The 57,671-nt window shown below is 42.1% G+C and carries 39 protein-coding genes (1 of these 39 running past the window's edge); 15 read left to right on the top strand and 24 right to left on the bottom strand.

Annotated features, from left to right (window positions below):
* From BacF7301_RS24970 to BacF7301_RS24950, 5 genes are all read right to left on the bottom strand, one after another.
* Positions 1-1,027 carry the 5' portion of a M60 family metallopeptidase gene (locus BacF7301_RS24970; protein WP_167966904.1) on the bottom strand. 1,808 nt of this gene lie to the left of the window's left edge, so only the first 1,027 of its 2,835 coding nucleotides appear in the window; the start codon lies at positions 1,025-1,027; its stop codon lies off the left edge, out of view.
* Between the two features lie 55 nt (positions 1,028-1,082).
* Positions 1,083-2,030 (bottom strand): FecR family protein, encoded by a 948-nt coding sequence (locus tag BacF7301_RS24965; protein ID WP_167966903.1) that lies wholly within the window; start codon positions 2,028-2,030, stop codon positions 1,083-1,085.
* Positions 2,031-2,156: 126 nt separating this feature from the next.
* Positions 2,157-3,320, bottom strand: coding sequence for a M24 family metallopeptidase (locus tag BacF7301_RS24960; protein WP_167966902.1), 1,164 nt, complete (start codon positions 3,318-3,320; stop codon positions 2,157-2,159).
* Between the two features lie 290 nt (positions 3,321-3,610).
* Positions 3,611-4,948: an NADP-specific glutamate dehydrogenase gene (gene gdhA / locus BacF7301_RS24955; protein ID WP_167966901.1), complete on the bottom strand. Its 1,338-nt coding sequence runs from the start codon at positions 4,946-4,948 to the stop codon at positions 3,611-3,613.
* 216 nt (positions 4,949-5,164) lie between these two features.
* Positions 5,165-7,276, bottom strand: a complete 2,112-nt coding sequence (locus BacF7301_RS24950) for a prolyl oligopeptidase family serine peptidase (RefSeq protein WP_167966900.1) — start codon at positions 7,274-7,276, stop codon at positions 5,165-5,167.
* A 171-nt stretch (positions 7,277-7,447) separates the two neighbouring features.
* Between BacF7301_RS24950 and BacF7301_RS24945 the strand changes: the two genes are divergently transcribed.
* The 7 genes from BacF7301_RS24945 (at position 7,448) to BacF7301_RS24915 (ending at position 19,879) form a co-directional block, all read left to right on the top strand.
* Entirely contained in the window at positions 7,448-10,423 is a 2,976-nt protein-coding gene (locus BacF7301_RS24945; RefSeq protein ID WP_167966899.1) for a PEP/pyruvate-binding domain-containing protein, read from the top strand.
* A gap of 285 nt (positions 10,424-10,708) precedes the next feature.
* Positions 10,709-13,231 carry a DUF4493 domain-containing protein gene (locus BacF7301_RS24940; protein WP_167966898.1) on the top strand — a complete coding sequence of 841 codons (2,523 nt, stop codon included), beginning with the start codon at positions 10,709-10,711 and terminating at the stop codon, positions 13,229-13,231.
* A gap of 11 nt (positions 13,232-13,242) precedes the next feature.
* Positions 13,243-14,481, top strand: a complete 1,239-nt coding sequence (locus BacF7301_RS24935) for a DUF4493 domain-containing protein (protein WP_167966897.1) — start codon at positions 13,243-13,245, stop codon at positions 14,479-14,481.
* A 1-nt stretch (position 14,482) separates the two neighbouring features.
* On the top strand, positions 14,483-16,648 hold the full coding sequence (locus BacF7301_RS24930; RefSeq protein WP_167966896.1) for a DUF4493 domain-containing protein: 2,166 nt from the start codon (positions 14,483-14,485) through the stop codon (positions 16,646-16,648).
* Positions 16,649-16,658: 10 nt separating this feature from the next.
* Complete coding sequence (locus BacF7301_RS24925) at positions 16,659-17,387, top strand: hypothetical protein (protein ID WP_167966895.1); 729 nt, start codon at positions 16,659-16,661, stop codon at positions 17,385-17,387.
* Positions 17,388-17,393: 6 nt separating this feature from the next.
* A complete protein-coding gene (locus tag BacF7301_RS24920; protein WP_167966894.1) occupies positions 17,394-18,272 on the top strand; it encodes a hypothetical protein in 879 nt (292 codons plus the stop codon).
* Positions 18,273-18,283: 11 nt separating this feature from the next.
* Entirely contained in the window at positions 18,284-19,879 is a 1,596-nt protein-coding gene (locus BacF7301_RS24915) for a PCMD domain-containing protein (protein ID WP_167966893.1), read from the top strand.
* Between the two features lie 567 nt (positions 19,880-20,446).
* Here BacF7301_RS24915 and BacF7301_RS24910 read toward each other — a convergent pair.
* On the bottom strand, positions 20,447-21,295 hold the full coding sequence (locus tag BacF7301_RS24910; protein ID WP_167966892.1) for a helix-turn-helix domain-containing protein: 849 nt from the start codon (positions 21,293-21,295) through the stop codon (positions 20,447-20,449).
* Between the two features lie 271 nt (positions 21,296-21,566).
* On the opposite strand from BacF7301_RS24910, the gene BacF7301_RS24905 reads away from it, so the two are divergent.
* Complete coding sequence (locus tag BacF7301_RS24905) at positions 21,567-22,094, top strand: calycin-like domain-containing protein (protein WP_167966891.1); 528 nt, start codon at positions 21,567-21,569, stop codon at positions 22,092-22,094.
* A gap of 232 nt (positions 22,095-22,326) precedes the next feature.
* A complete protein-coding gene (locus BacF7301_RS24900; RefSeq protein WP_167966890.1) occupies positions 22,327-24,360 on the top strand; it encodes a PCMD domain-containing protein in 2,034 nt (677 codons plus the stop codon).
* 161 nt (positions 24,361-24,521) lie between these two features.
* Here the strand turns inward: BacF7301_RS24900 and BacF7301_RS24895 are convergent, their stop codons facing one another.
* The 9 genes from BacF7301_RS24895 to BacF7301_RS24855 all read right to left on the bottom strand — a co-directional run bounded on the left by BacF7301_RS24895 (position 24,522) and on the right by BacF7301_RS24855 (position 36,706).
* The gene (locus BacF7301_RS24895) at positions 24,522-25,307 is read right to left on the bottom strand and encodes a porin family protein (protein ID WP_167966889.1); all 786 of its coding nucleotides are present in this window, start codon (positions 25,305-25,307) and stop codon (positions 24,522-24,524) included.
* A gap of 22 nt (positions 25,308-25,329) precedes the next feature.
* Positions 25,330-26,517: a PCMD domain-containing protein gene (locus BacF7301_RS24890; RefSeq protein WP_167966888.1), complete on the bottom strand. Its 1,188-nt coding sequence runs from the start codon at positions 26,515-26,517 to the stop codon at positions 25,330-25,332.
* A gap of 168 nt (positions 26,518-26,685) precedes the next feature.
* Positions 26,686-28,146 (bottom strand): catalase, encoded by a 1,461-nt coding sequence (locus tag BacF7301_RS24885; protein ID WP_167966887.1) that lies wholly within the window; start codon positions 28,144-28,146, stop codon positions 26,686-26,688.
* A gap of 301 nt (positions 28,147-28,447) precedes the next feature.
* Entirely contained in the window at positions 28,448-29,782 is a 1,335-nt protein-coding gene (locus tag BacF7301_RS24880; protein ID WP_167966886.1) for an NADP-specific glutamate dehydrogenase, read from the bottom strand.
* Between the two features lie 164 nt (positions 29,783-29,946).
* On the bottom strand, positions 29,947-30,123 hold the full coding sequence (locus tag BacF7301_RS24875) for a hypothetical protein (protein WP_167966885.1): 177 nt from the start codon (positions 30,121-30,123) through the stop codon (positions 29,947-29,949).
* Complete coding sequence (locus BacF7301_RS24870) at positions 30,120-32,411, bottom strand: NADP-dependent malic enzyme (RefSeq protein WP_167966884.1); 2,292 nt, start codon at positions 32,409-32,411, stop codon at positions 30,120-30,122. The genes BacF7301_RS24875 and BacF7301_RS24870 overlap by 4 nt, the downstream gene beginning before the upstream one ends.
* 286 nt (positions 32,412-32,697) lie before the next feature.
* Positions 32,698-34,311, bottom strand: a complete 1,614-nt coding sequence (locus BacF7301_RS24865; protein WP_167966883.1) for a hypothetical protein — start codon at positions 34,309-34,311, stop codon at positions 32,698-32,700.
* Positions 34,312-34,314: 3 nt separating this feature from the next.
* On the bottom strand, positions 34,315-35,349 hold the full coding sequence (locus tag BacF7301_RS24860; protein ID WP_167966882.1) for an HlyD family secretion protein: 1,035 nt from the start codon (positions 35,347-35,349) through the stop codon (positions 34,315-34,317).
* A gap of 37 nt (positions 35,350-35,386) precedes the next feature.
* Complete coding sequence (locus BacF7301_RS24855; RefSeq protein WP_167966881.1) at positions 35,387-36,706, bottom strand: TolC family protein; 1,320 nt, start codon at positions 36,704-36,706, stop codon at positions 35,387-35,389.
* A 3-nt stretch (positions 36,707-36,709) separates the two neighbouring features.
* Between BacF7301_RS24855 and BacF7301_RS24850 the strand changes: the two genes are divergently transcribed.
* Complete coding sequence (locus tag BacF7301_RS24850) at positions 36,710-36,874, top strand: hypothetical protein (protein WP_167966880.1); 165 nt, start codon at positions 36,710-36,712, stop codon at positions 36,872-36,874.
* 416 nt (positions 36,875-37,290) lie between these two features.
* On the opposite strand, the gene BacF7301_RS24845 is transcribed toward BacF7301_RS24850, so the two are convergent.
* The 9 genes from BacF7301_RS24845 to BacF7301_RS24805 all read right to left on the bottom strand — a co-directional run bounded on the left by BacF7301_RS24845 (position 37,291) and on the right by BacF7301_RS24805 (position 49,880).
* Positions 37,291-38,499 (bottom strand): InlB B-repeat-containing protein, encoded by a 1,209-nt coding sequence (locus BacF7301_RS24845; RefSeq protein ID WP_167966879.1) that lies wholly within the window; start codon positions 38,497-38,499, stop codon positions 37,291-37,293.
* 124 nt (positions 38,500-38,623) lie between these two features.
* A complete protein-coding gene (locus BacF7301_RS24840) occupies positions 38,624-39,604 on the bottom strand; it encodes a BT_3987 domain-containing protein (protein ID WP_167966878.1) in 981 nt (326 codons plus the stop codon).
* 19 nt (positions 39,605-39,623) lie between these two features.
* Complete coding sequence (locus tag BacF7301_RS24835) at positions 39,624-40,622, bottom strand: glycoside hydrolase family 18 (protein ID WP_167966877.1); 999 nt, start codon at positions 40,620-40,622, stop codon at positions 39,624-39,626.
* Positions 40,623-40,669: 47 nt separating this feature from the next.
* Positions 40,670-41,818: a DUF1735 and LamG domain-containing protein gene (locus BacF7301_RS24830; protein WP_167966876.1), complete on the bottom strand. Its 1,149-nt coding sequence runs from the start codon at positions 41,816-41,818 to the stop codon at positions 40,670-40,672.
* 26 nt (positions 41,819-41,844) lie between these two features.
* A complete protein-coding gene (locus BacF7301_RS24825; RefSeq protein WP_167966875.1) occupies positions 41,845-43,473 on the bottom strand; it encodes a RagB/SusD family nutrient uptake outer membrane protein in 1,629 nt (542 codons plus the stop codon).
* Positions 43,474-43,494: 21 nt separating this feature from the next.
* Complete coding sequence (locus BacF7301_RS24820; protein ID WP_167966874.1) at positions 43,495-46,767, bottom strand: SusC/RagA family TonB-linked outer membrane protein; 3,273 nt, start codon at positions 46,765-46,767, stop codon at positions 43,495-43,497.
* 170 nt (positions 46,768-46,937) lie between these two features.
* Positions 46,938-47,915, bottom strand: a complete 978-nt coding sequence (locus BacF7301_RS24815) for a FecR family protein (RefSeq protein WP_167966873.1) — start codon at positions 47,913-47,915, stop codon at positions 46,938-46,940.
* Between the two features lie 291 nt (positions 47,916-48,206).
* Positions 48,207-48,755, bottom strand: coding sequence for an RNA polymerase sigma factor (locus BacF7301_RS24810; RefSeq protein ID WP_167966872.1), 549 nt, complete (start codon positions 48,753-48,755; stop codon positions 48,207-48,209).
* Between the two features lie 276 nt (positions 48,756-49,031).
* Positions 49,032-49,880, bottom strand: a complete 849-nt coding sequence (locus BacF7301_RS24805; protein ID WP_167966871.1) for a helix-turn-helix domain-containing protein — start codon at positions 49,878-49,880, stop codon at positions 49,032-49,034.
* A 156-nt stretch (positions 49,881-50,036) separates the two neighbouring features.
* Here BacF7301_RS24805 and BacF7301_RS24800 point away from each other — a divergent pair, with 156 nt between their 5' ends.
* From BacF7301_RS24800 to BacF7301_RS24780, 5 genes are all read left to right on the top strand, one after another.
* On the top strand, positions 50,037-51,182 hold the full coding sequence (locus BacF7301_RS24800; RefSeq protein ID WP_167966870.1) for an efflux RND transporter periplasmic adaptor subunit: 1,146 nt from the start codon (positions 50,037-50,039) through the stop codon (positions 51,180-51,182).
* A gap of 18 nt (positions 51,183-51,200) precedes the next feature.
* Positions 51,201-54,401, top strand: coding sequence for an efflux RND transporter permease subunit (locus BacF7301_RS24795; RefSeq protein WP_167966869.1), 3,201 nt, complete (start codon positions 51,201-51,203; stop codon positions 54,399-54,401).
* A gap of 11 nt (positions 54,402-54,412) precedes the next feature.
* The gene (locus tag BacF7301_RS24790) at positions 54,413-55,777 is read left to right on the top strand and encodes a TolC family protein (RefSeq protein ID WP_167966868.1); all 1,365 of its coding nucleotides are present in this window, start codon (positions 54,413-54,415) and stop codon (positions 55,775-55,777) included.
* 10 nt (positions 55,778-55,787) lie between these two features.
* Positions 55,788-56,396 carry a TetR/AcrR family transcriptional regulator gene (locus tag BacF7301_RS24785; protein WP_167966867.1) on the top strand — a complete coding sequence of 203 codons (609 nt, stop codon included), beginning with the start codon at positions 55,788-55,790 and terminating at the stop codon, positions 56,394-56,396.
* Positions 56,397-56,566: 170 nt separating this feature from the next.
* Positions 56,567-57,595, top strand: coding sequence for an HPP family protein (locus tag BacF7301_RS24780; RefSeq protein ID WP_167966866.1), 1,029 nt, complete (start codon positions 56,567-56,569; stop codon positions 57,593-57,595).
* Positions 57,596-57,671 lie beyond the last annotated feature (76 nt).

Here is a 57,671-nt window from a genome sequence, read left to right as displayed (position 1 = left end):
TTTGCGGAAAATCGACGCGTGTTCCCTCACATACTTCTCCACCAAAGTTTTTATCAGTGATGTGTGTATATTCGCTATTTTCGTTTGCATTTGGATCGTTGGAATACAAGATTTCTGTTTCACCAAAATATCCGTTTTTATTTCCATCCTGACGGGAATAATATTTAATATAGTCTAAGGCTACAGGATTATTAAAATAATAAATAATAGTATGCGGACATGGTTGGTTTTCAGCACAGTGCCAGCGTGTTCCATCTTTATTGCCGTCAAAACTTCCTTCTATCTTTCTTGCATTGCTAGAACTTGCCCATCCTCTGTCGGGAGTGATTTGTATATCTTCCGCCAAATCTTCACTTCCACTCGGATCATATTCCGGCAGACCTGCCTGTTCGATAGGAATCTCGACTTTCAAATTTAATTCAGGGTCAACTGCACTGACTACAATGGTTCCACGGCGTTTTTCGGTAGTTATATTTCCTTCCACTGTGTATGTATATTGATGGTCTGTCATGGTTACTGCGCGAGTCTTGTCATCAGGATGAATTTCTGGCACTACGACCCAACTGGGACTTGCAATTTCTAATCCTTCAACATTGGTCGTGACTTTGAACTTGATTTCGGTTTCGTCTCCGCTTTCCAGTTTAAATAATTTCGGATCGACCAAAATAGCTAGCCCGTTACCAAGTTGGCTGACTGTGATTTTTCTACTTTTCGCTTTCCGGTAAACAATGACTGTGGTACTACGCACGTCTTTATTATGATTTTCGAGTACGGATACTACCAGTTTATCACCATCAATGATTGCTGAACACCAGTCAGTCGCATCTTTGTCAACTTGTACTTTCAAATCAGGAATGTTGGTCGTGATTTGAATCTCCTGCGAAGATGCTTTCGTTTCAAAGTTCATTGTTTGGGTTTCGACTTCCAGGACTGGGAGTGCTTCTGTTTCTTCTCCGTCACTGCACGAACTGCCTAATGCTAATAGTGACAACGATAGCATTAGTGCATTGAAAAATGTCTTTTTCATTGCATTAAATATTTAAGGGTTAATAAAAATGTAATTCAGATAGTTCTGATACTGACTAGTATAAAATGATACTGTCTTTTTCTGCTTTGATTTTTAAGTTAAAGGAGATACATATTTTGTCCAATACATCTTCCAGGGATTCGCTTTTGCGTATCGTTCCCGAGAAAAGATTTCTGGCACATTGTACATCACGTATTTTAATATTTGCGTGATACGACTCATTAATCAAATCGACAAGTTCGCTCATTGGTTTGTCTACAAAGCGGTATTCTTCCGAACGCCAGTCGTAGTCTTCCAAATCTATTTCGTTATTTGTTACTTCATGAGTAACCGTGTTGTAGACGATTTGGTCTGAAGGTTTCATTTCAATGCTTTTCTGAAGTGCTTCGGCACTGAATACGATGCTTCCGGTATAAAGGGTGATTTCAGCGAGTTTATTGCCTGATTTGATATTGAACTCTGTTCCTTTCACTTCTATCTGAGCGTCTTGAAAATGGACGCGGAAAGGATGAGAGGACTTTGTGACATCGAAAGAGGCCTCACCTGTGAGTATTACATCACGATTTTTGATGAATTTGCTTTTATAGCGTATGCTTGCTCCTTCTTTCAGCCATATTTTGGAATTGTCCGGTAGGGTAGCTACGGTCAGTTTCTTATCAAGAGAGGCGTTAATGGTAATATAGGGATTGGTGAAATAATCGACTGTCCACATTCCCATAAGGAGTACGAGACAGACTGCTGCAACAGAATATCCGATTCTTAGATAACGTCTGCGACAGGCAACTTTTCTTTCGTGCGGCCAACAGGTAGAGATTATGTTGTTCCATATTTCCGCGGGGTCTACCTGGTCTTTGATATGGGTAGACGAATCGCTTTCCCATTGTTTATTCTGCAAATGGGTTACGGGTTTTTCTTCGGACAGTTCAATCTTCTCAGATGCTGTTAATCCCTTGGTCAGCATCTTTTTGATTGTATTTGTTAGCTTAGTTGGTTCTGTTGCCATAAATTTCTGTTTTACCTTTCTATTAATAAATACAATCGAAAAGAATAGTACCCGTACACGAACCGTCTCTTTTTTCAAAAAAAATGTGCTTGACTGAAAATCAAGCACATTTATAGGGAGAAAGAATTATTTCAATTCGATAATTTCTTCATTGCAATTAGTCAGCTTTTCGATTCCTTCATTGGTGACTACCCAGGAGTTTTCTATACCGACAGGACCTACACCCGGAAGAACGATTTTCGGTTCGAGGGCAAACACCATTCCCGGTTCCAGTTCCTGCTTCATGCGGGGGGCGAGTACCGGGGCTTCATTGATTTCGAGTCCGATGCCGTGACCGATAAACTTGGCTTGCTGACCTGTACCCATGAATTTGTCTGCAAATCCGGCTGCGGTGACAATTTCGATAGCTGTATCATATAGCTTCTCGCAAGGAACACCCGGACGGGCTATGGAAGCAATCTTTTCCTGAATATCGAGGCAGACTTGGTGAGCTGCATAAGCCTCTTCGGGTAGCTTTCCGATAGAGAATACGCGGCTCATGTCCCCCATATATCCGTTGAAGTTACCGCCCAGGTCTACCATGACGCTTTGTCCTTCTTTCAGCGGGGTCTTGTTGGCTCCACCCGGCAGGGCAGGGTCAAGACCTTGACCACCCAGGGCAAAGTCATACGGGGAAGGGTAACCGGCATTGTCTCCGGTCAGCACACTGCCCATGAAGATTTCCATGCTGCGTCCGAATACCCGGAAAATACCCAAACAGCCTTGCAGACGCATCAGACGTTCTATCTCGATAGAAAACTCGATGTCTGTCATGCCAGGGCGATATACGCTTGGTATCTGCTCGTACGCTTTTGTGTGGGCGATGCCCGAACGGCGGAACATTTCTATTTCAATAGGAGTTTTTACACTGCGTGCCTGGCGAATCAGCGGGGTTCCGTTCACAACTTCCGCTTCTGGGAACAGGCTTGCCAGACGGCAATATTCCGTGTAGGGAAGTTCGTCGCCTTCCAGCATTAACTTTGCAGGCATCGGCAATCCCTGTTCTTTCAGCAAATCGACAATTTGTTCCGGTTTGCGGATAGGGAAGGCATGTTCGCCTGTGATATTATTGGGACGCTTGAAAAATAGCAATGCAGGTGAGTGGAGAGGGAGATAAATATAACCGCTGACTACGCAGCCATAAGTATAAATTAAATTTGCATTACAAGTGATTAGCGCGGCGTCAATGCCCTGTAACGCCATCAGACTGCGAATCTTATCGCGGCGGAATTTTAATTCGGGTTGTAGCATCTTTATTTATTTGTTACATGAATATTTGTTGTAGAACTATTAGTTACCCTATTGATGCCACAAAGATAATTAATTCCATGGAAAATATAGTTAATTCCAAAAAAATAGCGCTGCCCGCGTCCTGTCACAGGAGACGAGCAGCGCAAACCACAAATACAAATACAACTAAACAAAGTCTTTGAATAAATTGAAAATTAAAAATTGAGAGTTGAAAAATAAATGTTTTGCTGACTAAAGTAGTCTATTACCAAATGGTATCATTTTTTAATTTTTAATTCTCAATTTTCAATTTAAATGACGCCTTGTCCCATCATTGCGTGAGCTACTTTCATAAATCCGGCAATGTTGGCACCCTTCACATAATTAATGTATCCGTCGGGTTCCGTGCCGTACTTCACGCATTGCGCATGGATACCGTGCATGATTGCGTGGAGTTTTTCATCCACTTCGGCAGCACTCCAGCTCAGGTGCATGGCGTTTTGAGACATTTCCAGTCCGGAAGTGGCAACACCACCTGCGTTGACTGCCTTACCCGGTGCGTACATCGTCTTATGTTCGATGAAAAGATCGATGGCTTCCGGCGTACAGCCCATGTTGGAAATTTCTCCGACGCAAAGTACGTCATTTTTTATGAGATTTTGAGCATCTTCTCCATTTAATTCGTTCTGAGTTGCGCAAGGAAGTGCAATATCCGCTTTTACTTCCCACGGACGCTTGCCTTCTACGAAGGTTGCGTTCGGATATTTTTCTGCGTAAGGAGCGACGATGTCATTACCCGAAGAACGGAGTTCGAGCATATAGTCTATCTTTTCGCCGCTGATACCGTCCGGGTCATAGATATATCCGTCTGGGCCTGAGATGGTGATTACCTTGGCACCCAGTTCGGTCGCTTTGGTCGCTGCGCCCCAGGCAACGTTTCCGAATCCGGAGATGGCCACTGTCTTGCCTTTAATATCAATGTTTTTTGCCTGCAACATTTGATTGACAAAGTACAGACCGCCGAAACCGGTAGCTTCGGGACGAATCAGGGAACCACCGAATTCCAATCCCTTTCCGGTGAAAGTGCCTGTAAATTCACGGGTCAGTTTCTTGTACATTCCGAACATATAGCCTACTTCACGTCCGCCTACGCCGATATCACCGGCAGGCACGTCCATGTCGGGACCGAGATGACGCCATAATTCCAGCATGAATGCCTGGCAGAAACGCATGATTTCAGCGTCGCTCTTTCCACGTGGAGAGAAGTCGGAACCGCCTTTGCCGCCGCCCATAGGCAGGGTAGTAAGTGCGTTCTTGAAAGTCTGTTCGAAACCGAGGAATTTCAGGATGGAAAGGTTCACGGAAGCATGGAAACGGATACCGCCTTTGTACGGGCCGATAGCGTTGTTGAATTGTACGCGATAGCCGAGGTTGGTTTGCACTTCACCTTTATCGTCTACCCACGTCACACGGAAAGTAAAGATACGGTCGGGTTCCACCAATCTTTCTATGATTTTAGCTTTTTCAAATTCTGGATGTTGATTGTATATATCTTCAATGGAGAGAAGAACTTCTTTTACTGCTTGAAGATACTCAGATTCACCGGGATGCTTTGCCTCTAGAGAGGACATGATTTTTTGGATGTTCATGATACTATATTTTAAAAGGTTAATTCTGATAAAATGTCAACTAACTCACTGCAAATATAGGAAAATTTTTCAAAGTTGCTTGTTTTGATGCTGATATTTTGATTAAATAATGATAAAATGTCAGATTTCTCTGCTGAAAAACACAAAGCCCCGCGGCCTGTAATGTAAAATACAGGCTACGGGGCTTCTATGTGTTTACAAATAGAAAGTAGCGCTTTAGAATTTCGGTTTCATTCCCAGGTTATACATGATAAATCCGTAGATGTCTGCTTGTTCTTCCAGCACTTTCGCCATCGGTTTGCCGGCACCGTGCCCGGCTTTGCTGTCGATGCGGATGAGTGTGGGGTTCGTGCCGTCATTATCAGCTTGCAGGGTAGCGGCAAACTTGAATGAGTGGGCGGGAACTACACGGTCGTCATGGTCGGCGGTGGTGACGAGGGTTGCGGGATAGTTAGTGCTCGGTTTGAGGTTGTGCAACGGAGAGTAGCCTTTGAGGTATTCGAACATCTCTTTGCTGTCTTCGCTTGTCCCGTAGTCGCTTGCCCAGTTCCAGCCGATGGTGAATTTGTGGTAGCGGAGCATATCCATTACACCTACCTGCGGGATGGCAACGCGGAACAGGTCGGGGCGTTGCGTCATGCAGGCGCCTACCAGCAGACCGCCGTTGGAACCGCCTACGATGGCTATCTTGTCCTTATCGGTATATTTCTGGTCGATAAGGTATTCGGCTGCCGAGATGAAGTCGTCGAATACGTTCTGTTTTTGCATTTTGGTTCCCGCTACATGCCAGTCTTCGCCGTATTCGCTGCCACCGCGAAGGTTGACTTGGGCGTAGATTCCGCCATTTTCGAGGAACGGGATGCGGATGGCGCTGAAGCCCGGGTTGAGGCTGATGCCGAAGCCGCCGTAACCGTAGAGGAATACGGGATTCTTGCCGTCTTTCTTCAGGTCTTTCTTATAGGTAAGGAACATCGGGATTTTCACACCGTCCTTGCTGGGATAGAACACTTGTTCGGTCACGAAGTCGTCCGAGTTGAACTGTACTTTCGGGGCGCGGTATAGTTCGTAAGTGTTGCTGTCCATATCATATTTATAAGTAGCGCCGGGGATGGTGAAGGAAGTGAATCCGAAGAAACATTCCTTGTCGTCCTTGTTGCCGCTGAAACCTACGGAGCCGAGCGACGGTAATTCTATTTCCTGCAATTGCTTGCCGTCGAGGTTGTAAACATAGGCGTGGTTGGAAGCGTCTTTATCGTAAGTAAGGAACAGTTTGCCGCCAATCACCTCTGCGTTTGAAAGCACGGCTTCCGATTCGGGGACGAGTTCTTTCCAGTCTTCCAGTTTGGGGCGGTTGATGTCGGCCACCATGATTCTGTTTTTCGGTGCGCCATAGTTGGTGTAGATATAAATCTGGTCGCCGATTACTTCAATAGGGTAGTATTGGTAGTCGAGGTCGGTAGTCAGTTGGATGAAAGGGGAGTTCGGCTTTTTCAGGTCGCGTATGAACAGGTTGTTTCCTCTTCCGGCACCGGATTCTGTCAGGAAGAGGATGCGTTCGTCTTCACTGGTGCTGGAAGTGTAGAAACGTTTCGGATAAGCCGGATTCTGATAAACCAGTTTGTCTTTCGATTGCGGTTCACCAATTTTATGATAATAGATTTTATGATTTTCGTTTACGTTGGAGAACTCTTTTCCTTTGCTTGGAGCATCGTAAGCACTGTAATAGAAGCCGTCTCCCTGCCAGGCGGCACCGGTGAATTTAGCCCATTCGATGTGGTCTTCCAGCAGTTTGCCGCTTTCGGTGTCCATAACATAAATCTCAGACCAGTCCGAGCCGCTGCGCGAAATGCTGTAAGCGGCGTACTTGCCGTCGTTGGAGAAGTAAAGACCTGTAAGGGCTACCGTGCCGTCTTCCGACAATTTGTTCGGGTCGAGGAATACGCGGGGTTCGCCGTCCAGAGAATCTTGCACGTAGAATACACTTTGGTTCTGTAAACCGTCGTTCTTGCTGAAGTAATATTTTCCATGTTTTTTGATTGGGGCGCTGATTTTCTCATAGTCGGCCAGTTCCGTCAATCGTTTCAAGAGGTTTTCCCGGAAAGGAATTTGGCTCAGGTACTCGTTCGTCACTTTGTTCTGTGCTTCTACCCATGCGGTAGTGGCTGCACTGGTGTCGTTTTCCAACCATCTGTAAGGGTCGGGGACTTGCGTACCAAAGTACACGTCTATTGTGTCTACCTTTGCCGTCTCGGGGTAGACCAGCTTTTTCTGCTGGGGAGCGCATGACATCACCATGATTCCACTCATTAATAAAGTTACTTTTTTCATGTGAATAAAAAGTCTTTTTGAATAAACTTAAAGTTACAAATCTACAAAATAATAAGAGATAAACAAGTAAACTTTATAAAGAAGATGGTGGAAAATGAGATTTAAAGAATTAACTTTGCAAAATGTGATTTTGAAGAATGACGACTTGAATAAGAAAGGAGAATATTTTTTATGCTCAGTAAATATAAATTAAACCAGCTTTACTTCAAAGATACGCAATTCGCTAATTTAATGACCCGGCGAATTTTTAACGTATTGTTAATAGCCAACCCTTATGATGCTTTCATGCTCGAAGATGACGGACGCATTGACGAGAAGATTTTCAACGAATATACTTCATTGTCTCTGCGTTATCCGCCCCGGTTCTCGCAAGTGTCTACGGAAGAGGAAGCGTTGGCGCAGTTGGAAAGTATGTCATTCGACCTGGTGATTTGTATGCCGGGCACGGGAGATAACGACAGTTTTGACATCGGCCGGCATATCAAGGAGAAATACGAGCATATTCCTATCGTTATTTTGACTCCTTTTAGTCATGGTATCACGAAACGAATCATCAACGAGGATTTGAGCGCGTTCGAATATGTGTTCTGTTGGTTGGGAAATACCGACTTGTTGGTGTCTATCATTAAGCTGATGGAAGATAAAATGAACCTCGAACATGATGTGCAGGAAGTGGGTGTGCAGTTGATTCTGCTGGTAGAGGATGGCATCCGCTTCTATTCTTCCATTCTTCCGAACCTGTATAAGTTCGTTTTGAAGCAAAGCCAGGAATTTTCTACGGAAGCTCTGAATGCGCATCAACGTACGCTTCGTATGCGTGGGCGTCCTAAAATCGTGTTGGCACGTACGTATCAGGAAGCGATGGAGATTTATCGCAAATATCAGAATAATATATTAGGTGTAATCACCGACGTGCGTTTCCCGAAAGTGGAACGGGGAGAGAAAGACGGTCTGGCAGGTATCAAGTTATGTGCCGAGATTCGTAAGAACGACCCGTTTGTACCTTTGATTATCCAGTCGTCCGAATCGGAAAACTCTTCTTATGCAGCGAAATACGGTGCGAGCTTTATTGATAAGAACTCGAAGAAGATGGACGTCGATTTGCGCCGTATCGTTTCCGACAATTTCGGTTTCGGTGATTTTGTTTTCCGCAATCCTGAGACGGGTGAGGAGATAGCGCACGTTCGTAATCTGAAAGAGTTGCAGAATATCCTGTTTGCCGTGCCTGCCGAATCTTTCCTGTATCATATCAGCCGCAATCACGTGTCTCGTTGGCTTTATTCGCGGGCTATGTTTCCTGTGGCGGAGTTCTTGAAGCCTATCACTTGGAGCAGTCTTCAAGATGTGGACGCTCATCGCCGCATTATCTTCGAAGCTATCGTCAAATACCGCAAAATGAAGAATCAAGGGGTCGTGGCAGTCTTCAAACGTGACCGTTTCGACCGTTACTCCAATTTTGCCCGTATCGGCGACGGTTCATTAGGCGGAAAAGGACGTGGACTGGCTTTTATCGACAATATGGTGAAGCGTCATCCGGAGTTTGATGAGTTTGAAAATGCGCGGGTTGCTATTCCCAAGACGGTGGTGCTCTGTACCGATGTGTTCGATGAATTTATGGATACTAATAATCTGTATCAGATTGCCCTTTCGGATGCGGACGATGATACGATTCTGAGATATTTCCTGAAAGCAAAATTGCCGGACAGACTGGTAGAGGATTTTTTCACTTTCTTCGATGTAGTGAAGTCTCCGATTGCCATCCGTTCTTCTTCTTTATTAGAGGATTCTCACTATCAGCCTTTTGCCGGAATCTACAATACATATATGATTCCTTATCTGGACGACCGCTATGAGATGTTGCGTATGCTTTCCGACGCTATCAAGGGAGTATATGCTTCGGTCTATTTCCGCGACAGCAAAGCGTATATGCAAGCTACTTCGAATGTAATCGACCAGGAGAAAATGGCTGTAATCTTGCAGGAAGTGGTGGGTAATCAGTATGGCGACCGCTATTATCCTTCCATGTCCGGCGTAGCCCGTTCATTGAATTATTATCCGTTGGGCGATGAAAAGGCGGAAGAAGGAACGGTAAACCTGGCTTTAGGATTAGGAAAGTATATTGTGGACGGTGGCATGACGCTCCGTTTCTCTCCTTATCACCCGAACCAGGTGTTACAAACCAGCGAAATGGAAATAGCCCTGAAAGAAACGCAAACCCGTTTCTATGCTTTGGACTTGAAGAACGCAGGGCATGATTTCTCTATCGACGACGGCTTCAACCTTTTGAAGCTTCATGTGAAAGAAGCGGAAAATGACGGTGCTTTGCGTTATATCGCTTCTACATATGACCCGTATGACCAAATTATCCGGGATGGCTTGTATCCGGGCGGCCGTAAAGTGATTACGTTTGCTAATATTCTGCAACATGATGTTTTTCCGTTAGCACGTATTCTTCAATTAGTGTTGAAGTACAGTGAACAGGAGATGCGTCGTCCTGTCGAAATAGAGTTTGCGGCTACGTTGAGTCGTGAACAGGATAAAACGGGCACTTTCTATCTTTTGCAAATCCGACCTATCGTAGATAGTAAAGAGATGTTGGACGAAGATTTGAACGAGATACCGGACGAGGATGTAGTGCTTCGTTCTTATAACTCATTGGGACATGGCATTATGAATGAAATTTGTGATGTTGTCTATGTCAAGACCGACGGTTACAGTGCCTCGAATAATCAGGCTATTGCCTGGGAGATAGAAAAGATAAACCAGCAATTCCTGAACGAAGGCAAGAATTATGTTCTTGTCGGGCCGGGACGCTGGGGAAGTAGTGACACATGGCTGGGTATCCCAGTGAAGTGGCCGCATATCTCCGCCGCCCGTGTAATCGTAGAAGCCGGATTGACCAATTATCGTGTAGACCCCAGCCAGGGTACGCACTTCTTCCAGAACTTGACTTCTTTTGGCGTAGGCTATTTCACCATCAACGCCTTTATGAATGATGGAGTCTATAACCAGGAATTCCTCAACGCGCAGCCGGCAGTGGAAGAGACAAAATACCTTCGTCACGTCCGTTTCGAAAAACCGATGATTGTCAAGATGGACGGGAAGAAAAAGCTCGGGGTAGTCCTGATGCCGGGTGTCGACAAATAAGTTCTGTTAACACTCGCAACTTGAATAAGGAAAGTTCTGTTTTTCATATGAAAGACAGAACTTTTGTGTTTTTCCTCTTTAAAGTGGTCTGTTTTTTAGATATAATATGCTAATTGTGTTCCTATTTTCATATTTGGGAATAAAACTTTCTTTGGATACTTTATTATAAAGAAGTAAAACTGTACTTTTGTGTCCAGTTTTTAGAGTATTCTAGCGCAGGACAAATTTTGTGGGAGTTACAAAGGGACCTCTATTGTTCTGAATAAATTTAGAGAAATAAATAATATGAGAAATGTTATTAAGGTATTGTTGTTGGTGACAATAGTATTGGTGTCTGCTTGTGAAAGCGAACAAAAGCAATCCAACAAAGCAACTGGTATGCTAAGTTTGCAATTGGCTGCCAGTAAGGATGTCATCAATACCACTACTCGAACAGAAGGGGATAGTAGTGGAAATGAGGGAGATAACACAGAAGAAGACGATTTAGTACCTAATGTGGGAGATTTTACAATTGCTTTGATGGATGGGAATGTCGTTAAAACTTCGTGGGATAAATTTAGTGAGTACCCCAAATATGCAGTCCTTCCGGTGGGTACTTATGTATTGAAGGCATATTATGGAAGTTCGGATAAAGAAGGATTTGAATCTCCGTATTATGAAGGGACGCAAGAAATAACAATAGAAGATGATGCCACAGTTGAGGCAAATATCACTTGTTATCTGACGAATGTGAAAGTAACCGTAGAATATACGGATGCATTCAAAAAATACTTTTCTGATTATACTACTACTGTACAATCTGCTAGTGGTATTCCTGTAGTTTTCTCGAAAAATGAAGTGCGCGCTGCTTATGTAAAGCCGGGCACTATTACTGTATATGCTAATGTGAAGAAACAAAACGGACAATCCGCCAAATTGAATGTCTTGGACATTGATGAGGCGAAGGCTCGTGAATTCTATCGACTGAAATTGGATATTGATGCAGGAAGCGCTACTTTGAAGATTTCTTTTGATGATACAACAGTAGAAAAACCGATAGAAATCAATGTATCTGATGATATATTAAATATGCAGCCACCATTCTTTACAGCTTCAGGATATAGTTCCGGTGAAATACAGGAAGTAAAAGAAGGTAGTAGTATTTCTCCACTTTCTATGTTGATAACTGCACGCAATGGAATCAAGAAATGTGTGTTGACTACTCAGTCGACTTCTTTACTTGCACAGGGCTGGCCGGCTTCCATTGATTTGGTGAATCCAAAAGGAGAGGATTTGGAAAAAATGAAAACGCTAGGTCTGTCAATGCGTGGGCTAAGTACTAATGTAGATAAAATGGCTACGTTGGATTTTTCTGAAGTAATTTCTAATCTGCAATATATCGGTGGAGACGATGAAAATACTTTTTCTATTGTTGTGACTGATAGAATAGGCCGGGTGAATGAACAAGAGGAAGTAATAAAAGTGAAGGTTTTGGATAATCAGTTTGCAGTAGGTACTGTGGATGCTCTTCCAGTGAATGCAACTTCTTTTATTCTTCCAATTACATTAGATGGTGATCTGACAACTATAAAATATCAGTATCAGGAAAATGGTGTGTGGCTGGATATAGTTCCATCTAATATAGCTTCAGAAGGTATAAATCATCAAGTGACAATAACATTACCGTTTATGATTGGTAAAGATTTGTCGATGAAAATTAGTTGTGGGAGTCGTACAGAGGAATTGATGATTTCTGTAAAACCATTAATATTCAGTTTACAAGCATCAGAAATGGATTGTTGGGCAACTAAAGCAATAATACATCTTGTATATAATGATATTGCAGAATTAGATTATTTGCAGAATAATATGACACTTCAGTATATGGAAAACGGTACTGACAATTGGGTAACAACTAAATGTACGGTAGATGATGAAGGTCTTGCTGAAATGACAGGATTGTTGGAAGATCAGGAAAAAGCACGCACATATCAGGTAAGAGCTGTTTGTGTTAATGGAGTGGTTTCAACTAATGTTGTAACTATAACTACTGAAATAGCCAAACAACTTCCAAATGCAGGCTTTGAATCTTGGTCATGGAATCAGACTGATAAAAATGGTAAACCGATTACTAAGAATCTAGATCTTGTTTATTGGAAAAAATGGTTTCCATGGGCTGAGAATGAGGCAGGAGAAGGGTGGAATACTTTGAATGAAAAAACAACGCAAGATGGTGCTGCTCCTAGTAAGTTCTTTGGACTTCCAACTCCACCTTATGTTGGATGTTGTTATGTTGCTAATTCAGGTACTATTCCTACGACAGATTGCACATCTGGAACATACGCGGCATTAGTGAGAACTGTTGGTTGGGGAAGTGGTAGTGCTGCTGCCGGCGGTGCATCTAAAAAGGGAGATGCAGGTTACTTGTATTTAGGAACATTAAATAAGAGTTCCTATACTCCTCAATATGGTATTGAATTTTCTTCTCGTCCGTCAGGGGTATCGTTTATGTGTAAATATAAACCTAAAAATCCTGTTGATAAGTTTATTGCAAAGATCGTAGTTCTTGATAGTGAAGGCAATATTATTTCAGAAAAACAGTTGTCTGAGTCAGAATGTGGAGAGAATAGCAATTATACTTTAAAGCGTATTGAACTAGATTACCCAAAAGGTAGTAAGAAAGCCAGCAAAATGTATATATTATTCCAATCAGGTACACAAGTCGAACCTGGGAGTACAAATTATGATTATCCTCCGGGAGCAAACCTAAGTGATGGAGAATTCTTGGGAGCTCAATTATATATTGATGATGTCAAATTAGTCTATTAAAATAACGAAATATGAAAAAGATAACATCTATACTATTTTTCGCTTTAGCGACAATCCTTTCATTCTCAGCTTGTGACCGTGAGAAAATGGATAATGATTCAACAGAACAAGGTGAAGGCTCTATTAATTTAGCTTCTTTAAAAGGTTTATCAGTTGATGTTTCTTCCACTACAATTACACGTGCTGACGGTGATGTGAATACAGATAATTATTTAATTCGTATTTACAATGCGGATGGAGAATTAGTACAGGAATGGAAGTATAGCAAACTGCCGGAAATATTCACTCTGAAGGTTGGAAGTTATTCTATACAAGCCTTGTCGCATGAAGTTCAACCGGCAGAATTTGAGAAACCATACTACTACGCAGAAGAATCGTTTACGATTGAAGCTAATAAAGTGAAAGACTTGGAGCCATTGGTATGTAGATTGCAGAATATTCAGGTGTCTGTAACTTATGATGATAAGTTGAAAGCACTGATGGGAGATGATGTAAAAACTATTGTTTCTGTTGGTAATGCATCTCTAATATTTGAAAAAGATGAAACCAAGAGCGGTTATTTCCAATCAAATAAAGAAAATGATAATGTGATGACGGCTACTATGACTGGAAAGATAGATGGCAATCCGGAATCTGTACCTTACCCTATAAAAAATGCAAAAGCAGGCCAACATCGTATTATCAAATTCTATTTGAAGTACGTCAATGATGATGGTTATATAGAAGGTGGTTTTGTTTCTATGAAACTGGCTATTGTTGCTCAATGTACGGTTATTGAGAAAGGCGTTATCGTAGAGCAAGATGAAGAAATTATTCCGGATCCGAATCCGTCCGAACCGGAAGGGGAAAAACCGACCATTGAAGGTGTTGGGTTTAATATAGATGAAAGTATAACTTTCCCGATAAGGACGACTGTTGATGTTAATGTGAAAGTGACTAGTTCGGAAGGTTTATCTAACTTGAAAGTGAAAATCGTTTCAGACTTTTTGACAGAAGAAATGTTGTCTGATGTTGGCTTGACTAGTGAATTTGACTTGGCTTATCCGGGTGAGTATGCCGAAGGGTTAAAAGGATTGGATTTCCCTGTCGGTAATGAGGTGATTGGGGCTAAGGATTTAGATTTTGCAATAACTCAATTCACAGCTCTATTGTTAGAACCGGGTACGCATAAGTTTATTATCACTGCTATTGATAAGAAAAAGAATCAAGTAGAGAAAACGTTGACATTAATCTCCGTAGAAAAAGAATAAAATGAAGATGAAATATTTGCAATTTATTTTTGCCGGAATTTTGTGTACCTTATCATGGATAGGGTGTACGGAAACCGAGCAATTAGGTGGAGAAGGCACATTGCGTATGAAAGTCAGTGTTGACCCTTATGTGAAAATTGTCAATACACGTTCGTTGAGCAGTGAAGAACAGGCGAATTTGGAAAACAATTGTGAGATTCGTATTTATAGTGGCAAAGGATTGATACGTTATTACAAGGGGGTGGCACAGATGCCGGAAGAACTGCAATTAACATCCGGTGGTTATACAGTGCGTGTAAACGCGGGTGATTCCGTTCCAGCCTCATTTGATAAATCCTATTATAAAGGTGAGAATTCGTTTGAGATAACGACAGGTAATATCACTAATCAAGAAATCAAATGTAAGATTGCTAATGTACTGGCTGCTGTAAAATTCAGTGATAACGTTGATGAGTTATTCAAAAGCTATACAATGACTGTTTCTACTAAGTTTGGTTCATTAGATTTTACGCAAGATAATATTGGCGCTATTGGTTATTATATGTTGTCCGCAGGAGAAACTTCATTCCAATGGAACTTTAGTGGTATTTTGCAAAATGGCAAGGAGTTTAAAAAATCTGATGTTGTAGATGCAGAATCTGCAACCCGCTACGATTTGAAATTGAACTTTGATACTGATGGATATGAAGATGGTGGAGCAGCCTTGAAGGTAACAGTAGATGTAACTCCTTTGGAGACCATAGAAGATGAGATTGAATTTAAACAACGCCCCTCATTTAGAGGAGTCGGTTTTGATTTTTCTTCTCCTTATATATATGCACTAAACTCAACCAATGAACTGGCTTATAAAATAGCAGTTACATCAGCATTGACAGATGCTACTCTTTCATGTGATAAGTTGATGGATTGGGGATTTGAGAGTTCTACACTGCAGTTGGCCAATATGAGTGAAGAAGATAGATTGGCTTTGGAAGAAAAAGGATTACGACTAACTCCTGCTTTTAATGAAGAGACAGGAGTCGGAATATTAACAGTAACTTTTACCTCTGCCCTCATCCAGAAAATGACAACAGAGGAAGCTTTTTATACTCTAGCTTTAACAGCTACGGATGCTGCTGATAAAACTAACTCAACTACATTATCTATTATAGTGTCGAATGTTGCTGTGTTGACAACAGATGTGCACATAACGGATGTCTGGACCTCAAGAGCTGTTTTGCGTGGAGAACTGATTTACGAGACAACCGAACATTTGAGCTTTAATTACCGTATCAAGGGAGCTGCAAACTGGGAAAATGTTGATGCTGTGAGAGATGGTGAAACTATGAATATATCTGCTGAGTTGGCAGATTTACAACCTGGTACTGAATATGAATATCAGGCATTGTCAGGTGTTACTCCTTCGGCTGTGATTTGTTCTTTCTCTACTGAGTCTGCAACTCAACTTCCGAATGGTGGATTTGAACGTTGGACTGATGGTAGTCCGATGTTGATTTATGGAAGTGGTGAAGATATGTTTTGGGACAGTGGTAACCATGGTGCTTCTACGCTTGGTGGAAATGTAACAACAAGTGATTCTTCTGTTCGACATAGTGGAACGTATTCGGCTAAACTAAAATCGCAATTTATCGGAATTTCAATATTTGGCAAATTTGCAGCAGGAAATATATTTGCAGGAAAATATCTGAAAACGGATGGAACGGATGGTATTTTAGGTTGGGGGCGTGATTTTAGTTCTCGTCCAAAAGCTCTGCATGGCTATGTGCGTTATATTTCTGGCAAAGTAAATTATTCTTCTGATCAGATAGCTTCGGGTGCCCAGGATCAAGGTATTATTTATATTGCTTTGGGAGATTGGGATAAAGTGGAAGAAACCAATACTAAAGAATATTGGCCGGTTATTATAAAAACAAAGTCATCGGAGCGGCAATTGTTTGATCCTTCTGAAAATAATACAGGTATTATTGCTTACGGAGAACAAGTATATTACGACTCGACGGAAGGTAGTGGAATGATAGAGTTTACGATTGATTTAGATTATCGTTCGCTTGAACGCAAGCCAACAAGTATTGTAGTTGTTGCTTCTGCTAGCCGATATGGGGATTATTTTGCCGGAAGTACAGACAGTACGATGTGGTTGGATGATTTGGAATTGATTTACGAATAATATAAAGCACGTGAAAAAAATAGCTTTTATACTGTTTCTTGCATTATTGGGTACTTTGAGTACCCAAGCGCAAGAATTTAAACGGGATATTAAATTAGGAACCTTTATTCCCAAGGGACAATGGATTGTAGGAAGTTCTGTCTCGTATTCCGAGCATAACGAGAAAAATTATCAATTTCTAGTGATGGATGGATTCAATTCAGACGGATATACGTTTAAGGTAAGTCCGATGGTTTGTTATGCATTTAAAGATAATGTAGCTGCCGGAGGGCGTTTTTCTTATGGTAGAACTTTGACAAAACTGAGTGATTTGTCTATAAATTTAGATGAAGATAACCAGTTTGATGTAAATGATTTATATCAGTTGAAACACTCTTATTCGGCAATGGCTGTTTTGCGTAATTACGTGACTTTGGGGAGTAGCAGGAGATTTGCTTTGTTTAGTGAGACACAATTAGGTATGGGAGGAAGTCAATCGAAAGTTGTCAGTAAAGGCGGTGATTCCGTCACAGGAACTTATTCTACAACTACTGATTTCAATATAGGAGTTGCCCCAGGAATTGTTGCTTTTATCAATAACTATACTGCTGTGGAAATAAGTGTTGGAGTCTTAGGACTAAATTTTAGCAAAGTAAAGCAGACTACCGACCAAGTATATATAGGTGAGCGTTCTTCCAGTAGCGCAAATTTCAGAATTAATTTGTTTTCTATCGGTTTAGGAATTGCCTTTTATTTATAGACAAAGATGTATAAATTATTATTCATATATATAATTGGCTTGTTGGCAGGGATACCTGCTGTACAGGCTCAGGAACGTGATACTCTTCGTGCTTTGGATGGCAGGGATTCTTTGATTCTGGAACGAATAATAGTGCGTGACACTGTTTATCTTCCACGAGCAGAATATGATGAAATCCAAGATTCGGCAAATATAATAAGGACAAAAGCTATCGGACGTTTTGACCGTGGTATCAAGAATTATCGTTTTATTCCAAAAAAGAAGTGGATTGGCGGTTTGACTTTCTCGTATGTAAACTTTGATAGTGATGATAGTAGTTTGTTGTTTTCTATTCTGAAAGATTTTGATTGTAACTTCCGTACTTTTTCCGTTAAACCTTTTTGGGGATATGCCATACGGGATAATCTGGTAGTAGGTATGAAGTTGGGATACAATCATACGATTGCCCAACTGGATAATATTTCGCTTGATGTTGAGGACCTGGATGTATCTTTAAAAGATATACGTTATGCGGAAGATACTTATTCTGTTGCAGCTTTTCATCGTTCGTACGTAGGTCTCGATCGTGGTAAACGTTTCGGCTTATTTAATGAAACGACGCTTTCTTATAATACAGGGACATCTAGTTTTTCTCGTGGCACAGGAGAAGGGTTAAAGCGGACAGAAACGACTGTTAACGAACTGCATTTGGGCATCAATCCCGGTCTGGCTGTTTTTATTGTACAAAACGTATGTGCTGAAGTTTCGTTTGGGGTAGTCGGATTTAAGTATCGGGTAGAAAAGCAAAAAAACAACTTAGGTGAAACGGGAAAACGACGTGATAGCGGCGCTAATTTTAAAATCAATCTGTTTAATATCAATATTGGTATAACTCTTTGTATGTAGTTTGAAAGCGTATGGAAAGAATATATAAAAATAGTTTGCTGGGAGTATTGCTGTTATTGCTGGCATCTTGTATCAAGAACGATATTGATTATCCGGTAATCAAGCTCCAAATTTTAGATATAGCGGTGGATGGTCAATTGGGTAATGCTGTTATTAATACAGAAACCAATACAATTACTCTGAACTTGGACGAGACTGTTAACTTAAAAAAGGTATTAGTTACAAAATTGGAGTTGACCGATGGAGCTAAAACAGATTTGACGGTTAATACAACATTGGATTTGACAAAGCCTAAAAAGGTTACCTTATCTTTATATCAGGATTATGAATGGACGATTATAGGTCAACAATCCATAGAACGCCGGTTTGTGGTAGAAGACCAAATCGGTAATGCAGTGTTTGATGTTGAAAATCATTTGGCAGTTGCTTATGTAACTTCTTCAACCAGTTTGCGTGCAATTCAAGTAGAAGATTTAAAGTTAGGACCTACGGGATGTACTATGGTTCCAGCGGATTACTCAACAATGCATAATTTTATGTCTGCACAAAAAGTGACTGTGAAATATCATGATATAACGGAGATTTGGACATTATATGTTTCTCCATCAAGCAGTGAGGTAGTAACAGCTTCTGCTGACGGATGGACAAATGTGGCCTGGTTGTATGGTCAAGGCAAGAAGGGAGCAACCTTTGGATTTGAGATTTGTGAAGTATCTTCTGGAGAATGGAAAGCGGTAGATAATTCTTATATAACAGTAGATGGCGGAACTTTTAAAGCTCGTGTTCCTCATCTGAAAGCTTCTACTACTTATAATTGTCGTGCTGTTTCAGATGGGAAATACGGAGATATTCTGACTTTTACAACGGGGGAAGCAGTAGAATTGCCGGGTAGTTCTTTTGATGATTGGCATCAAGTAAAAGATGTCTGGAATCCATGGATTGAAAATGGAAATCAGATGTGGGATACCGGTAATGAAGGAGCTACGACGTTAGGTGAAAGTAATTCGGTTCCTACTAACGAAACTTGGAATAACCAGGGTAAAGCAGCGAAATTATTTTCAAAATTCGTAGGTTTGGGGACAATAGGTAAATTTGCTGCCGGGAATTTATATGTAGGTAAATATCTGGAAACAAAAGGTACAAATGGACGTTTGGAATTTGGCAAACCATTTACAGCAAGACCTACTAAGTTGAAAATACATTATAAATATACAACGGCTTCGATTAACAATCTTCCAAGTGAGAAAAATGCTCCTGCTGATTATAAACGTTTCCTTTCTTATAAGGGGGAGCCGGATACATGTGCTATATATATTGCCTTAGGAGATTGGGATAGTCCGGTCGAAGTTTATACAAAGTATTCGGAACGTAAGTTATTTGATAAGGCAGATTCCCATGTTATTGCTTATGCTGAATTTCACACTGGTAAGACAGTGACGGAGTATCAGGAGTTAGAGTTAGAATTAGATTATCGATCCACTAGTCGCGTGCCTAAATATATTCTTGTAGTATGTTCTGCTAGTAAATATGGGGATTATTTCACGGGGGGAGAAGGAGCTACTTTATGGGTAGATGATTTTAGGTTGAAATACGATTATGATGATTGATTTTTTATCATTTTCTTAGAGAAAATATACGCTTTCATTGGTTTAAAAGGAACGGGGGCTTGGTTTTAAACCAATGCCCCGTTCCTTTTAAAGGAAGAGGGTGTTCCTTTAAAAGGAAAAATCAGACTTTATTTTGCTAGGATAAAACTATTGTTTATACTTCTTAGCACTTTTATGTTTGTATGTATATTTCACAAATAAAAGACTGCAATGCAAGTTTTAAGTAAGTGAAAGACTCAACGATGGACTAGGATGAAATAGGTGAAAAGGTGTAGAAATGAGCAAACTGGTGTAGAAATGAACTAAATTGCCTGTTTTATTATAATAAATGATTTCTGCCGACATAGTTATTTCTTTTTCACCATTTGCCTATCAGGATATATTTTATTAGGCATTCTTATTTCGTATAACTATAGTGTACTTTGCGTTTGACTATAGTTATCCGCAAGGGAGACTATAGTTATCCTTACGAATAACTATAGTTAAACGAAGTAATAGTAGGCAATGAAGGAAGTCCGGTTAGTAGCATAAAGGAGAAATAGCCTTGATACATTCATGCGTTCCCGATTATCCATTATTCCGATATGCCAACGGGCTCATCCCCACATATCGCTTAAAATACTTGCCAAAGAACGACATATTGGCAAAGTTGAGCGAGTCGGAAATTTCCTGAATGGAAAAGGCGGTGGATTTCAATTGCGATTTAGCATCCATAATAACCATGCGTGAAATGATTTCTATGCATGTGTTCCCTGTCACTTGTTTTACTATGGTACAGAGGTGGGAATGTGCTATTTTTAGTTTATCGGCATACCATGAGACATTACGTGTCTGACTGTAATTCTGTACTACGAGTTGCGTGAAATTCTTGTAGATCTGTTCATTTCTCGACAAATGTTCTTTCGTGTTCTGTAGCCGGTTCTTGTACATGGTAGATATTCCCGTATGTATATTGTTATATAAATGCGGGGTAATTCCTTTGCGGGTTGGTCCATCGAAGAAGTGATAAAGTTTTATCAGGAACAGAAAATAGTCTTCCAACAGTCTGGCTCCTTCCGGTTTCAATGGAATAATCGGTCTGCCCATTGTAACAAATAAGGTATCAATGGTGGAGTGGGTAAAATTAGCTTGTTCCAGATATTTAGAAGAGAATCCGCCAAAATAGAGCGTAGGTTTTCCATGAACACTATGTATTTGGAGAATACTTCCCGGCATAATTGTAGCGAACTCATTGGCACGTACAGTGATACGGCTCAGATTGACCGAAGCTTCAATTTCCCCATCCATGCATAATACGAAAATTTCCGCTTTTAACCGGCAGGGAAAATTGGTGTACAAACTAAGTAGTTCCTTACTGATTCCTGTGCCGATAACCCATTCTTCCGGTAAATCTATTTTAGGTAATTCTTTATTCATCTCACTTCTGCTGCTATGCCGACAAAGGTAGTTTGAAGCATAGAAATTTCGACTATCCGTTTTTCTACAAAATGTGTCTATAGTTCACAAAATGCAATTCATTGTTTCTATTCAGGATGAGATTGTTGAAGAAAAGAACAAAAACAAAAAAAATAGACCTTGTGCCACTCCGTAAATAGCCGTTACTTTGCACTATCTTTTGAGAAAAAGGCAAAGAGGATAAAAGTGGTATTCTCTATGTAGGTAAAAACATTAACTAAAAGAGAAAGTTATGAAAAGAATTTCATTTTTTTTGTTTGCAATGTTGCTTGGCTCGATGAGCTTGTTTACAGCTTGTGGAGACGATGATGATGAGGATACTACTCCTTCGGGAATGGTGGCTGGTACATATAGTGGTACTTTGGTCGCTACTATAAATGGGGAAGAAGTTGCTAATGAGGCTAAATCCCTGTCTTTGGAAAAGAATGGTGATGATGCTGTAGATGTAGTTATCAAGGATTTTAATCTGAATGTTACTCTTGGTGATACTTCTATACCGGTGAGTCTGGGTGATTTGAGAGTGGGAAAATGTATTCTGTCACAAAAGGACGGAAAAACGACTTTTAGTGGTACCGAAAATTTGAATGGAGTAAAAGTCCCATTAGCTCCTGGTGTGGAAGTAACTGCTGATTGTAAAGTGGATATTGTAAATGCGACAGTCGATGGTAAGAAATTAAGTTTGCCGATAGCTGTTGGCGTAAGCATGGATGGAACGGAATTATTAAGTGTCAGTGTACAATATACTGGAACGAAAAAATAAAATATAGAACTAGTTTTTCTGCAGATGCTCGCGATATCTGAACTTTATTAATGGGAATCTGCAGAAAACTCTAATTATAACTAGACTATTCATTCTTTTTTTACTTCATGCCGGCATCTTGCCCGTGGCAAGAGAATTTTAAAAATAGACTATTTAATTTATAAAATGGATCTTATGCAGATAAGGTCCAAGCATTCCTTTTGTATTATTATTAACTTAAACAGAACATTTAATGAAAAAGAACTTATTGTATTTGTTCGTATCGGTTTGTCTGGTAAGCCTGTTCGCGGCTTGTAGTGATGACGATCCGAAAAAACCGGGACCTGACTATGCTTTGCTTCAAGATGCGGTGGTCGGTACTTACGACGGTGGTCTGAATGTATCAATGAATGGTACAAACCTGACTCCCGAAGCTATATCTCAGAGAATTTTTGTAAAAGCTGAAGGAGCCGATAAGGTGGAATTGTCATTGAAAGACTTCTCATTTCTAACTTTCTCTGTCGGTGATATTGTAGTGAGCGGCATTCCTTTGAGTGGTGACGCAGGACAAGTTGCCCTGCAGGAAACAGAAACTACGATGAACCACGCTGTCTTAGGACATCTGACTATCAAAGTATCGGGAACAGTAAGTAATGAAAAAGGTAATTTGAGTATTAGCGTACTCCAAAAAGGTGGAAGTGTAGAGGGCGGTCCTGTCGAGGATATGGACATTGCAGTTTCATTCGAAGGTACTCGCATTTCTAAAGAGGTAGATGATAAGGATTATTCTGCTACAGTCGCAGGTTTCTATCCGCGTTCTGAGAATGGACTAACATGTGATTATTCGGCCGATGGGTTTACATTGCAATATCCGACAGACGGCATCACGTTGACTTCTGCCGGATATAACAAGATAGCAATCACTAAATTCTATCTTTCATTTCCTTATAATCCTGAACTGGGTACGCCGACAGCGTCTAAAGCCCGTCAATATATTGGTGTAGAAAGTACGCGGTTAATAAAGAACGTAGATGGAACTTTCACCATTGAAGAATTTAAGGGCACGGTTGCTGATAGCAATAAGGAGCAGGCTGAATATACAATATCTGGTACATGGAATGAGAAAGTATTGTCCTTGAAGATAACGCTTGAATCAGAAACTTATACAGTAAATTATAACTATGTATCTGATCCGCTGCAAAAGACTGGAAACGACTTGTTGAAGATGACTTTCGATAGTAGTATTATTACTGTCCAGCCTGAAATTTCCAGTACGAATGTTGTGTTCTATGTCACCCCGACTGCAACGGATGAACAGTTGAAACAACTTGTTCCTGTTTTTGAGGTTTCTGAAGGAGCGACAATACTTTATAATAATGAAGCTTATGTAGCAGGAACTCCTATTGATTTCTCCGGTGAAAAAACACAGATAAAAGTGCAGTCGGAAAAGGGGGCTGCAAAAACGTATACCATAACATATGATATCATTGAAGAATTTTCATTTAAAGTCGATTTTGACGGTGATTGGGAATTGAAGAATGCGACAAGCACTGAATCCAATAAATATCAGGAATATTATGAGCCTGGAAGTGGATGGGTCACTTCAAATGAGGGATTGAAATGGATTAAACTGATGTATGGTACAGGAACAAGTGCTTTGTATCCACGTGATGGGGCTTATCTGGTGACTGTAACAGATGATGCTGTCAGTGGAAAAGCTGCACGCCTTGAGACGGCTGATACAAAGGGACGGTTTGTTCTTTTTACTGCTGTTCCTAAAGTAACATCGGGTTCTGTATATAATGGAATATTCAGTGTAAGTCTTGCTAATACCTTGGAAAGTACCCATTTCGGTGATATATGTCGTAAAGAACCGAAATCCTTCAAAGGATATTATAAATATGCTGCCGGACCGGATTATTATCAAGCCAATACTCCGGGTGATCCGTCAAAGGCTCATGAAGTGACTTTGGATAACACGAAGAAAGATGCTCCAGCCATGAATGCGGTATTGTATGAGGTTGACTCTTATTCTGCCGATCATTTGAATGGAACTAACCTGTTGACATCTCCTAAGATTGTGGCAATCGCTTCAGTGAAAGACGCAGGAGAACAATCTTCTTATACAGCATTCAATGTTAACTTTGAATATAAGAACGGTAAGTCTTGGGATGCTTCCAAGAAATATAAGTTGGCTGTTGTTTGTTCGTCCAGTAAGGATGGAGATAACTTCTCGGGTGCACCGGGTAGCGTGCTTTATATTGATAATCTTGAAGTTGTATTCTAATCATTAGAGTAGGAAAGATAAAGAAAGAGGCCGTCTCATTTTCCATTGAGACGGCCTCTTTTTATGAAAAGGTAATCTTCTGATATAAAGAAACCGGCGAAGAATCATATAACAAGATTCTTCACCGGTTCTTTATATATCCTTGTATAGAAGACTACTTCTTAGAATGAATAACCAAATCCTATATTTAAGTAAATAGGATACATGGCAAATGAAATGGTGGTGAAATCTTTCTTGAAGATGTCGTTCAGCCCCCATGTCAAGTCAGCATGTATATTTAAGTGTTTATAAGCTTTCCATTCTCCACCTACTTGCAGTCCCCATTGGAATTTGCGCAAATCTTCGGAGAAGTCATAAGTTGCAATATTATCCCCGGTGAAATTCACCCGGTCGCCGGTAGCATCCGGTGAGCGCAGGTGCCCTTCATAAACATGGCCTGAAAAGTCTTTCTCAATCATATATGAGAAATAAGGGCCTGCAACAATTTTCCACCGGTCGCTGATTTTGTAGTTAGCCAGGACAGGTACAGTCAAAAGGGACATTTTTACTTTGGTCTTAACACCACCTGTCCAAAGTCCTTCTACCTTTCCACCTGTTTCATTAAAAATCTCCATGCCATAGTTCTTTACTGTGGCTTCAGTAGTCATATTTTTGTTGTCGAGACGGAGCCCCAGGCTGACTCCCCACTTTTTTTGCACGTCTATCCATTTGGTAATATTAGCTTCCAGGGTGATAGCAAGTCCGGGAGAGTAGTTGTCAAGGCTTCTGATTTCTTTGGGAAGAGGGAGAGGGGCTGTTCCACCTATGTTCACGCCCGCTTTGAATTGATAATCTAATCCATGAAGTGAAGACCATAAAAGCCCTTTGTGTTCATTGGATGATTGTGCATTGATTTGGCTAATGCCGAAAAAAAACATAGCTAAACCAGTCAATATATATTTTTTCATATATAAATTACTTTTTAAATTATTAATCGTTGTCTTCTTCGCAATGGATTGTCACTTCATCTATCCACAATGTACTTCCTACTGAACCTTTGAAAGCTGCTCCTTCCACACTGGAAGAGAATACGATGGCAAGTTTATATTTGCCGGCAGCAAGCATATTGTCATTGATTGTTTTGCTATTTTGAAGTACAAATGGCAAATCGAAAGAAGTCCATTCACTCGTTTCTTTCATATCCTCTGATTTGATTCTTGCAAGAGATACTATTTTCGGAGAATTCAAAGAGTTGTAACCGTCCAGGAAGTCCTCTACATTGTCTGCCTCATATAAAACAGCATATATATCCCCCTTATCTTTGCCATTCATGCTGGCATCTATGAAGAAATTTTTCTTTCCATCCGTTCCCAAAGTAAAGGAAGTATAATCAGTTCCCGGTTTGAACTTGTAATATCCTGAAATCCGTGTCGGGTGCTTGTAGAAGGGAAAACCGAATTTTGTAGCCTTCATTGCGTCTTTTAATGCGTTGCCGACTTCAAATGAACCGATGAAGAGATTTCCTGCCGCAATAGGCATACTAACCCCTGCACCGAAACTTCCGGTACTTTTAGTTTCCAGTTTTGCCCCCTTACCTATATATCCCTGTGCTTGTATAGTTATATAATCCAGGGGAGATCTTGCCATACCGGTGAGGTTGAAGCCGGGATTACCACTTGCCCATTGAAGCATTTCCGCTTTTTGCAGATTGAATTCATAGAATATATGGTACTTGTTATTACCGTCTTCTATATTTTCAAAATGATACTCCGTAGGAAGCTCTGACTTGATAACAGTAATCATATAAACAGCTTCCGTTGTGCGGCTTTCGGATGTCACTCTGAACTTGCGCTGGTATTGCTCCAGTGTCTGTTCCGAAGTAACGGGAACTTTTGAATTTGAAAAGTCATATTTAGGAGCATGATCGTTTGCCGCTGCGTCGACAGGTTCTATGTCGGCTCCCTCGGGCAGTTCGAACTGGATTTCCAATGCTGATAAATCTGTGGCTTTTGATACGTAAATCGATACTGTTTTACTGTAAGTATTGATGGTAGATAATTGGATATTACTGCCGTTGCATCCATCTATGGCGGCTTCGACGTTTAAACCTTCGTCTTGAATGCAGGAAGTCATTGCCAGGCATATCATCATTCCGGCGAATACATTTTTTAGTTTCATCTATTGTTATGAGTTAAGGGATTATATAAGTTACAAAGATAGCTATAAGCGTTGACGTCAATTTTTGTAGAATGTTAAAAGAGGAAACATAACTGTCGGGAATATAATACAAAAAAGACTGTCCTAAAATCTTAAGACAGTCTTTCGTTCAATTCATCATTTTATTTTTTATTCTTTCAAAGCCTCTTGCAAGTCAATACCCAGTGCTTTGGCAACTCCCGTTCCGTAGGCAGGATCAGCCTTATAGCAATTGCGTACGTGGCGTTGCTTGATGAACAGTTCGGAATCTCCCATAGCGCGGGCTGTATTCTCGAACAACAATTGTTGTTCTTCTGCCGGCATCAGTCGGAACAAGTCACCCGGCTGGCTATAATAGTCATCATCGTATTCCCGTTCGTTATAATTGTAAACTTCACCGGTAACTTTGAGAGGTGGTTCTTTCATATTCGGGGAATCCTGCCATTCTCCGTAGCTGTTTGGTTCATACCCTTTTGCATCGCCGTAGTTTCCGTCTACGCGCATAGCTCCGTCACGATGATAAGCATGGAAAGGGCAACGAGGTTTGTTTACCGGAATTTGTTCCGCGTTCACTCCAAGACGGTAACGTTGTGCATCACCATAAGAGAACAAACGTCCCTGTAACATTTTGTCAGGAGAAAGACCGATACCATCTACAAAATTCATAGGATTGAAAGCAGCCTGTTCCACTTCGGCGAAGTAGTTTTCCGGGTTACGGTTCAGTTCCAGTATGCCGACATCCTGCAAAGGAAAATCTTTATGCGACCATACTTTGGTGAGGTCGAACGGATTGATGCGATAATTATCTGCTTCCTCTTCCGTCATCAACTGAATTTGGAACAACCATTTCGGATAATCACCTTTTTCGATACTCTCGAAAAGGTCGCGTTGATGGGATTCACGGTCTTTGGCAACAATGGCTTCCGCTTCCTGGTCGGTCAGGTTCTTGATACCCTGCAAGGTGCGTAGATGGAACTTAACCCAAATCCGTTGGTTATCCGCATTGATAAAACTATAAGTATGACTTCCGAATCCGTGCATATGACGGTATGAATAAGGAATGCCGCGAGGACTCATGGTGATAGTGACCTGATGTAATGCTTCCGGCAGAAGTGTCCAGAAATCCCAGTTACTATTCGGGCTACGCATATTCGTTTTAGGATCCCGTTTGATAGCATGATTCAAATCCGGAAATTTGAGTGGGTCACGTAAGAAAAATACAGGAGTGTTATTACCAACCAAATCCCAGTTGCCTTCTTCTGTGTAGAATTTCATGGCAAAACCACGGATGTCGCGTTCGGCGTCAGCAGCTCCGCGTTCTCCGGCTACGGTGGAGAAGCGGACAAAACATTCTGTTTTCTTTCCGACTTCACTAAAAATGGCTGCACGGGTGTACTTTGTGATGTCATGAGTAACTGTAAAAGTACCGTACGCACCCGACCCTTTGGCGTGCATACGTCTTTCGGGGATCACTTCACGATCAAAATGGGCAAGCTTTTCAATAAGCCAAGGATCTTGTAACATTACAGGTCCACGTTGACCTGCAGTTTGCGAATTCTGATTGTCGGCGATGGGGCGCCCGTTCGCAGCAGTAAGTTTTTTCTTTTCCATAAATAGATCTTTTTAGTCGGAAATAAAGATAAGCAAACCGTAGTCTTTTTATTCTTTCCATCCGTTGTTTATAATATGTTACAAAGATAAGCGGCTTTTGTTCATTTGTCAAACAGAAAATTTCTATCTAAAGATAGAGAATAACTATGAATAATTCTATACTGCCGGGCATTTTTTTTATAGTAAAGATGATTGTACTGACACCCGGGTGTCATACAAATCGTTTGTGCATAAAAAAACTCCCGCCCTTCCTTTCGGAAGACGGGAGTTTTGCACTATAGCTTATTGTATCTTTAGCTGATTATACGATACCTTGTGCCATCATTGCTTTGGCAACCTTCATGAATCCGGCTACGTTAGCACCTTTCACATAGTTCACATATCCGTCAGCTTCAGTACCATACTGAACACAAGCTTCGTGGATATTCTTCATGATGCTCTTCAGTTTTTCGTCCACTTCTTCAGAACTCCAGCTCAACTTGATAGAGTTTTGAGTCATTTCAAGACCTGATACTGATACACCACCAGCGTTGGCTGCTTTACCCGGAGCGTAAAGAATCTTGGCATCTTGGAATACTTTGATAGCTTCCGGAGTAGAAGGCATGTTTGCACCTTCAGATACCGCCATTACACCGTTAGCAACCAATTTCTTAGCGTCGTCGCCGTTCAATTCGTTCTGAGTGGCAGAAGGCAGGGCAATATCTGCTTTTTCGCTCCAAGGACGAGCTCCTTCTACATATTTGCAACCATATTTATCTGCGTATTCACGGATACGGCCACGGTACAGGTTCTTCAGTTCCATGATGTAATCCAGTTTTTCGCGGTCGATACCTTCCGGATCGAAGATGTAACCGTCAGAGTCAGACATAGTCAGCACCTTGCCACCCAATTCGAGTACTTTTTCTGCTGTATATTGAGCAACGTTACCCGAACCGGAAATCAGGCAGGATTTGCCTTTCAAGTCAGTACCTTGTTTTTTCAGCATTTCCATCAAGAAATAGATGTTACCGTAACCGGTAGCTTCCGGACGAATCAGTGAACCACCGAATTCGCGGCCTTTACCAGTGAATGTTCCGGTGAATTCGTGAGCCAGTTTCTTGTACATACCGAACATGAAACCTACTTCACGACCGCCAACACCGATGTCACCTGCAGGAACGTCTGTTTCAGGGCCGATGTGGCGCCACAGTTCCAGCATGAAAGACTGTACGAAACGCATTACTTCCATATTTGACTTTCCACGGGGAGAGAAGTCAGAACCACCTTTGCCACCACCCATCGGCAGAGTAGTCAGTGAGTTTTTGAATGTTTGTTCAAAGGCAAGGAACTTCAAGATAGAAAGGTTCACAGATGCATGGAAACGGATACCGCCTTTGTATGGGCCAATCGCGTTGTTATGCTGAACACGGTAACCCATGTTCGTCTGAATGTTACCTTTGTCATCCATCCAAGTCACGCGGAACTGATAAACTCTATCAGGAATACACAAACGCTCGATCAAGTTCACTTTGTCGAACTCCGGGTGTTTGTTGTATTCTTCTTCAATAGTAGAAAGAACTTCTTCTACTGCTTGATGATACTCCGGTTCATTGGGAAATCTTCTTTTCAGATCGTCTAATACCTTTGCTGCATTCATAATCTTTTTTTCTTTTATAGGTTGTTTAAAATTCGATTATCTATTTCTCTTATGCGGTTGCAAAAGTAAAGATAAAAATTGAACTGGCAAACATTTTATAAAGAAAAATGCGATAAAACATCAAATTTGATATTTTATCGCATTAAAAATGGGAAAAAAGATATTTATTTGTTCTTTTTGAACGACTTATAGACAGGAATGAATACCAACGCTGCCGAAATGACAAGTGTTACTATCGTCATGCCGTCAATTCGTTCGGCTTTTGTGAGAACTAAATAACAAAGCGCCAACCAAAGTAGACTGATGCAAACTATTTGTGATTTGGATAACGGCCTTTTCATTTACCTTCTTTTTTCTTCTTCACAACGATGGCGTCAATCACGGCTACGGCCGTGATATTAACGATGTCGCGGACAGAGCTTTCAAAATCGGTGAAATGGATAGGCTTGTTCAATCCCATTTGGATAGGGCCGATGAATTCCGTATCCGGATCCATTGCCTGCAGCAATTTGTAACCCGCATTTGCCGAACTCAGGTTCGGGAAAATCAGTGTATTCACATCTTTGCCTTTCAGACGGGTAAACGGATATTTTGTATCACGCAATTCGCGGTTCATGGCAAAGTTTACCTGCATTTCACCGTCGATAGCCAGTTCAGGATACTCTTTCTGCATATAGTCTACGGCTTCGTGTACTTTTACCGGGCTTCCGGTAGTATCGGCGCCGAAGTTTGAGTAAGATAGCATAGCCATTGCCGGAGTATGATTGAAGAAGCGGACTGTCTTGTCGGACAGTTTGGCGATGTCAATCAACGTTTCAGTGTCCGGGTGGCGGTTAATCAGTGTATCTGCCAGGAAGTAAGTACCTTTCTTGGAATTCAGGATATGCATTGTGCCGAAGTGCTTGAAGCCCGGTTGGATACCGATCACTTCTTTGGCAACTTTGATTGTATTGCTATATCTTGTATAAAGTCCGGTAATGAATGCGTCGGCATCTCCGGTTTCTACCATCATCATACCGAAGTAGTTGCGTTCGAACATCTTGTCGTTGGCTTCCTCGTAAGTGAAGCCTTCGCGTGCACGTTTTTCCGACAGGATACGTGAATAGCGTTCGCGGCGGTCGGATTCGTCCGGGTGGCGGAGATTGACGATTTCGATACCTTCGAGGCTGAGGTCGAGTTCTTCCGCCAGTTTGCCGATTGCTTCGTCGTTTCCTAATAAGATAGGATGGCAGATACCTTCGGCTTTCGCTTCAACGGCTGCTTTCAGCATATTCGGGTGGATACCTTCGGCAAATACTACACGTTGCGGATTGCGACGGGCAGTGTCATACAATTGGCGGGTCAGTTTGGACTCATATCCCATTAATTCGCGCAGGTGTACACAGTAAGCATCCCAGTTTTTGATTTCCGTGCGGGCTACTCCGCTTTCCATGGCAGCTTTTGCTACGGCACAGGAAACTTCTGTGATAAGGCGGGGATCTACTGGTTTCGGAATGAAATATTCGGGTCCGAAAGAAAGATTGTTGACTTGATAAGCTGCATTTACAACATCGGGTACAGGCTGTTTTGCCAGGTTGGCGATAGCGTGTACGGCTGCCAGCTTCATTTCTTCATTGATCGCTTTGGCGTGAGTGTCCAAGGCACCACGGAAGATATATGGGAATCCGATTACATTATTGATCTGGTTCGGATAGTCGGAACGTCCGGTTGCCATCAATACATCGGGACGAGCTGCCATGGCAGCTTCATAAGAGATTTCCGGTGTCGGATTGGCCAACGCGAATACGATAGGCATGGAAGCCATGCTGCGTACCATATCCTGACTCAATACATTTCCTTTGGACAGACCGAGGAATACATCCGCGCCTTTGATAGCTTCTTCCAGTGTACGGACATCTGTACGGTCGGTTGCAAAATATCTTTTCTGTTCGTTCAGGTCGGTACGTGCCTTGCTGATTACGCCTTTGCTATCCAGCATGACGATATTTTCAAGGCGTGCGCCTAGTGAAACATACAATTTAGTACAGGAAACAGCAGAAGCGCCTGCACCGTTAACAACGATTTTTACATCTTCGATTTTCTTTCCGGCCACTTCGAGCGCGTTTACCAGTCCGGCACTGGAGATAATGGCTGTTCCGTGTTGGTCGTCATGCATCACCGGGATGTCTAGCTCTTCTTTCAGGCGGCGTTCGATTTCGAAACATTCGGGTGCTTTGATGTCTTCAAGGTTGATGCCACCGAAAGTAGGAGCAATCGCTTTTACTGCTGCGATGAATTTTTCCGGGTCTTTCTCGTCGACTTCAATATCGAAAACGTCGATACCTGCATAGATTTTGAAAAGCAAACCTTTACCTTCCATTACCGGTTTGCCGCTCAATGCGCCTATGTCGCCCAGTCCGAGTACGGCTGTACCGTTAGAAATAACAGCAACAAGATTACCTTTTGCAGTATATTTGTATGCATCTTGCGGATTTTTCTCTATTTCGAGACATGGTTCTGCCACGCCGGGAGAATATGCGAGTGCTAAATCTGTTTGTGTACTATACGGTTTGGTAGGAACTACCTCAATCTTACCTGGTTTGCCCTGTGAGTGATAGAGCAAAGCGGCTTCTTTGGTTATTTTAGCCATAGTATCTGTATTTTTTATTAATAAGTTATCATTTGGCTGCAAATGTAGGAATAAAAGTTAGAAATTGTAGTCCTTGGTGGATAAATTCTATTAATTTTATAGCAAAATGACTGATTTTATAATACGACCTGTAAGGTTGCCGCATTTATATCCGGTTCAGAAAACATTTATTGTTTTTATTGATAATAAGAAAAAAAGAAAGATGGAAATCGAGAAGATTCCCCCTTTCTTTTCTTTTAGAAGACTCTTCCGGAAGACTCTCCGGATATAATATTTGGTTTATTACTTACTTGTCTTTCTTTGATAATACATGTGTCGTCCGCCAAAAAGTGTTTTTTACTTCGTTGGCTACTTCTCTCCAACTTGGCATACTCTTCAAGGAGCGGCGCACCGGAAAATCATAAAGCAGTAATAACAAGAATAAGAAGATACAGGCATAAGCCACCCAACCATAAATCTGCTTGATACTGACTTCCATCATCTGACTGATAAACTCTTCCATATAATGACCGAGATTAAACGGGCTGCTACTGAAAGATACATGGTCGATTGCCGACCCGTAGCGTGCCAGATTATCAGGAACGTAATAAGCCAGTCCTTGTGCGTAGACCGCGCAACCCAATACACCGCCGACTACCATATGAAGCATATTAAATACACTTAAGCCTTGGAAAAAATGTTGGAAAGTCATGATTTCTTCCAGGCAGACCATAAAGGTGGCGCTTAATACCGCATAGGCAAATCCCCGGCATATCGTAGGAAGATAAAGCTGTGAGATATGAATATCAGTAGAGATTGTCAGATAGAACCCTATCAGATAGCCGATAAGTCCCAGGAAACCGACGATGACAAGACGTACATAATTATATTGTTTGATATGCATCCACCAATAAGAGAATACGCAGCCGATTACTATGCCGATAATAGCAAACCATGCCAATTGCACGCTTACCAGTTCTTCATACTTCATCACTTCTTCATAAAAAACTTCTTCCAATACATGCTCGGTTGCCAGAAATGCTTCCACTACTGTGATTAATCCCAATAAGGGCAAAAAGTAGCGGTAACTCCACATTTTAGGCTCCAGGAACGGGTGGCGGATAGTCATCATACGCCAAATGCAAAAGAACAGGGTTATCAGGATAGCTACCGACAACTGACGGATGACAGGACTGTTCCACCAATCATACCAATCGCCATAGTTGAAAAGAAAAGCTATTTCTGCCAGTAACGCTGCCCATAACGCTGCCCCCAGCCAATCAATCCCGAACAATGGAAACTTGCGCATAAACCGGAAATGCTTCACACAAACGGTCTGTATCAACAGAACGATTATCATTAATCCTGCAATGAAAAGATTCATATACGTCCAATGATAATGATACATTAAATAGGTCGTTATCAAGTCGGACAACTGGATACTGCCTAAAACAACGATATGAAGCCAGGGAAAAAAAACGGTAAAATCCCGCTTGGGCGTCATCCACAACTGAATATTGGACATACATTCAAACGTTCCCTGAATCTTGCACATTCCTTCGATGAAACATATCAGCCACAATAACGGAAGAAAAGTAATATGCGGCGCTATCAGGTTGCAAAGCAATACCCCCAATGCAGCCGATGTAAGCAGCGTCTTATTCGTAAAACGAAACTTCATGCGGAACAATAAAGGGAAGTAGATAGCCATACCTGCGAGGTTGGCATACATGCACATCAATATATCCTCACGCATCAATGCCATTCCCCCAATCATCTGATTCAATGCTCCCAAATATACACCACCCGAAAGTTGGAAAGTGACGGCAATGAACAGATAAATCCACGGCTGTATCTTCCGCGGCACAAAGCTACGGAACATAGGCATTACGAAAGGCCCATTTAAAACAGGTGCTCCCATACGTTAATATTTCACCTCACATTCTACATTGAATCCGGCACGCAAGCGTTTTAAATCTTCCGGCTTGTTTACTTTCAGACTGATACGGACGGGAATACGCTGTTCCACTTTTACAAAATTTCCGGTTGCATTATCTTGCGGAATCATTGAAAAAGCCGCCCCCGTAGCATCGGAGATAGACTCTACAATCCCTCTGAAAGTAACACCGGGCACTGCATCCGCTGTCATTTCCACGTCTGCACCTTCCCTGATGTTTGAAAGCTGGGTTTCACGGTAATTGGCTATTACCCACAAATCACTGCTGTCCACAATGTCAACCATGGTTTGTCCCGGTTGAACCAACTGACCTTCCAAAATTTTTTTTCTTCCCGTAGTGCCGTCACACGGAGCGATAATGACCGTATAGGAAAGATTCAGCCGGGCAAGTTCCAACGCAGCTTCTGCCAGGCGGACACCTGCTTCGTTCTGTCCCAGGCGATGTGTCTGTTCGCTTTTTACTAAGGATGTGGATTGTTTGGCACGCGATACCTGTTCGTAACGGGCTTTGGCTGCTTCATAAGCTGTGTGCACATTATCATATTGCTGCTTTGTTACTGCATCTTCCTGCAATAGCTTTTCAAAACGGTTCAATTCACGTCTGGCATTTTCCATTTGTACACGTACTTCTTCAATGCTTGCATCACTTACGCTCAGGTTGTTTTGAGTAGTGGCAATACCTATGGTAGTAGCCTGCCGTCCCGCAGTGGCATTTGCCAAATCCGCTTCCGCTTGTGCTACACGAAGGCGGAATTCAGCGTCTTCAATAATAACGAGCGTGTCGCCTTTGCGTACTTGCTGATATTCTTCAAAACATATTTTCTTGATAAATCCCGGTACGCGGGTGTTGATTGGAGTAATATGTTGTTTCACCTGCGCATTGTCGGTATATTCGATATTTCCCAAATGAATGAACCGGGAACAAACATAGGTGGCACCACCAATGAGAAAACAAAGAATCAGAATGTTGTATATAATCTTCTGAGTTTTTCTAGCTATCATAATCTATTCTATTTAAAAGGGTATGAGTAATTGATTATTAAAGGGTATGTGTGATATATTTCATTTTATAGAAACTGTAAACCACGTTGATACGTGCGTTGACCAGACCGAGGTCTGCGCTTAATTTCATATTGCTGGCATCAAGCATATCTGTAAGCAACGCAAGGTCATTCTTATAACGATTGCTGGTTACATCGTAATTCTGATTGGCAAGCTCTACGCTTTTCTCTTGCGTACGAAGGTCTGTAAAAGAGGTCAGGAAATTGACATAATTAGCCTGAACACCATTCTCTATTTGTTCTTGCGCTAATGAATATTCTTCCTGTGCCTTACGCATATTCAGTTTTGCCTGGCGTACTTTCTTATTGTTCTTGAACAGCGATGAAAGATTGTATTTGATTCCTACTCCTACATACCAATAATTGAAGTTATTATCCAATACGGGGACTTCAATAGTGATAGGGCCGTCCAGATGCTCACCGGCTACAAGAGCTATTTTCGGAAGAAGTTCCGAACGTTCCAGTTTGACTTTCTGTTCGCTCATCTTCATAGCCAGTTGCGCTTGCTGCAAACCGACATTGCTCTGTGAAGCCAATAGTTGCCAGTCATTTTCTGCCAGTGCTTTGACCTCTTCATCCAGTAAGGTAGAATCAGGAATAATTTCCGTTCCGGCAGGAAGATGCAGGGTAGTCACCAATTGGTGATTCATTATTTTACACGCATCCTGCACTTTGGCTAATTGAAGTTTCAACGTTTCTTTTTGCAATTCATAACGGGTGATGTCATTTTTCAAAGCCGTCCCTTGTGTGCGTCGGGCTTCCATGTTGCGAATCACCTGTTCAGTTAAATCAAGGTTCTTCTGCAATACTTGTACCTGATTATTCAACTTGTATAAATCCAGGTAATAACCAGTCAGAAGAAAACGTATTTCCTGCCGGTTTTTCTGCCAGTCCAGCGCAGCCATTTGCTGACCGAGTTCTGCCAAAGAAATACTACTATTGATAGCACCGCCCGCATAAATGACCTGCTGTGCTTCCAACGCAAAGTTATTACCAAAATGAGGCATCGGAATGTTCTGTCCGTTCTTGAAGTCACGGTCCCATAGATACCCGTCACCCAAATAACTGAAAGAGAGCGACGCGTCTATGTCCGGCAAACGTTGTGACTTGGCGGCTTTCAAAGCCTCGTCAGCAGCTTCCTTTCCGGTTTTATACGTTTGAATACTCTGACTGTTCTCGTCTGCCAGACGGAACATCTCGTTAATGCCCAAAACTTTCCTGTTAAGCGTTTGGGCAAATAGACCCTGACTGCATAGTACTGCGCATAGCGGTACTATGAGCCACCTTTTTTTGCTCATAAAATGAAAAGAAATTTAATTGATAATGATAAATATACGCTCCTATATCATGCCGCTTCCGAAGAGGGAGAGCTGGCATTTCGCGTCGTGGCGAGTAGTTCTTTTGGAAATAATCAAATCTGTACAGCTACACCCCAACCATGGAAGTCATACATTTTGTTCTCGTAGCGAATGGAGATTTGATAATATTTTAGTTTCATTTTGATACCTGCTTTTCTAATTCGGTTTGCGAAATTATGAAAAAAAACAGGTAAGTTGTGACCATAGGTATATGCAAATATAATATTTTTTAACGGTTGGCCTTGAGAATATCTTGTAGAAGAAAAGAGTGAGAGATGTACAATAATCATTGTAATTATGTACATGAATAGCGCAAATGATGTACTTGACTTATCTGAAAGATGTACAAGTTTTAAACAAGTGATGTACTTGTTCTGAAAAGGTCTGCTTTTGTTCGTATTTCTTTGATAAGAAGCCTGCCATTGATGTGGAGTTCATCAAAGACAGGCAACTTAGTTTGTTTTGAGTTATATCGAACTGACGTTGATATATACTTCTAAATGATTATTATAACCTACATTCATTTAACTGAAATTGATTTTTCCCTCGTATGTAAATCCAACTATACGACCATCACTCAGTTCCAAAATACCTTCTATCTTATATATCTTACTACCTTCATCATATTGAACATTCAATTTGGCAGATGGAATAAATGTTTTTTCTCCATCTTCCCACCATTTACCTTCAAACCACAAATATGTATACTCAAGGTCTATTACGGTTTTGTCATATTCTCCAGCAACGAAGTCTTTTGTTGAAAGTTCAAGATATAATTGCTCATTGTCGTCTTTAGCATAAAAAGTTATACCCGTATAGTTCCAACCTTTATCACCCTCTACACGAACAAAATTAAGAAGAGCATCCACATTCTCTATAAGAGAAGGCTTAAGTTCTGCACCGCTATTCTCTTCAAGATCTTTCAATGTCGTATTCCATTCTTCTTCTTGGCCTTCATCTAATTTCAGAGTAAGTGTTTGTAAAGCACCATCAGGCGTAGTCTGATTACCACAATGGAGTATATACCCGTCAGCAAAGTTCATTGTTCCTGCCGATAACTCTGTCAAATGATTGTTATTGCAATATAACTCTACCAATTCTTTACATATAGACAGATTCAAATTCGATAAAGCATTTCCGGAACAATCAAGGTGAGTCAATTTCCCGCCATTACTCAAATCAAGCTCCGCCAGTTCGTTTTCACCGACACGGAGAACTTTCAATGCCGTAAAGAATTCCATCGTTTCAATGTTCTTCACCTTTACGCCTTCAAAACCTCCGGTAACATCGATTGCTTCAATCACTGCAGCCTCTGCTTCCGATAACATGCCATCACCATTTGTATCCCATTTATCGTACGTGTGCCCATTGATTTCCTGCGACTGATTCATCCTGTGCTGGCAGTATGACTTAAATGCCGGATCAGTCATCTTGTCGGTAATATCATCTTTAATCATAAAAGTAGCAACAATTACCACTTCTCCGGCGGGCATCACAAACGTAGCCGGATTGGCTGTGACATCTGCAATAACCGCATCGCCTGACCTGACAGCCCACTCTTTAAATAAAAAGCCCACATTAGGAGTTGCCGTAACTGTCACTATTTCGCCTTCTATGGCATTCTCTTTGTCGGCTACTGCCGAGACACCGCCATAACCGGGGAATACAGTGAAAGAATAACTGATACTCTCATCATCCTCGCACGAGAAAAACACAGCACAAAGTACTGTCATTAAAAATATTCTTAACTGTTTCATGAATTTCTAATCTATTTTTCATTTGGTTAATTCACTAAATCAATCATGTCATACATAATATCGAACTAACGTTATATATTATCCACCTATTGTAAAACCTTTATTCGTAAATGTCAAGTTCTGACAAGTAAATGTTATTATTATAAGGTGCTGTTGCCGGAACAAATCTTATATAACGAGCTGTCACAGGCCACATGAACTTAATAACTGCATATATGCCAGGAGAATTACTAGTGGTTGCTTGTCCATGATTTTCCCATTGTTCGCCATCTTCACTAATAAATATCCTTATATTTTTCCAAGTATATTGTGCATTCCAGGTAGCCATCCGAAGTCCTACAAGAGAGTGCGATTCTCCTAAATCCAATTCCAAATAATCTCCGGTTTTCCAAGGCACCGTTATACGAGTCGAAGTCTTGCCATCTATTAGGTTTTCCAAGCCAGAGACCTCATTTTGACTTTCATAACGAACGCTCCATTGGGATTTATCCTTTGCCAGAGTTCCATTCATCTCCCATTCTGATGAGAATTCGATATTTTGGAACTGCACATTGGCGATTAAATAGTAAATGTTTCGTTCTGAAGTAATCGTCCGAGGCAAACCTTCCGTCTCCTTTATCTCTATCGGAATCAGGTACAGGCCACTTTCTATCTCTTCCACATTATCCTCGGGAATATAGATTCGTAATGAATCAGTAGATTTAACTTCTCCCTGTGGTATAGTCAACTCCTGATTTTCAATCTTCAGGAATTTTTTATCCAATGCCAAATAATCTTTATTGTTTTGTTCGTTATAAACATCTACAAAATCATTGTTTACGTCAAGTCTCACTTTGGTTGTTTTGTTTGCCGGCATCGTGCTCTTTACAGGGAACTTTGCCTCAACCTTTCCTGTCATGTCCGCAAAAGTCCTTACAACCGATTGCTCATCCATGAGTCTGGGAAAGCCTTTAAGCTCATTAAAATAAACAAATCCTTCGTTGCCCTCTATATCATAGACTTCATCATCATTGCAGGCACAGAAGCACACCAATGACAACATACATATCAATAAAAAATGATTAGTCAATATTCGTTTCATAAGCTAATATTTTAATTGTTTACTTTAATGCCGGATTCTGAATCTGGATACCTGTTCTGATATAATAATAAGGAGTATAGGGTTTAGAGGCAAAGTCGCTTTCAAGAATGTATCCGCTGAAGCCACCTTTACGTCCCTGCTTGGGATTCCACATGGCCATACCTAACACACTTCCAATATTTTCTCCATTGTAGAAAAATTCAGCTCCCTTACTACTATATTGTTCCATATTTTCCGCGCACACAAACTTGTAAGTGGGACAAGCTCCTTTTCCAAAAGTCTCATACTTAGTTTGAAGATCAGAAAAGGAATTCGTTCCATAAGCTTGAGATACATAATAGTCTATTTGTGGCTCAATCCCCGGTTCAAATTCTCCATCAATTATCAACAGCTTACCTGTGCCCGACTGAGGTCCCATAAATTGGGAAAGGGCAAAGAAGAGTCTTTGGGTATATTTATCCCCACCTTCGTCGATACCACCGCCTCCTTTTCCAAAAACACCTCCATCACCATAGTTAGGCTCATAGTCCAGGTCAAATCCATCCAATCCATATTTTTTTACCGAATCGTTTATAGAAACAGCTACCGCATCGATGGCATCCCACAGATTTGCCTCATCCGTACATAATTCCGGAAAGTTTTTGCGCATCAATCCATCTACCGCGCTTCCAAACATACAAGTCACAAAGCGTGTACCTTTCACTTGCTGGCAGAAACGCAGCTCTTCCCAATCGGCTTCTGTCTTGGGTCTTCCACTCCAAAGGCTGACAATATCGATACTATCCGGCAATGCGATGTATCGCGAACTCATCTCAGAAGTGCCGGTAGTACCACTACGTCCCCACCAGCCATAAGCAATGGAGTGTTCGCTTTTCTTATAAGCCCTTAAATTGGCATAATATTCCGGACTACCCACTTTGGGCTGAGTCTCATGCAACACAGTATGCTCTATATCCGTTTCACAAGCTACATTAACTACGGAAAAAGCTATTAACAACAGATATATTATTTTTTTCATATTCCAAATCTTTTTATTCATACTTTTACTTTTCCACACTCATACACTTAAGGATATGTTTCTTCCTGAAGCCAATTAACTGCACCATTGTTCTTAATTTGCAAATCGTGCTTACCCTTCGCATCCTTAGCGATATTTCCAGTACCTTCGTCAAAACGGTAGTAAACCAACAAATCCGGATGCGTAGCGTCTACCATATTAGGATATTTCTTAATCTGACGCGATGTACGTACTGTTTTCCAGATTCTAAATTCGTCCACTACCATACCTGTTCCTGTAGCATACGATGCTATGGAGAAAGATTTACTTGCATTAAATGGGCCTCCATTGGAAACAGTTGACTGTTGTTCTCCGTCAAAATAAATGGTAATAGAACCATTATCGTTGACAACGGCAAAATGATACCACTTGTTTAATGAGACACTGCCAAACTCACCTATAAAGCTCGAATCCGGGAATCTGACATTCATAACTCCGCTGGGTGAGACGATAATTTGTAAACCAAAGCCATTAAACACATCGGAACGCCAGTTACCCGCAACAAAGAAACCCTTTGTCATTTTGATTTTTCCCTCTATGGTGATGGTTCCATACGGCAATTCTTCCATCTCAGGACCAAAGATACACTCCGGCTCTATCATGTGGAAACCTTCGTTTATTATCGCTGCGGCAGGAGAAACCACTTTTTCTGCCAACTCCAACACGATGAAATCAGAACCATCTATTACAGACATTCCCGATTTCATGGTATTTATTTTCAAAGGAATAGCATAATCTACACCTCTTTTGTAATCATCCCATTTCTTCACGTTCACTGTCACACCTTTAGAGATAGCCGCGTTATCGGGAATCTTCACATTGGATGAAGAGAGTGTAACAGCCTTTTTGGGGATATATTGATATTCTGTCTTATACTTTGTATTGTATTCATTCAAGAACTGTTCGTCCATAATCTCCAATGACACTTCAATGTCTTGTGTCATCTTATAGGTGGATGCAATTGTAATATCAAAATTACCTTCTCCATTATCCAATGTCACACTGGCATTATTGGTAGTCTTTGCCTGTGCGATATACAGCTTATTCGAGAAATCCACTTCTTCCTCACACGAAGAGAAAAGAAAAGAGAAAGAACAAGCCAAAAGCAGCATGCTGTACAGCTGCATCATCATACGAGTTTTATTATCTTTTTTCATATATCCGTCTTTTTGAAGTTTCACATTTAAGGTTTCTTATCCCACCACAGTCTGGTTCCTCCATTATCCGAACCGCCTAACAGTTTAATACCTTTCAACAGATTCTCTTCGTTGGTTCTGTATTCACTGGTTGGATAAGGAACTCTTCGAATCTGGATATCTGTATTGATGGTACCACCGCTATTGTTTACATGAACCGGGAAGAGTTTCGGATAACGTGTTCTGCGGAACTCGCTCCATGCCTCTTGTCCGTTGGGATAAATGGCAATCCATTTCTGTGTGATGATTCGTTCCAGTTTTTCTTCAAAGCCGGCACCTTCGTTCCACTTTATCGTAATGGTACTCAACCTGCTTCCCTCTCCAATGTTATGAGCAGACGCCATTTCATCCTCATACGTTTTCGGCTTACTGGTCTCATCGGCAAGGTAAGCGGAAGCATCTCCAGCTCTCCACTGTTCAAATGATTTCCGGATTCCTTCTTCGTAAAGGCTCTGTGCCGTTCCTCCCATATTCCATTTGCGCAATGCACCTTCGGCACGCAAGAAATAGGCTTCGGCTGCTGTCATCCAGATAATTTCGAAATCGCTTTTCAGTTTCGAATAACTAACGTATCTTTTTGCCTGAGCATCTGAAATCCGCAAACCGCTACGCAATCCCAAATAGACTCTTGGTACACGTTCTTGCGTGTTGGTGATATCATCCGGATTCGTAGCCGGTTTGAAATAAGCACTCAGACGCGGGTCCTTATATCCGACCAGGAACGACTCCATATTCGCACTCATTCGCGCCTCGTTATAGTCTTCGGTAAGACCTCCTAAAGGATTATTGTATGTCCGGCTACTGCTATCTACTCCACGGATGATAGCATTGGCATCGTTTTCTGTCATGACTCCATAACTATCGTTAACAGCTTCTTCTGCCGCCTTTTGGGCTGCTGTCGCATCCACATACGCCATGCGCATGGCGATTCGTAACTTCAGGGTATTACCAAATTTCACCCATTGTGCATAGTTTCCTTTATATACATCGTCAAAGAGCTGCAACAAACTGGAACCCCTTTCGGCATACGGTTTTAACGTCTCTATCGCAGTGGTCAACTCCTCTAGAAAAGAGTGATAAATATCACTTTGAGAATCGTATTCACTGCCGATTCCCTCACCAGCCTTTGAGTAGGGGATAGGACCAAAACTGTCTGTTGTCCGCTGGGCTGCATAGATTTTAATCATCTGTGCGACAGCGAACAAATCGGGGTAATCGTTTTCCGTACGTTCTTTGATAAACTTCCAGTTACCCATAACACCCGTATATAAGACGGAAAAAAGCGAACCATTCCATCCCATCGAAAAGTTGTAGGTCAGTCCATCGCCCGATGTACTCCAATTGTGTGTCTGTCCGTGATAACCTCCATATACATCACCATGCAGATTCTCTACGTTCTGATAGGCATTTGTAGAACTAGACCCTGTACCTCCGTAAGGGAATATGTTTTGAATCATCTTCACAAAGAAAGCCCCTAAGAAGATATTATCCATCTGTAGGTCGTCTTCCGTCACATTATTGGGGTTTTGATTGTATTCTGCAAACTTATCCGTACAAGCCGTGCTTAATACTCCGGTCAGCACCAACAACCATATTATTGATTTAAATCTGTTCATATCTCAATCTTTTACATGCAATTAAAAATTCACTTTTACGCTAAAGCCCAAAGATTTCAAGCTCGGCTGCATAAAATAGTCAATTCCCTGATAATAGGTACCGGTAGAAGCCGTGCTTTCCGGGTCGAATGGAGCTTTGTTATAGAACATAAACAAATTTTCTCCGGTCAGTGCCAGATGGATACTTCCTATCTTATTGTACAACCACTTGCCCGGAATCGTATATCCGATGGCCAGATTCTTCAAACGAACATTCGTTGCACTATACACATATTCGGACAAGATACCATTCAGACCGTTACCCATCGTCTTATAATAATCGGCAACGCTCGACAATTTTCTTCCGTTCACCATCACGTAACCCAAATCACGAGCCTTTGCCGATTGTTCTGAGACACCATACGCATCAAGTATCGCTTGGGTTGCCGACACGCCAATACCCCCAAAACGTCCGTAGATGCTAAAGCTCAAATCGATGTTTTTGTAACGGAAGGTGTTGTTGAAACCTAATGTACAGTCCGGTGCGGCTTTACCTGCAAAGATTACATTCTTATCGTCCGGCATTACCTTTCCGTTTTGCACCACTACATAACGTCCTTGGTCGTCCATCTTTAATGTAGAGACATACACGTCTCCCAACGTTCCGCCTACAGCAACTTTCATTGAATAACTTCCGGCACCGCCTTTTTCAATCACATCGCGGGTAATATACGTTTGAGACTCTTCATCGTAATAATTGTCAATCAGTTTGTCCACACGGTTCTTGTTCATGGTGAATGTCAAATATGAATCCCATGAGAAATCTCCCCACTTATCTTTATATCCCAACGTTGCCTCTATACCTTTATTCGTAACCTGTCCGGCATTGATATAAAATGAAGAGTAGAACGAAGATGCCGAAATAGGTACATTAAAGATTTGGTTGGACGTACGTGTGTGATACCAGGTAAAGTCAAGGCTCAACTTATTTTTGAACATCTTCAAATTAAATCCGGCTTCCACACCTTTTGTCTTTTCGGGTTGCAACGTCAAAGACGGTTTGATACCATTACCAAAGTCGGGTGAACCGGCTGTTACCGGATAAGTCTGCTTACCAGTTACAAACGCAGGAGGCGGATTACCTACGGTCGTATAGTTGGCTCTCACTTTCAAGAATGAAAGAACATCCGACTTCATGCCGCTGAACGCTTCTGTCAGAATGGCCGACATACCTACCGAAGGATATACGATATACAACTGTCCCGTTCCGTAAAGTTGCGACCACCAGTCCGAACGAACCGATGCATTCAAATACAGCATTTGCTTGTACGAAACTTCTGCGTTGGCATACAATGCCTGGTAGTTCTTACTGGTCGGCAAAAGGCTACTTGCTTCTCCTGCTGCATTACCTGTATGAAACAGATTCGGAATAGCTCCGTATGGAATGTAGCAGTCTACAGACTGACCTTGATTTTTGTTCTCCATAAAGCTATATCCGATGTTTCCTGTCACACCAAATGTCTCATTGAAGGTCTTGTCGATATTGGCCATTACATCCACATAATATTGCTCTGTCAGTGAGATGCCACGTGAGTAGCGACCGGAAGCACCTGCAAACAACTTATTGGTAGAAGCATACAAATTGGTCTCCGACAGGCCATTGGTATATTCCATCTTGGCACGTCCCATCAGTTTCAACCAATCGAACAATTTGTATTCCAGGTTCAAGCCTGCATAAAACCGATGTTTCTTATTAATAAATTTCTCTCTATTAGTAATCCAGTAAGGGTTCTGCATTCTGAACTGGTCGTCAGCAAACGGCCAATATTGTGTCGGGAAGTTGCGCGACTCGTCATATCTTTCGTATGCTTGTATGGCACTCCAATTACCGCCTGCCGGGAAAAGATAGACCGGCACAAGAGGGTTGTGATACAATCCCTGCGCAAACATATTCTGGGTTTTCTGATTAGAATACATCAGGTTAAAAGAGACCGTCATCTTATCGTCCAGCAATTTGGCTGTGTTTTTAAATGTAAAGTTGTATCTGTCCAGATTATTGCTCGGCACAATACCCTTACCGGTTAGCACAGAGGCAGAGATGAAAGTCTGATTGGTTTCAGAACCGGTAGAGAATGTAACCGAATGAGATACCGAACGTCCTGTCTGGAAGAAATCCTTCGGCTTATAACTGCCCGGAGTATCCAGTTTTTCTCCCCAACTGGTGAGGCTTCCCATCTCAGTTTGTCCATATCTGTTCTGGAATTCCGGAAGCACAAAAGGAGTAAGGAAGGAAGTACTGTTAGAATAGCTCAACCGGGGCTTTCCTACAGCTCCCGATTTCGTCGTAATCAATACAACACCATTCTGTCCTAAGCTACCATATAGCGAAGCGGCAGCCGCACCGGTCAATACAGACATCGACTCAATGTCTTCCGGGTTTAAGGACGAAATATCATCCGTAGTGGTAGAACTGGCAAAGATACTGTTTATCTCTCCACCGCTGTTGATTACGGGAATACCGTCAATCACATACAGTGCATTGTTATCATAGTTGATGGATTTTGTTCCACGCATTACCACACGGGCAGCTCCACCCACACCGGCCGAACTGGTGTTAATCGTGACACCTGCCACTTTACCGATAAGGGCATTCATGAAGTTGGCATTCTTCACCCGGGTCAGATCTTCTGAAGTTATTTTCTGCACATTGTAGCTTAACGCCTTTTCGGCACGCTTAATACCCAAAGCCGTTACTACCACTTCATTCAGTTCTTTCGAGTCTTCTTTCAAGACAATGGTAAAGTCTCTCTTGTTGCCCACCTTTATCTGTTGTGAAACAAATCCGATATAAGAGACGTTAAGCACTGCATCTTGCGGAACATCCAGCGAGAAGTTACCGTCAATGTCTGTAATCGTACCTTTGCCTGTAGGAACAATGGCGATGTTCACTCCAATCAAAGATTCCTTACTCTCGTTGATTACGGTTCCTTTAATGGTAAACTTCCTGGAATCATTCTTTGTCAGTACAATCCGTTTGTTTACTATTTCATAGTTAATCTGCAAAGGAGTCAGCACCTTATTTAATACATCCTTAATGGCAGCTTGTTTGACCTCTATGGATACTTTCTGCTCCAAATCGAGGTTGTTGTACATAAATGTATAATCTGTTTTGCTTTCGACAGCTTCAAAAAACGCTTTAAGGCTCTGCTGTTTTAAAGATAGGTCTATTTTCTGAACATTGGTTTGAGCACCCAAAGGATGCGCAATCAACAATAAAAAGAAGATATTAGCAAGTATCCTTTTTATTTTTCTCATAATATTACATAAAGTAAAAAGATAATGATTATTTTTGTATTTCTCAATATATATGCACAGCTTTATCAAATACATTATTGATAAAGGGTTGGTAGCCATTGTGTCATATATCTTAATAGGACATGGGGACTGCACTCCTCATGTTCTTTTTTTGTCTATCTAAAGTCTGTTTATCGATATCTGATTGTTACCTCCTCTCCTTTAATTTGATAATTAATTGACGTGATTTTATTGATTAGATCTAACATTTCCTTTAATGATTCGGTCTTAAGCACGAAGCCGTATTTGGTTGATAAGTCCAGATTCTCCACCTGTATATCCACTCCATACCATTTCTCTAACTTATGAAAGACCTCCATGGCGGGTGTGTTTTCAAACCGGAGCATATTCTTTGTCCACAAGCATTCAAGCTCTGCATTGCACGATGCCAGGTGCCAATCCTTCAGATTCTTGCTTATCTGCACTTTTTGATTGGGTTTCAGGTTGACGCCTTTGCTCTTTTCTTTGTCATTTTCCACTCTGACGGCTCCTCGAAGGAGAGAGACATTCATGGTTGGTTCGTCCGGATAGGCATATACATTGAATGCCGTGCCGTGTACCACTACATTGACATCGCCTGCTTTTACCGTGAAAGAGTGTTTCTGGTCTTTGGTGACATCAAAAAAGGCTTCTCCCTTTAGAGTGACTGTACGATTCTGATTATTAAACTTAGACGAATAGCTTAAATAAGAATCCGAGTTCAGCCACACCTTGGTTCCGTCCGGCAAGAATACTTGGGTTTTATGTCCATTCTCTGCAAAAACCGTAAAGAGCTCTTCTTCTCCCTGACTCTTTCCGAAGTAATAGAACGAAGCAGCGGTGACAAGCAGCGGCAATAAGATGGTAGCTGCATACTTGGCCCAAGAAGAGAAAGAGGGGCGCGATTTAGGAACAATCACTCTCTTCTCTATTTTACTCAAAACATCCGATTTTATGTGAGCGTCCATCGTAGGGATTTCCTGCGTCTCTTCCCACAAAGCAGAGAATGTCTCATCCAATATTTCATCGGTTGCCTTCTCTGCTTCTGACCGAAGAACCGTATATTCCGACGGAGTAACTTTCTCCGAGAAGAATCGCCTTAATAAATCCTTGAACAAATTCTCTTTCATTGTACTTTTCCACTTGTTTATTAGATATACGTAGAAGGGCGAAAAAAGTCCCGACTGTTTTTATGTGTTGTATAACATATCGACGGGAAACTGCATAATTGGACGATTAGGAAGCGGAGCTAAAGAGAGCAAGGTATGTTGAAAGAAGAGAGAAGGGACGAGTTAGGGACACCAAAGAAAGAATCCCCAATCGGTCATTAGCAATAGGAGTATGGTACTTTCTAATGACCGATTGAGGATTAAGAGAGGGTTAATTACGATAAACGCAGCTTTTTGTCATCAAGGCTCTGATTATAAAAGGCTGCTCTTTAATAGATTCATGGCAAGAGTCAGTTGGTTCTTTACCGTCTTTTCCGAAATCTCCAACGCCTCCGCTATCTCTTGGATGGAGCGTCCTTTCCTCTTGCTCAAATCAAATATCAATCGTTGTTTGGGTGTCAGTTGTTCTACTGCTTTATCGATTCGTTTTAAAAACTCATCGAAGTAAATCTTATTTTCGACGTTGTTCTCTCCACATTGTTGGTATGCGTCGCTTTGGACGTAGAGTTCAAAGTCTATGCTATCTATCTTCTTGCGGAAAGAGTCGATAATCAGATGACGGGCAATGGTATAGAGATAAGCCTTGAAGGAGGTATCTAAAGAAAGTGATTCCCGAGTCTGCCAAATGCGCAGGAAGGTCTCTTGCAGAATGTCTTCTGCATCAGCGGGCGATTTGGTTAAATTCAGTACGAAGCCATAAAGCAAATCGGCATATATGGCATACAATCGCGTAAAATCCGTATAAGAACCGGACTTTACCCCTCTTACTAAATCAATATGTATGTGCTTTTCCGTAGTCATTATTCTATTCTAACGTCTGTTCGATACAGCTCTTAATTTTATTTGTTTGAAAATTAAAAGCATAGGGATAAACGTATTCAATCTACAGTGATTCATTTATAACACTAGAATGATTGTTACTGTATTTTCTGTGGCTAAAGTTACGTAGATTTATTGTATGGGAGATGATTTTTTGCGAAGAATTTATCGTATAACAAGAAAAATAGATGTTTGAGGATGCCTTCTATGCTCCGTAACAACTTTGACTGTATGCGTGATGCGGAATCTGACGATTGTCTACATGGAATATTTACTCTGATACTCCTTCGGCGATATACCTTCATGCCGTTTGAAATATCTTCCCAGGTACGACTGGTCGGGGAAACTTAACCGGTCGGCTATTTCTTGTATTGTCAGTTCGGCAGACTGAAGCAGTACCTTTATCTCCAGGATAGTGAAATCATCAATAATCTTTTTGGCGGAATCTCCTGTTACACTTTTGCAGATACCGGTCAGATACTTGGTGGAAATACAAAGTTTGTCGGCATAAAAAGTCACTTCCCGTTGGGAAGTACAATTGGCGTGCACCAGTGCAATAAAGTTCTTGAAGATTTCATCCTGCCGGCTTCCGCCTTCAATTTCCTGTGCATCGAAATAGCGATAACATTTATCATAAATATCGAGCATGAAAGACTGGAGATGATTCTTGGCTATTTGGTTTCGGAAGCGATTCTCGCGGTCTTTGTAGATGGCAGTCGCGGCACTTATCAGTCCGTTGATGGCTCCGGTATTCTCTTCCGGGAGAACATAGCATGGATGCTCCTTTATAAACCGGAAAAAGATGGGTTCGAAACGCATACAGGCTTCTATAAACATTTCTTTGGGGAATCCGAAAAAAGAAGCTGTGAAATCGCTGCTGCTGCCATTGATACGGATAATGGTTCCCGGCAGAAGTACTAATTGAGTATTTTCTACCACTTCATAATCTTTTAGGTCAATCGTGACGTGTGCCCACCCTTTGCGGCAGAAGTAAATGGCACCCCCTTCCAGTTTCCACAGGTAGTGCATGACAGGAGCTAACTCCTCATCAATTCCGGCGATGAAGGGTTCGCGAAGTACGGCCAGGTTAGAGTTTCTTTGTTCCATATAGGTTTCTCTTTTTGCGGGCAAAAATAGGGATTTTTTGCTAAATATTAGCTTTGATGTTCCGAAAATGAACAAAACTGAAGATACTATGTCTGGTTTTCTGTGGTAAAAAGAGTCTACCTTTGCCGCGTTCAAAATTTAAAAATAGGTAACACAATGAGTAAAAAGATTAGTAAAGTGAAGCAGGGACTATTGTTACTCTGCTGTCTGATTGCTGCGACAGGCTGTAAGCAAGCTCCACCGGCACAAATGGAGGCTGAATACGAAGTAATGACTGTATCTCCGGCCGACCGGATGATTTCGAGCGCGTATTCGGCGACCATCCGTGGACGTCAGGATATAGACATTTATCCCCAGGTAGGCGGTACGCTGACCAAAGTCTGTGTGACGGAAGGCCAACGGGTAAAGAACGGACAGACACTGTTCATCATCGACCAGGTGCCGTATGAAGCAGCCTGGCAAACCGCAGTGGCAAACGTTGAGGCTGCACAGGCTTCCTTGGCTACCGCACAACTGACTTATGACAGTAAAGAGGAACTGTATAAGGAGAATGTAGTTTCCTCTTTCGACCTGAGTACGGCGAAGAACTCCCTGCTGGCTGCCAAGGCACAGTTGGCACAGGCAAAAGCCCAGGAAGTGAGTGCCCGCAATAACCTTTCTTACACAGTAGTGAAGAGCCCGGCTGACGGAGTGGTAGGTACATTGCCCTATCGCGTGGGAGCGTTGGTTGGTTCCAGTCTTCCCGAACCGTTGACAACCGTTTCTGATAATTCGGATATGTACGTTTACTTTTCTATGACGGAAAACCAGTTGCTGGGATTGATTCGCCAGTACGGCTCTAAAGAAGAAGCATTGAAAAGTATGCCGGCTATCGACCTTCAGTTGAATGACAAATCGTCTTATTCCGAACAAGGACAGATTGAGTCCATCAGTGGAATAATCGACCGGTCGACGGGTACTGTCAGTCTGCGTGCGGTATTCCCTAACAAGGACGGATTGCTGCATAGCGGTGGCGCTGGAAATGTGATTGTCCCTGTCCGGAAAGCGGGCTCTCTGGTTATTCCGCAGGGTGCTACGTTCGAAATACAGGACAAGAGATATGTATATAAAGTAGTGGACGGCAAAGCACAGGCAAACCTGATTCAGGTGACACGTGTAAACGGCGGACGTGAATTTATTGTTGACGAAGGACTGGCACCGGGAGATGTAATCGTGGCGGAAGGCGTAGGATTGCTCCGTGAAGGTACACCGATTAAAGCCAAGACAGCACAGGCTGCCGCTCCGACAACTACTGAAAACTAAACAAAGGAGGAATCATCCATGAATTTAAGAACCTTTATTGAACGCCCTGTATTATCGGCAGTGATTTCTATCACGATTGTCGTAGTGGGTATCATCGGGTTGTTCAGTCTACCCGTTGAGCAATATCCCGATATTGCTCCGCCTACCATTATGGTGAGCACCAATTATTACGGTGCCAGTGCGGAAACTTTGCAGAAGAGTGTAATCGCACCGTTGGAAGAAGCTATCAATGGTGTGGAAGACATGACATATATGACCTCAACGGCTACCAATGCCGGTACGGTAAGCATCACCGTTTACTTCAAACAGGGAACAGACCCGGATATGGCTGCTGTCAATGTGCAGAACCGTGTGTCACGTGCTACGGGACAGCTCCCGGCAGAAGTAACGCAGGTCGGTGTGACCACTTCCAAGCGTCAGACCAGTATCCTGCAGATGTTTACGCTTTCCAGTCCGGACGATAGTTATGATGAAAACTTCCTGTCCAACTATCTAAGTATCAATATGAAACCGGAAATTCTCCGTATCAGCGGCGTAGGTGACCTGATGATTTTGGGCGGTGAATATAGTATGCGTGTATGGATGAAGCCGGATGTAATGGCACAGTACAAACTGATTCCGTCGGACATTACTATGGTGCTTGCCGAACAGAATATAGAATCGGCAACAGGTTCGTTTGGTGAGAACTCCAACGAAACCTATCAATATACGATGAAGTATAAAGGGCGTCTGATAACTCCGGAAGAATTCGGCGACATTGTCATTCGTTCCACGGATAACGGTGAAGTCCTGAAACTGAAAGATATTGCCGACATACAACTGGGACAGGATAGTTATGCTTATCACGGTGGTACGGACGGGCATCCGGGTATTGCCTGTATGGTATTCCAAACGGCGGGTTCCAATGCGACCGAAGTCAATCAGAACATCGACAAATTTCTCGAAGAAGCCCGCAAAGACCTTCCGAAAGGAGTGGAACTGACGCAGTTGATGAGTTCGAACGACTTTTTGTTCGCTTCCATCCATGAGGTAGTAAAGACCTTGATTGAAGCCATCATCCTGGTTATTCTTGTAGTGTATGTTTTCTTGCAGGACTTCCGTTCCACATTGATTCCTTTGGTGGGTATTGTGGTTTCGCTGATTGGTACGTTTGCCTTTATGGCGGTGGCGGGATTCAGTATAAACTTGCTGACCCTCTTTGCACTGGTACTCGTTATCGGTACGGTGGTGGATGATGCCATTATTGTCGTCGAGGCGGTGCAGTCACGGTTCGACGTAGGATACAGGTCATCCTATATGGCAAGTATCGACGCAATGAAAGGTATCAGTAATGCTGTTATCACCTCTTCATTAGTGTTTATGGCTGTATTTATTCCGGTGTCCTTCATGGGCGGTACTTCCGGTACGTTCTACACGCAGTTCGGTCTGACCATGGCGGTTGCCGTAGGTATTTCCGCAGTTAACGCGTTGACGTTGAGTCCGGCTCTGTGTGCATTGCTGCTGAAACCTTATATAAATGAAGACGGAACGCAGAAGAATAACTTTGCGGCACGCTTCCGTAAGGCATTCAATTCGGCTTTTGACGTGATGATAGAAAAATACAAGAATGCTGTATTGTTCTTTATCAAACGCAGATGGCTGACCTGGTCATTGTTAGCTTGCTCCGTAGTATTGCTTGTGTTCCTGATGAATACAACCAAGACCAGTTTGGTGCCTGACGAAGACCAGGGTACGGTATTTGTCAATGTAAGTACGGCGGCAGGTAGCTCGTTGACTACGACCAATGACGTGATGGAACGTGTTGAAAGCCGTTTGATGGGTATTCCACAGGTGGCACACGTGCAGGAAGTGGCAGGTTACGGATTGCTCGCCGGACAGGGAAGCTCGTTCGGTATGTTGGTGCTGAAACTGAAAGACTGGTCTGAACGACCGGAAGAAGAGGATAATGTACAGGCTGTTATCGGTCAGATATACGGTCGTACGGCTGATATTAAGGACGCAAGTATCTTTGCCATTTCTCCGGGTATGATTCCGGGTTACGGTATGGGTAATGCACTGGAACTTCATATGCAGGATAAGATGGGTGGCGAAGTAACCGATTTCTTTGCGACTACGCAGCAGTATCTGGGAGCATTGAATCAGCGTCCTGAGATTGCGATGGCTTATTCTTCGTTCGACGTCCGCTATCCGCAGTGGACGGTGGAAGTAGACCCGGCAAAATGTAAGCGTGCAGGTATCACACCCGATGCTGTGTTGAGTACACTTTCCGGTTATTATGGTGGTCAGTATGTGTCTAACTTCAACCGTTTCTCTAAAGTATATAGAGTAATGATTCAGGCAGACCCGCAGTTCCGTCTGGACGAGACTTCACTGGATAATGCTTTTGTACGTATGTCGAATGGGGAGATGGCTCCGTTGAGCCAGTTCGTTACACTGACACGTACCTACGGTGCGGAAACTTTGAGTCGTTTCAATATGTACAACTCTATTGCAGTGAATGCCATGCCGGCTGAAGGATACAGTACCGGTGACGCTATCAAGGCAGTACAGGAGACAGCGGAACAGTCTCTTCCGAAAGGATATGGCTATGACTACGGTGGTATCACCCGTGAAGAGAATCAGCAAAGTGGTACGACGATGATTATCTTCGGCATCTGCTTCCTGATGATTTACCTGATTCTGAGTGCATTGTACGAGAGCTTTATCATTCCGTTCGCCGTTCTTTTGAGTGTGCCTTGCGGATTGATGGGAAGTTTCTTGTTCGCCCGTATGTTCGGACTGGAGAATAACATCTACTTGCAGACTGGTTTGATTATGTTGATTGGTCTGTTGGCTAAGACAGCTATTCTTCTGACGGAATATGCAGCAGAGCGCCGTAAGGCAGGTATGGGACTGATTGCTTCTGCTGTCAGTGCGGCTAAAGCCCGTCTGCGCCCGATTCTGATGACGGCATTGACCATGATTTTCGGTCTGTTCCCGTTGATGATGTCCAGTGGAGTAGGAGCTAACGGTAACCGTTCATTGGGTACGGGTGTAGTCGGTGGTATGACTATCGGTACGTTGGCGTTGCTTTTCATCGTGCCTACCTTGTTTATCGCTTTCCAATGGTTGCAGGAACGCCTTCGCCCCGCGCAAAGCAGACCTACCGAGGACTGGCAGATTGAAGAGGAAATCAAGATAAGTGAAGAAGAAAAGTCTAAAGCTGGAAAGAATGATTAAAATAATAACTAATGAGAAAAATAATAATCTTATCCGCAGCAACGCTTGTATTGAGCAGTTGCGGTATCTACAATAAATACAAACCGGTATCGGAAGTTCCCGAGGGACTTTACGGCAGCGAGTCAGTCGCTGCCACCGATACGGCAAACTTCGGTAACCTCTCGTGGAGAGAGGTCTTTACCGACCCGTACTTGCAGACTCTGATTGATTCGGCTTTGGTACGAAATACGGATATGCAGACAGCCCATCTACGTGTGAAGGAAGCGGAAGCTTCGCTCTTGACGTCCAAACTGTCTTACCTGCCTTCTTTGTTTCTCGCACCGGAAGGGGCTGTCAGCAGTTTCGACCGCAGTAAGGCTACGCAGACTTATTCATTACCCGTGACAGCTTCGTGGGAACTGGATATTTTCGGAAAGGTAACGACGGCAAAACGTCGCGCGAAAGCTGCTTATGAGCAGAGCAAGGAATATGAGCAAGCCGTTAAGACGCAACTCGTCGCTACTATGGCAAATACTTATTATACATTGCTCATGCTCGATTCGCAGTATGAAATAGCTGTTGCCACCGAATCTGCCTGGAAGGAAAGTGTGAAAACCACCCGTGCCATGAAGAATGCCGGTATGGTGAACGAAGCCGGATTGGCGCAGACGGAAGCTACCTATTATAATATATGTACGACCGTGCTTGATTTGAAAGAACAAATCAACCAGGCAGAAAATTCAATGGCATTGTTATTGGCAGAGACTCCCCACGAAATCCAACGTGGCAGACTGGGAAACCAGCAGTTGCCGGAAAACTTCTCCGTAGGTATTCCTTTGCAGATGCTTGCCAACCGTCCCGATGTACGTAGTGCGGAGTTTTCACTGGCACAGGCTTTCTATACGACGAATGCCGCCCGTGCCGCTTTCTACCCGTCTATCACATTGAGTGGTAGTGCCGGATGGACGAACAGTGCCGGAAGTATGATTATCAACCCGGGTAAGTTTGTGGCTTCTGCCGTAGCTTCTCTGACACAGCCTTTATTTAATAAAGGAATGAACGTGGCACAGTTGAAAATAGCGAAAGCCCAGCAGGAAGAAGCCCGTCTCGGCTTTGAACAGACTTTGCTGAACGCAGGTGTGGAAGTCAACGAAGCATTGGTGCAGTATCAGACTGCCCGTGAGAAAGCGGCTTTCTACGAAAAGCAGGTTACTTCTTTGCAGACGGCTGCCCGGAGTACGAGTCTTTTAATGAAGCATGGCAATACCACTTACTTGGAAGTATTGACCGCGCAACAGACATTGCTCAACGCGCAGCTTTCTCAAGTAGCCAATCGCTTTACCGAAATCCAGGGCATGATTACTTTGTATCAGGCATTGGGCGGCGGTCGGATGTAAGGAGGTATATATGAATACTGAAACACTACGCGGCCGGATACTCGACTATACAAAGCGGGAAATGTCCCTGCATGGTGTCAGTGGACTTACTATGGATGATATAGCCAGGGGAATGAAGATGTCGAAGCGGACGCTTTACAAACTCTTCCCCAGTAAGGCTTATCTGTTCCGTATCTGTCTTTCTGATTCTGCTAAGACGGTCAGAAACTATATACAGCAGAAGCAGTTACGAATGGATAGTTCATGTATGGATTTGCTTTTCACGACAGTGAACGGATATCTCACACTGTTGCACTCGTTAGGGAAAACTTTGTTGCTGGACATCAACGCGGACAAGGAATATCGCTCTTCCTTTGAACGCGAAGAGGCTTTTTGGCTGCAACAGTTTATAGATGTACTGACGCATTGCAAAATCTGTGGTTATCTGCTTCCCGAAGTCGAACCTGACAGTTTCGCAACGGATTTGCAGGAGGTAATCTACAAAAGTTGTCTGCAAGGCACTCCGTATGTGGTGCAGCGTATGATGAACTATACACTTTTGCGGGGACTTTTCAGAGTAGATGGTATCCGGTATATTGATGAACACCTGGAACCTGATAAATTTAATGTTTGTGTATAAGAAGAGAGAGGTGCGTCCGACGAAAGAAGGGCGCACCTTTTTTAATTACCGGAATTTGTTTATTATCGCAGTTATACTTCTTTTTTAGACAAAAAGCTCTCTATCTCACTCTTTTTTCAGATATTTGTACCCATTTACATAACTGATTGATATAAAACGTCGAAAAGAACATGGACAAAGCGGTAAAGAAACCCTCGTTATTTAGTGATATTCAGCAACGGAAGAGATACTTGTGTGCACTGGTTATGATTTTATTGATGATTGGAGTAGCAGAACTATTGCACGAAAAGGAAATCATTTTCCCCGAAATGGCTGCTCTTACCATTGGTATGTGGATTGTTAATAAACGGGTGTGGCGTGTGAAATACTGGCAAATGCTCTTATTGATGACTCTCGGTGCTTGTGCCGGGGTATTGATTGTACTTTATTCTCCCTTTCCTTTAGTAGTAGATGTGGCTATCGCTTTCTCATGTGCTGCTGTCGGGCTTTTATTTACCCGTGCTTCGCTATTTCCATTAATCTCCGCCTGTGTACTTCCCGTATTATTAAAAACTGAAAGTTGGGTTTACCCGCTCTCTGTTTTTGTGATGACATTGATAATCATTGCCGTACAGCGATGGATGGAATACTTTGGACTCCGAAAATCTATTATTTATGAACCGGTGGAACGGTATTGGACAGCGGATAGTTTCCGGTGGTTGAGTCTGATGATTAGTGTGTTTGCGGTAGCCTGCCTGGCGGTATATACTTCTAATTTTTATTTTATCATTCCGCCATTGATTGTAATGTATGTTGAGTTTGTCAATTCAAAAGCCGGATTTCGAAATCGACCTGTACTTACTATATTGCTGTTAGTAAGCGGTTCATTGATAGGAACTATCTTTCAACTGATTGGTTATCATTACCTGGGATTGCCCGAAACAGTAGTAGCGCTTTTTATTTTTATAGTACTTTTCACTTTGTTCGAATGGCTCGGCAAGTTCTTTGCACCGGTAGGAGCAATGGCACTTATACCGATGCTGCTTCCAAAAGAAGCATTATCCTGGCTACCTTTTCAAGTACTCATTGGTGCTACGATATTTATCGCGATGGGAATGGTATTTTACCAGCAATGTTATAAATGGTCACGTGCACAACTGGTCTATTGTTTAATCCCTCATTATTTACTAAGCCGGCTGAATCGGAACAGGAAAGAGTAAAATTATTGCTGATTATGATTTGAATAGTTAGTTTTTGTATGAAATTGAATTATATGATTTTCTTAAGAGCTTATTA

The organism is Bacteroides faecium (genome assembly GCF_012113595.1).
GTDB lineage: Bacteria > Bacteroidota > Bacteroidia > Bacteroidales > Bacteroidaceae > Bacteroides > Bacteroides faecium.
Note: the sequence above shows the minus strand (reverse complement) of the source record. Positions and strands in the feature narration are given on the sequence as shown.

Excerpts from the sequence above, each read along its gene's own strand:
- BacF7301_RS24965 (WP_167966903.1), bottom strand. The coding sequence starts at position 2,030 with ATGGCAACAGAACCAACTAAGCTAACAAATACAATCAAAAAGATGCTG.
- BacF7301_RS24960 (WP_167966902.1), bottom strand. The coding sequence starts at position 3,320 with ATGCTACAACCCGAATTAAAATTCCGCCGCGATAAGATTCGCAGTCTG.
- gdhA (WP_167966901.1), bottom strand. The coding sequence starts at position 4,948 with ATGAACATCCAAAAAATCATGTCCTCTCTAGAGGCAAAGCATCCCGGT.
- BacF7301_RS24950 (WP_167966900.1), bottom strand. The coding sequence starts at position 7,276 with ATGAAAAAAGTAACTTTATTAATGAGTGGAATCATGGTGATGTCATGC.
- BacF7301_RS24945 (WP_167966899.1), top strand. The coding sequence starts at position 7,448 with ATGCTCAGTAAATATAAATTAAACCAGCTTTACTTCAAAGATACGCAA.
- BacF7301_RS24940 (WP_167966898.1), top strand. The coding sequence starts at position 10,709 with ATGAGAAATGTTATTAAGGTATTGTTGTTGGTGACAATAGTATTGGTG.
- BacF7301_RS24935 (WP_167966897.1), top strand. The coding sequence starts at position 13,243 with ATGAAAAAGATAACATCTATACTATTTTTCGCTTTAGCGACAATCCTT.
- BacF7301_RS24930 (WP_167966896.1), top strand. The coding sequence starts at position 14,483 with ATGAAGATGAAATATTTGCAATTTATTTTTGCCGGAATTTTGTGTACC.
- BacF7301_RS24920 (WP_167966894.1), top strand. The coding sequence starts at position 17,394 with ATGTATAAATTATTATTCATATATATAATTGGCTTGTTGGCAGGGATA.
- BacF7301_RS24915 (WP_167966893.1), top strand. The coding sequence starts at position 18,284 with ATGGAAAGAATATATAAAAATAGTTTGCTGGGAGTATTGCTGTTATTG.
- BacF7301_RS24910 (WP_167966892.1), bottom strand. The coding sequence starts at position 21,295 with ATGAATAAAGAATTACCTAAAATAGATTTACCGGAAGAATGGGTTATC.
- BacF7301_RS24905 (WP_167966891.1), top strand. The coding sequence starts at position 21,567 with ATGAAAAGAATTTCATTTTTTTTGTTTGCAATGTTGCTTGGCTCGATG.
- BacF7301_RS24900 (WP_167966890.1), top strand. The coding sequence starts at position 22,327 with ATGAAAAAGAACTTATTGTATTTGTTCGTATCGGTTTGTCTGGTAAGC.
- BacF7301_RS24895 (WP_167966889.1), bottom strand. The coding sequence starts at position 25,307 with ATGAAAAAATATATATTGACTGGTTTAGCTATGTTTTTTTTCGGCATT.
- BacF7301_RS24890 (WP_167966888.1), bottom strand. The coding sequence starts at position 26,517 with ATGAAACTAAAAAATGTATTCGCCGGAATGATGATATGCCTGGCAATG.
- BacF7301_RS24885 (WP_167966887.1), bottom strand. The coding sequence starts at position 28,146 with ATGGAAAAGAAAAAACTTACTGCTGCGAACGGGCGCCCCATCGCCGAC.
- BacF7301_RS24880 (WP_167966886.1), bottom strand. The coding sequence starts at position 29,782 with ATGAATGCAGCAAAGGTATTAGACGATCTGAAAAGAAGATTTCCCAAT.
- BacF7301_RS24875 (WP_167966885.1), bottom strand. The coding sequence starts at position 30,123 with ATGAAAAGGCCGTTATCCAAATCACAAATAGTTTGCATCAGTCTACTT.
- BacF7301_RS24870 (WP_167966884.1), bottom strand. The coding sequence starts at position 32,411 with ATGGCTAAAATAACCAAAGAAGCCGCTTTGCTCTATCACTCACAGGGC.
- BacF7301_RS24865 (WP_167966883.1), bottom strand. The coding sequence starts at position 34,311 with ATGGGAGCACCTGTTTTAAATGGGCCTTTCGTAATGCCTATGTTCCGT.
- BacF7301_RS24860 (WP_167966882.1), bottom strand. The coding sequence starts at position 35,349 with ATGATAGCTAGAAAAACTCAGAAGATTATATACAACATTCTGATTCTT.
- BacF7301_RS24855 (WP_167966881.1), bottom strand. The coding sequence starts at position 36,706 with ATGAGCAAAAAAAGGTGGCTCATAGTACCGCTATGCGCAGTACTATGC.
- BacF7301_RS24850 (WP_167966880.1), top strand. The coding sequence starts at position 36,710 with ATGAAAAGAAATTTAATTGATAATGATAAATATACGCTCCTATATCAT.
- BacF7301_RS24845 (WP_167966879.1), bottom strand. The coding sequence starts at position 38,499 with ATGACAGTACTTTGTGCTGTGTTTTTCTCGTGCGAGGATGATGAGAGT.
- BacF7301_RS24840 (WP_167966878.1), bottom strand. The coding sequence starts at position 39,604 with ATGAAACGAATATTGACTAATCATTTTTTATTGATATGTATGTTGTCA.
- BacF7301_RS24835 (WP_167966877.1), bottom strand. The coding sequence starts at position 40,622 with ATGAAAAAAATAATATATCTGTTGTTAATAGCTTTTTCCGTAGTTAAT.
- BacF7301_RS24830 (WP_167966876.1), bottom strand. The coding sequence starts at position 41,818 with ATGAAAAAAGATAATAAAACTCGTATGATGATGCAGCTGTACAGCATG.
- BacF7301_RS24825 (WP_167966875.1), bottom strand. The coding sequence starts at position 43,473 with ATGAACAGATTTAAATCAATAATATGGTTGTTGGTGCTGACCGGAGTA.
- BacF7301_RS24820 (WP_167966874.1), bottom strand. The coding sequence starts at position 46,767 with ATGAGAAAAATAAAAAGGATACTTGCTAATATCTTCTTTTTATTGTTG.
- BacF7301_RS24815 (WP_167966873.1), bottom strand. The coding sequence starts at position 47,915 with ATGAAAGAGAATTTGTTCAAGGATTTATTAAGGCGATTCTTCTCGGAG.
- BacF7301_RS24810 (WP_167966872.1), bottom strand. The coding sequence starts at position 48,755 with ATGACTACGGAAAAGCACATACATATTGATTTAGTAAGAGGGGTAAAG.
- BacF7301_RS24805 (WP_167966871.1), bottom strand. The coding sequence starts at position 49,880 with ATGGAACAAAGAAACTCTAACCTGGCCGTACTTCGCGAACCCTTCATC.
- BacF7301_RS24800 (WP_167966870.1), top strand. The coding sequence starts at position 50,037 with ATGAGTAAAAAGATTAGTAAAGTGAAGCAGGGACTATTGTTACTCTGC.
- BacF7301_RS24795 (WP_167966869.1), top strand. The coding sequence starts at position 51,201 with ATGAATTTAAGAACCTTTATTGAACGCCCTGTATTATCGGCAGTGATT.
- BacF7301_RS24790 (WP_167966868.1), top strand. The coding sequence starts at position 54,413 with ATGAGAAAAATAATAATCTTATCCGCAGCAACGCTTGTATTGAGCAGT.
- BacF7301_RS24785 (WP_167966867.1), top strand. The coding sequence starts at position 55,788 with ATGAATACTGAAACACTACGCGGCCGGATACTCGACTATACAAAGCGG.
- BacF7301_RS24780 (WP_167966866.1), top strand. The coding sequence starts at position 56,567 with ATGGACAAAGCGGTAAAGAAACCCTCGTTATTTAGTGATATTCAGCAA.